At 34.2% G+C, this 56,797-nt stretch carries 64 protein-coding genes and 5 pseudogenes (1 of these 69 cut by a window edge); 50 read left to right on the top strand and 19 right to left on the bottom strand.

Going from position 1 to position 56,797, the window contains the following annotated elements; all coding sequences use genetic code 11:
- Positions 1–142 precede the first annotated feature (142 nt).
- The gene (locus K5S59_RS11080) at positions 143–1,180 is read left to right on the top strand and encodes a DUF4003 domain-containing protein (RefSeq protein ID WP_120450627.1); all 1,038 of its coding nucleotides are present in this window, start codon (positions 143–145) and stop codon (positions 1,178–1,180) included.
- A gap of 83 nt (positions 1,181–1,263) precedes the next feature.
- Here the strand turns inward: K5S59_RS11080 and K5S59_RS11085 are convergent, their stop codons facing one another.
- Entirely contained in the window at positions 1,264–2,028 is a 765-nt protein-coding gene (locus K5S59_RS11085; RefSeq protein WP_098237398.1) for a DUF817 domain-containing protein, read from the bottom strand.
- Positions 2,029–2,303: 275 nt separating this feature from the next.
- On the opposite strand from K5S59_RS11085, the gene K5S59_RS11090 reads away from it, so the two are divergent.
- From K5S59_RS11090 to K5S59_RS11105, 4 genes are all read left to right on the top strand, one after another.
- The gene (locus tag K5S59_RS11090; RefSeq protein WP_098258069.1) at positions 2,304–3,338 is read left to right on the top strand and encodes a FecCD family ABC transporter permease; all 1,035 of its coding nucleotides are present in this window, start codon (positions 2,304–2,306) and stop codon (positions 3,336–3,338) included.
- The gene (locus K5S59_RS11095) at positions 3,339–4,355 is read left to right on the top strand and encodes a FecCD family ABC transporter permease (protein WP_120450625.1); all 1,017 of its coding nucleotides are present in this window, start codon (positions 3,339–3,341) and stop codon (positions 4,353–4,355) included. It abuts the gene before it with no gap.
- 21 nt (positions 4,356–4,376) lie between these two features.
- Positions 4,377–5,285 carry an iron-hydroxamate ABC transporter substrate-binding protein gene (locus K5S59_RS11100; RefSeq protein ID WP_098872841.1) on the top strand — a complete coding sequence of 303 codons (909 nt, stop codon included), beginning with the start codon at positions 4,377–4,379 and terminating at the stop codon, positions 5,283–5,285.
- 217 nt (positions 5,286–5,502) lie between these two features.
- Positions 5,503–6,054, top strand: coding sequence for a GNAT family N-acetyltransferase (locus K5S59_RS11105; RefSeq protein WP_120450623.1), 552 nt, complete (start codon positions 5,503–5,505; stop codon positions 6,052–6,054).
- Positions 6,055–6,126: 72 nt separating this feature from the next.
- Here K5S59_RS11105 and K5S59_RS11110 read toward each other — a convergent pair whose 3' ends face one another.
- The 3 genes from K5S59_RS11110 to K5S59_RS11120 are packed head-to-tail and all read right to left on the bottom strand — an operon-like array spanning position 6,127 to position 9,408.
- A complete protein-coding gene (locus K5S59_RS11110) occupies positions 6,127–7,425 on the bottom strand; it encodes an ABC transporter permease subunit (RefSeq protein WP_000811311.1) in 1,299 nt (432 codons plus the stop codon).
- A 1-nt stretch (position 7,426) separates the two neighbouring features.
- On the bottom strand, positions 7,427–8,524 hold the full coding sequence (locus K5S59_RS11115) for an ABC transporter permease (RefSeq protein ID WP_000688859.1): 1,098 nt from the start codon (positions 8,522–8,524) through the stop codon (positions 7,427–7,429).
- Complete coding sequence (locus tag K5S59_RS11120) at positions 8,521–9,408, bottom strand: ABC transporter ATP-binding protein (RefSeq protein WP_000154127.1); 888 nt, start codon at positions 9,406–9,408, stop codon at positions 8,521–8,523. Before K5S59_RS11120 ends, K5S59_RS11115 begins: the two co-directional genes overlap by 4 nt.
- Positions 9,409–9,637: 229 nt before the next feature.
- On the opposite strand from K5S59_RS11120, the gene K5S59_RS11125 reads away from it, so the two are divergent.
- Positions 9,638–9,865 (top strand): coiled-coil domain-containing protein, encoded by a 228-nt coding sequence (locus K5S59_RS11125; protein WP_001047302.1) that lies wholly within the window; start codon positions 9,638–9,640, stop codon positions 9,863–9,865.
- Positions 9,866–10,036: 171 nt separating this feature from the next.
- On the opposite strand, the gene K5S59_RS11130 is transcribed toward K5S59_RS11125, so the two are convergent.
- Complete coding sequence (locus K5S59_RS11130) at positions 10,037–11,362, bottom strand: ArsB/NhaD family transporter (protein WP_120450621.1); 1,326 nt, start codon at positions 11,360–11,362, stop codon at positions 10,037–10,039.
- A gap of 262 nt (positions 11,363–11,624) precedes the next feature.
- Between K5S59_RS11130 and K5S59_RS11135 the strand changes: the two genes are divergently transcribed.
- The gene (locus tag K5S59_RS11135; protein ID WP_000407039.1) at positions 11,625–11,975 is read left to right on the top strand and encodes a YojF family protein; all 351 of its coding nucleotides are present in this window, start codon (positions 11,625–11,627) and stop codon (positions 11,973–11,975) included.
- 15 nt (positions 11,976–11,990) lie between these two features.
- Positions 11,991–12,653 (top strand): bacillithiol biosynthesis deacetylase BshB2, encoded by a 663-nt coding sequence (gene bshB2, locus K5S59_RS11140; RefSeq protein WP_000439468.1) that lies wholly within the window; start codon positions 11,991–11,993, stop codon positions 12,651–12,653.
- Between the two features lie 112 nt (positions 12,654–12,765).
- Here the strand turns inward: bshB2 and K5S59_RS11145 are convergent, their stop codons facing one another.
- Complete coding sequence (locus tag K5S59_RS11145; protein ID WP_120450619.1) at positions 12,766–13,194, bottom strand: cytidine deaminase; 429 nt, start codon at positions 13,192–13,194, stop codon at positions 12,766–12,768.
- Between the two features lie 105 nt (positions 13,195–13,299).
- The gene (locus K5S59_RS11150) at positions 13,300–13,851 is read right to left on the bottom strand and encodes a DUF5823 family protein (RefSeq protein WP_120450617.1); all 552 of its coding nucleotides are present in this window, start codon (positions 13,849–13,851) and stop codon (positions 13,300–13,302) included.
- A gap of 364 nt (positions 13,852–14,215) precedes the next feature.
- Between K5S59_RS11150 and K5S59_RS11155 the strand changes: the two genes are divergently transcribed.
- Positions 14,216–15,415: a multidrug effflux MFS transporter gene (locus tag K5S59_RS11155; RefSeq protein ID WP_000757964.1), complete on the top strand. Its 1,200-nt coding sequence runs from the start codon at positions 14,216–14,218 to the stop codon at positions 15,413–15,415.
- 578 nt (positions 15,416–15,993) lie between these two features.
- The gene (locus tag K5S59_RS11160) at positions 15,994–17,385 is read left to right on the top strand and encodes an amino acid permease (protein WP_120450616.1); all 1,392 of its coding nucleotides are present in this window, start codon (positions 15,994–15,996) and stop codon (positions 17,383–17,385) included.
- A gap of 49 nt (positions 17,386–17,434) precedes the next feature.
- On the opposite strand, the gene K5S59_RS11165 is transcribed toward K5S59_RS11160, so the two are convergent.
- Positions 17,435–18,454 (bottom strand): zinc-binding alcohol dehydrogenase family protein, encoded by a 1,020-nt coding sequence (locus K5S59_RS11165; RefSeq protein WP_098258064.1) that lies wholly within the window; start codon positions 18,452–18,454, stop codon positions 17,435–17,437.
- A 187-nt stretch (positions 18,455–18,641) separates the two neighbouring features.
- On the opposite strand from K5S59_RS11165, the gene aiiA reads away from it, so the two are divergent.
- A complete protein-coding gene (aiiA, locus tag K5S59_RS11170; protein WP_098237405.1) occupies positions 18,642–19,394 on the top strand; it encodes a quorum-quenching N-acyl homoserine lactonase AiiA in 753 nt (250 codons plus the stop codon).
- 42 nt (positions 19,395–19,436) lie between these two features.
- Here the strand turns inward: aiiA and K5S59_RS11175 are convergent, their stop codons facing one another.
- The 3 genes from K5S59_RS11175 to K5S59_RS11185 form a co-directional block, all read right to left on the bottom strand.
- Positions 19,437–19,931: a hypothetical protein gene (locus K5S59_RS11175; RefSeq protein ID WP_120450614.1), complete on the bottom strand. Its 495-nt coding sequence runs from the start codon at positions 19,929–19,931 to the stop codon at positions 19,437–19,439.
- 89 nt (positions 19,932–20,020) lie between these two features.
- Positions 20,021–20,485 carry a DMT family transporter gene (locus K5S59_RS11180; RefSeq protein WP_098258062.1) on the bottom strand — a complete coding sequence of 155 codons (465 nt, stop codon included), beginning with the start codon at positions 20,483–20,485 and terminating at the stop codon, positions 20,021–20,023.
- Between the two features lie 13 nt (positions 20,486–20,498).
- Positions 20,499–20,945: a DMT family transporter gene (locus tag K5S59_RS11185; protein WP_120450612.1), complete on the bottom strand. Its 447-nt coding sequence runs from the start codon at positions 20,943–20,945 to the stop codon at positions 20,499–20,501.
- 109 nt (positions 20,946–21,054) lie between these two features.
- On the opposite strand from K5S59_RS11185, the gene yeiL reads away from it, so the two are divergent.
- The 4 genes and pseudogenes from yeiL (at position 21,055) to K5S59_RS11205 (ending at position 23,855) form a co-directional block, all read left to right on the top strand.
- A complete protein-coding gene (gene yeiL, locus K5S59_RS11190; RefSeq protein WP_098872846.1) occupies positions 21,055–21,747 on the top strand; it encodes a transcriptional regulator YeiL in 693 nt (230 codons plus the stop codon).
- A 13-nt stretch (positions 21,748–21,760) separates the two neighbouring features.
- Positions 21,761–22,036, top strand: a pseudogene (locus tag K5S59_RS11195) (glyoxalase superfamily protein); the annotation flags it as partial.
- A 141-nt stretch (positions 22,037–22,177) separates the two neighbouring features.
- Entirely contained in the window at positions 22,178–23,221 is a 1,044-nt protein-coding gene (locus K5S59_RS11200; protein ID WP_087958873.1) for a flavin-containing monooxygenase, read from the top strand.
- 385 nt (positions 23,222–23,606) lie between these two features.
- The gene (locus K5S59_RS11205) at positions 23,607–23,855 is read left to right on the top strand and encodes a hypothetical protein (RefSeq protein WP_000666946.1); all 249 of its coding nucleotides are present in this window, start codon (positions 23,607–23,609) and stop codon (positions 23,853–23,855) included.
- Positions 23,856–23,891: 36 nt separating this feature from the next.
- On the opposite strand, the gene K5S59_RS11210 is transcribed toward K5S59_RS11205, so the two are convergent.
- Both K5S59_RS11210 and K5S59_RS11215 read right to left on the bottom strand, forming a co-directional pair.
- Entirely contained in the window at positions 23,892–24,929 is a 1,038-nt protein-coding gene (locus K5S59_RS11210; RefSeq protein WP_120450610.1) for a serine hydrolase domain-containing protein, read from the bottom strand.
- Between the two features lie 102 nt (positions 24,930–25,031).
- Positions 25,032–25,226, bottom strand: coding sequence for a hypothetical protein (locus tag K5S59_RS11215; RefSeq protein WP_120450608.1), 195 nt, complete (start codon positions 25,224–25,226; stop codon positions 25,032–25,034).
- Positions 25,227–25,359: 133 nt separating this feature from the next.
- On the opposite strand from K5S59_RS11215, the gene K5S59_RS11220 reads away from it, so the two are divergent.
- Positions 25,360–25,641 (top strand): hypothetical protein, encoded by a 282-nt coding sequence (locus tag K5S59_RS11220; protein WP_000397706.1) that lies wholly within the window; start codon positions 25,360–25,362, stop codon positions 25,639–25,641.
- A gap of 28 nt (positions 25,642–25,669) precedes the next feature.
- Here K5S59_RS11220 and K5S59_RS11225 read toward each other — a convergent pair whose 3' ends face one another.
- The gene (locus K5S59_RS11225; RefSeq protein ID WP_098872849.1) at positions 25,670–25,960 is read right to left on the bottom strand and encodes a DUF3784 domain-containing protein; all 291 of its coding nucleotides are present in this window, start codon (positions 25,958–25,960) and stop codon (positions 25,670–25,672) included.
- 117 nt (positions 25,961–26,077) lie between these two features.
- On the opposite strand from K5S59_RS11225, the gene K5S59_RS11230 reads away from it, so the two are divergent.
- Entirely contained in the window at positions 26,078–26,359 is a 282-nt protein-coding gene (locus K5S59_RS11230; protein WP_098258058.1) for a MazG nucleotide pyrophosphohydrolase domain-containing protein, read from the top strand.
- 143 nt (positions 26,360–26,502) lie between these two features.
- A complete protein-coding gene (gene bla2 / locus K5S59_RS11235; protein ID WP_120450606.1) occupies positions 26,503–27,276 on the top strand; it encodes a BcII family subclass B1 metallo-beta-lactamase in 774 nt (257 codons plus the stop codon).
- Between the two features lie 461 nt (positions 27,277–27,737).
- Here bla2 and K5S59_RS11240 read toward each other — a convergent pair.
- Positions 27,738–28,002: pseudogene (locus tag K5S59_RS11240) on the bottom strand (hypothetical protein); the annotation flags it as partial.
- Positions 28,003–28,163: 161 nt separating this feature from the next.
- Here K5S59_RS11240 and hcp point away from each other — a divergent pair.
- From hcp to K5S59_RS11265, 5 genes are all read left to right on the top strand, one after another.
- On the top strand, positions 28,164–29,450 hold the full coding sequence (gene hcp / locus K5S59_RS11245) for a hydroxylamine reductase (RefSeq protein ID WP_120451105.1): 1,287 nt from the start codon (positions 28,164–28,166) through the stop codon (positions 29,448–29,450).
- A 469-nt stretch (positions 29,451–29,919) separates the two neighbouring features.
- Positions 29,920–30,240, top strand: a complete 321-nt coding sequence (locus K5S59_RS11250; protein ID WP_000429486.1) for a PadR family transcriptional regulator — start codon at positions 29,920–29,922, stop codon at positions 30,238–30,240.
- A gap of 75 nt (positions 30,241–30,315) precedes the next feature.
- Positions 30,316–30,657, top strand: a complete 342-nt coding sequence (locus K5S59_RS11255) for a DUF1048 domain-containing protein (RefSeq protein ID WP_000891990.1) — start codon at positions 30,316–30,318, stop codon at positions 30,655–30,657.
- Between the two features lie 154 nt (positions 30,658–30,811).
- A complete protein-coding gene (locus K5S59_RS11260; RefSeq protein ID WP_000063316.1) occupies positions 30,812–31,573 on the top strand; it encodes an ABC transporter ATP-binding protein in 762 nt (253 codons plus the stop codon).
- Positions 31,574–32,323 (top strand): ABC transporter permease, encoded by a 750-nt coding sequence (locus K5S59_RS11265; protein WP_120450604.1) that lies wholly within the window; start codon positions 31,574–31,576, stop codon positions 32,321–32,323.
- A gap of 107 nt (positions 32,324–32,430) precedes the next feature.
- Here the strand turns inward: K5S59_RS11265 and K5S59_RS11270 are convergent, their stop codons facing one another.
- On the bottom strand, positions 32,431–33,390 hold the full coding sequence (locus tag K5S59_RS11270; protein WP_098258055.1) for a helix-turn-helix transcriptional regulator: 960 nt from the start codon (positions 33,388–33,390) through the stop codon (positions 32,431–32,433).
- Between the two features lie 110 nt (positions 33,391–33,500).
- Here K5S59_RS11270 and K5S59_RS11275 point away from each other — a divergent pair, with 110 nt between their 5' ends.
- From K5S59_RS11275 to K5S59_RS11285, 3 genes are all read left to right on the top strand, one after another.
- Complete coding sequence (locus K5S59_RS11275) at positions 33,501–33,980, top strand: GyrI-like domain-containing protein (protein ID WP_000801029.1); 480 nt, start codon at positions 33,501–33,503, stop codon at positions 33,978–33,980.
- A gap of 146 nt (positions 33,981–34,126) precedes the next feature.
- Entirely contained in the window at positions 34,127–34,384 is a 258-nt protein-coding gene (locus tag K5S59_RS11280; RefSeq protein ID WP_001036176.1) for a DUF3963 domain-containing protein, read from the top strand.
- An 85-nt stretch (positions 34,385–34,469) separates the two neighbouring features.
- A complete protein-coding gene (locus K5S59_RS11285; protein ID WP_000253396.1) occupies positions 34,470–35,102 on the top strand; it encodes a LysE family translocator in 633 nt (210 codons plus the stop codon).
- Positions 35,103–35,339: 237 nt separating this feature from the next.
- Here K5S59_RS11285 and K5S59_RS11290 read toward each other — a convergent pair whose 3' ends face one another.
- On the bottom strand, positions 35,340–35,930 hold the full coding sequence (locus K5S59_RS11290) for a TetR/AcrR family transcriptional regulator (protein WP_000169667.1): 591 nt from the start codon (positions 35,928–35,930) through the stop codon (positions 35,340–35,342).
- A gap of 672 nt (positions 35,931–36,602) precedes the next feature.
- Here K5S59_RS11290 and K5S59_RS11295 point away from each other — a divergent pair.
- The 6 genes and pseudogenes from K5S59_RS11295 to K5S59_RS11320 all read left to right on the top strand — a co-directional run bounded on the left by K5S59_RS11295 (position 36,603) and on the right by K5S59_RS11320 (position 41,434).
- Positions 36,603–37,256, top strand: a complete 654-nt coding sequence (locus K5S59_RS11295; protein ID WP_120450602.1) for a CPBP family intramembrane glutamic endopeptidase — start codon at positions 36,603–36,605, stop codon at positions 37,254–37,256.
- A 218-nt stretch (positions 37,257–37,474) separates the two neighbouring features.
- Positions 37,475–37,783: pseudogene (locus K5S59_RS11300) on the top strand (TetR family transcriptional regulator C-terminal domain-containing protein); the annotation flags it as partial.
- A gap of 4 nt (positions 37,784–37,787) precedes the next feature.
- The gene (locus K5S59_RS11305; protein WP_097843039.1) at positions 37,788–38,333 is read left to right on the top strand and encodes a hypothetical protein; all 546 of its coding nucleotides are present in this window, start codon (positions 37,788–37,790) and stop codon (positions 38,331–38,333) included.
- 573 nt (positions 38,334–38,906) lie between these two features.
- Positions 38,907–39,629 carry an RNA polymerase sigma factor SigI gene (gene sigI, locus K5S59_RS11310; protein ID WP_097843041.1) on the top strand — a complete coding sequence of 241 codons (723 nt, stop codon included), beginning with the start codon at positions 38,907–38,909 and terminating at the stop codon, positions 39,627–39,629.
- Positions 39,622–40,995 (top strand): anti-sigma-I factor RsgI family protein, encoded by a 1,374-nt coding sequence (locus K5S59_RS11315; RefSeq protein WP_302476566.1) that lies wholly within the window; start codon positions 39,622–39,624, stop codon positions 40,993–40,995. The genes sigI and K5S59_RS11315 overlap by 8 nt, the downstream gene beginning before the upstream one ends.
- Before the next feature lie 175 nt (positions 40,996–41,170).
- Positions 41,171–41,434 (top strand): ArsR/SmtB family transcription factor, encoded by a 264-nt coding sequence (locus K5S59_RS11320; RefSeq protein WP_048546570.1) that lies wholly within the window; start codon positions 41,171–41,173, stop codon positions 41,432–41,434.
- A 224-nt stretch (positions 41,435–41,658) separates the two neighbouring features.
- On the opposite strand, the gene K5S59_RS11325 is transcribed toward K5S59_RS11320, so the two are convergent.
- Positions 41,659–41,982 carry a winged helix-turn-helix transcriptional regulator gene (locus tag K5S59_RS11325; RefSeq protein ID WP_001072966.1) on the bottom strand — a complete coding sequence of 108 codons (324 nt, stop codon included), beginning with the start codon at positions 41,980–41,982 and terminating at the stop codon, positions 41,659–41,661.
- 124 nt (positions 41,983–42,106) lie between these two features.
- Here K5S59_RS11325 and K5S59_RS11330 point away from each other — a divergent pair, with 124 nt between their 5' ends.
- The 5 genes from K5S59_RS11330 (at position 42,107) to K5S59_RS11350 (ending at position 46,435) form a co-directional block, all read left to right on the top strand.
- On the top strand, positions 42,107–42,640 hold the full coding sequence (locus K5S59_RS11330) for an NAD(P)H-dependent oxidoreductase (RefSeq protein ID WP_120451104.1): 534 nt from the start codon (positions 42,107–42,109) through the stop codon (positions 42,638–42,640).
- A gap of 133 nt (positions 42,641–42,773) precedes the next feature.
- Complete coding sequence (locus K5S59_RS11335; RefSeq protein WP_098258051.1) at positions 42,774–44,273, top strand: class I adenylate-forming enzyme family protein; 1,500 nt, start codon at positions 42,774–42,776, stop codon at positions 44,271–44,273.
- A 166-nt stretch (positions 44,274–44,439) separates the two neighbouring features.
- Positions 44,440–44,988, top strand: a complete 549-nt coding sequence (locus K5S59_RS11340) for a GNAT family N-acetyltransferase (RefSeq protein ID WP_000985511.1) — start codon at positions 44,440–44,442, stop codon at positions 44,986–44,988.
- Positions 44,989–45,170: 182 nt separating this feature from the next.
- Positions 45,171–45,734, top strand: coding sequence for a GNAT family N-acetyltransferase (locus tag K5S59_RS11345; protein WP_098258050.1), 564 nt, complete (start codon positions 45,171–45,173; stop codon positions 45,732–45,734).
- A complete protein-coding gene (locus K5S59_RS11350) occupies positions 45,731–46,435 on the top strand; it encodes an SDR family NAD(P)-dependent oxidoreductase (protein ID WP_001264501.1) in 705 nt (234 codons plus the stop codon). Before K5S59_RS11345 ends, K5S59_RS11350 begins: the two co-directional genes overlap by 4 nt.
- Positions 46,436–46,554: 119 nt before the next feature.
- Here K5S59_RS11350 and K5S59_RS11355 read toward each other — a convergent pair whose 3' ends face one another.
- Positions 46,555–46,764: a hypothetical protein gene (locus K5S59_RS11355; protein WP_000801657.1), complete on the bottom strand. Its 210-nt coding sequence runs from the start codon at positions 46,762–46,764 to the stop codon at positions 46,555–46,557.
- 175 nt (positions 46,765–46,939) lie between these two features.
- Here K5S59_RS11355 and K5S59_RS11360 point away from each other — a divergent pair, with 175 nt between their 5' ends.
- The 13 genes and pseudogenes from K5S59_RS11360 to zwf all read left to right on the top strand — a co-directional run.
- Entirely contained in the window at positions 46,940–47,779 is an 840-nt protein-coding gene (locus tag K5S59_RS11360) for a phosphotransferase family protein (protein ID WP_120450597.1), read from the top strand.
- Between the two features lie 27 nt (positions 47,780–47,806).
- Positions 47,807–48,364, top strand: a complete 558-nt coding sequence (locus K5S59_RS11365) for a DUF7010 family protein (RefSeq protein WP_001017281.1) — start codon at positions 47,807–47,809, stop codon at positions 48,362–48,364.
- Between the two features lie 27 nt (positions 48,365–48,391).
- Positions 48,392–49,216 carry an MBL fold metallo-hydrolase gene (locus tag K5S59_RS11370; RefSeq protein ID WP_120450595.1) on the top strand — a complete coding sequence of 275 codons (825 nt, stop codon included), beginning with the start codon at positions 48,392–48,394 and terminating at the stop codon, positions 49,214–49,216.
- Positions 49,217–49,268: 52 nt separating this feature from the next.
- A pseudogene (locus K5S59_RS11375) lies at positions 49,269–49,358 on the top strand (esterase); the annotation flags it as partial.
- A gap of 356 nt (positions 49,359–49,714) precedes the next feature.
- Entirely contained in the window at positions 49,715–50,110 is a 396-nt protein-coding gene (gene spxA, locus K5S59_RS11380) for a transcriptional regulator SpxA (protein WP_000236195.1), read from the top strand.
- A 30-nt stretch (positions 50,111–50,140) separates the two neighbouring features.
- Positions 50,141–50,275: a BA3454 family stress response protein gene (locus tag K5S59_RS11385; RefSeq protein WP_000573524.1), complete on the top strand. Its 135-nt coding sequence runs from the start codon at positions 50,141–50,143 to the stop codon at positions 50,273–50,275.
- A gap of 192 nt (positions 50,276–50,467) precedes the next feature.
- The gene (saiR, locus tag K5S59_RS11390) at positions 50,468–50,881 is read left to right on the top strand and encodes an Rrf2-family transcriptional regulator SaiR (protein WP_001083470.1); all 414 of its coding nucleotides are present in this window, start codon (positions 50,468–50,470) and stop codon (positions 50,879–50,881) included.
- Between the two features lie 125 nt (positions 50,882–51,006).
- Complete coding sequence (locus K5S59_RS11395) at positions 51,007–51,342, top strand: IDEAL domain-containing protein (RefSeq protein WP_000987456.1); 336 nt, start codon at positions 51,007–51,009, stop codon at positions 51,340–51,342.
- A gap of 15 nt (positions 51,343–51,357) precedes the next feature.
- Positions 51,358–51,444: pseudogene (locus K5S59_RS11400) on the top strand (DUF3888 domain-containing protein); the annotation flags it as partial.
- Between the two features lie 1,218 nt (positions 51,445–52,662).
- Complete coding sequence (locus K5S59_RS11405; protein WP_001014164.1) at positions 52,663–53,982, top strand: aromatic amino acid transport family protein; 1,320 nt, start codon at positions 52,663–52,665, stop codon at positions 53,980–53,982.
- Between the two features lie 112 nt (positions 53,983–54,094).
- Positions 54,095–54,517, top strand: coding sequence for a SpoIIAA family protein (locus K5S59_RS11410; protein WP_098237415.1), 423 nt, complete (start codon positions 54,095–54,097; stop codon positions 54,515–54,517).
- Between the two features lie 227 nt (positions 54,518–54,744).
- A complete protein-coding gene (locus tag K5S59_RS11415) occupies positions 54,745–55,221 on the top strand; it encodes a heme-degrading domain-containing protein (protein WP_001276579.1) in 477 nt (158 codons plus the stop codon).
- A gap of 385 nt (positions 55,222–55,606) precedes the next feature.
- Positions 55,607–56,797: the 5' portion of a glucose-6-phosphate dehydrogenase gene (zwf, locus tag K5S59_RS11420; RefSeq protein WP_120450593.1), read on the top strand. The gene runs 294 nt beyond the window's last position; 1,191 of the gene's 1,485 nt are visible here — the first part of the coding sequence; it begins with the start codon at positions 55,607–55,609; its stop codon lies off the right edge, out of view.

Below are 56,797 nucleotides of genomic sequence, written 5' to 3' on the forward strand. Positions count from 1 at the left end.
TATCTATCCTTTTTGTCGTTGAGCTTAAAGGGGTGTAAGCGCTTGTAATCTTGATACTGATAAAGTAGATATAGTTATTATATTTGTTTTACATAATAGAAAAATATTGAAGGAAATACAGAAATAAGGTTGCAAAACCTGTATGAAATATAAGTATAATAATAGAGAAGAACTAGAAATAGGGGTGAATACTATGATTACATTAGAACAAAAGTTGGAGCAATACACACATACATATGGACAGCTAAAGGGAGAGCTAAAATGGAAAACGAGTGATTCTCGAACAGGTATGATGATTGCTGCTATGTATACAGGTAGTGATAAATTGTTTGATCTTGGACGTTTTTTAGAAATTAGTAGTTATATTAAGAATCAGGTGGGGATGTTTTCATACTTGAAGTCTTATCATCGCTTTGTGGTGGCCGCAACTTTAGATATTCACTTTACAGATTATAAGAAAGCTTTTCGGAAGTTTTTAGATTTATATGAACAATTGGTTGCTGGTGGTTTTAGCCGAAGTATATTTACTTATCTCGCAGCAGCTGTGCTTTTAACAGAAGAAAATGAACAACATGGCACGCACATTCAGCGTTCGATGCAAGTATATAAACGTATGAAAGAGGATCATCTTTTTCTTACAGGTACGAATGATTATCCGCTTGCAGTTTTGTTAGCAGGACAATCAGAGAATGTAGAAACACTTATGGACCGTGTAGAACGTCTTTATCAGAAACTAGCGAAAGCTGGTTTGCGTAAAGGGAATGATCTTCAATTTTTAAGTCATATTCTTTCGCTAAAGAAGGATGTTCGTGAAGAAATGTTAGTTGCAACATGTACAAACATTTGGAGTTTGTTAAAACAAGAAAAGGTAAAAGTGAAACAGATGCATTATCCAGCAATCGGGCTACTAGCGTTACTTGAAGATGGAGAAAAAGAGGTTCATGCTATTAAAGCATTGATTGAAAAATTGCAGGGAGAGAAATTATTCCGTTGGCATACAGATGCGAATATTCTTATTGCTATTCAACTGTTCGTAAGTCAAAAAGGTGAGGAAAGTAAAGCTACCAACACAGGTTTACAAACTATGATAGAAGTCCTCATACAAGCACAACAGGCAGCTATGATGGCAACGATTGCCGCTTCATCTGCAGCGACATCTTCTGCTAGTAGTAGCTCATAATGTGTAACTCCTTTAATAAGGAAGGTAAAAAAGCCCATCACTTTTTAATGAGTGATGGGCTACCTGTTTTTACATAATCAGCGTTATCTTTTCAACGCCTTCAAATGTTTAAGTTGTGTAACAATCATAATGCTAATAACAACGAGTAAAAACCATGAGCTAATTTTGCTTAAATGAACGAGATTCCACGCTTCCTGCTGATTTGGATATTGCCATGCTCCGAAAAATGTTGCGATGTTCTCTGCAATCCAAATAAAGAAACCAATAAGGAAAAAGGAGAGAACGAGTGGCATTTTATATGTAACGCCTCGTAATGAAAATTCTACAAATGTTCGAAAGAAAACGATGAATAATAGTAAAGTTAATACCCATCTAAAGTCATATAGAAAATGATGTGTGAAAAAATTAAAGTAAATCATTGCTCCTAAAGGTATTGCAAAAATAGCCCTTGGCCAATGATGCATTTGTAAATGCAATCTTCTCCACGCTTGGCATATGTAACTGGCAACACTTGCATACATAAAACCACTGTAAAGCGGAACTCCAAAAACTTTTGAATATGCTTCTTCCGGATAACTCCATGAGCCGAAATGTACTTTATATATTTCTAGTAGAAGGCCGATGAGATGGAAGATAGTAATTACTTTTAATTCGTCTTTCGTTTCAAGTCCAGTTTTGTACATAATCCACTGCATAAGAAGACATACGATGAGTATGAAATCGTAGCGGTATAACCCTGGGATAGAAATGATTTTTGATAGGGCTAGTGTTAAGAAAATAACGACTGGGAATAAGCAAGATAATGCTTGCTCGTAAGTGAAGTGTAGTAGTTGTTTTGTATAGAACATTGTGTCACCTTCGATGTTTTTGTTAGAAAACTCAAAATAATGATTAAGTATACTACAATTTTAAAAATAATCCAGTAGTCTATTTTGCGTGTATTTGTAAGTTTTGGAAAGGAATCGTAATAAGTATTTTAATATTTAACGAAGTGAAAAAATAGTTTGCTATTTAAAAAAAGTGGGGATATAATATCTAAATGAAAATGATAATTATTATCAATAATAATTATAAATTAAAAATAATTATAAAAAATAACTGAATATAAAGGATGAAATGAAACATGTTACATAAGTCTGCTGTACATGCCGGCAATAATCGCTGGATACATATTAAGTTCATATGTTTCATGAGCTTAACAATTTTATGTTTAATCGGATCTATATTTTTAGCTATTGCATTCGGTGCAAAAGATATCCATTTGCAAACTGTATGGGCAGCGGTTTTTGATTATAATCCGAAAGTAACGCAGCACCAAATTATTTATGAATTAAGGCTCCCGAGGGTAATTGGCGCAGTAGTGGTAGGAGCAGCTTTTGCAGTCGCAGGGGCAGTTATGCAAGGAGTAACGCGAAACCCTTTAGCTGATGCAGGTGTGCTTGGGATAAATGCAGGTGCGATGTTTGTAGTTGCACTTAGTTTTGCCTTTTTCCCGCATATGCCATATTCCTATTTAATGATTGTTTCCTTTATTGGAGCGGTTTTAAGTACAGTACTCATTTTTATTATTGGATCAGCAACATCAGGCGGATTAACACCGATGAGGTTAACGATTGCAGGGGCAGTTATGGCCGCGCTTTTGCATTCGTTAAGTTCAGGTGTCGCGATTTATTATGACTTAAGTCAAGATTTAGCTTTTTGGTACGCTGGTGGTGTTGCAGGGGTTAAGTGGGAACACTTGGAATTTTTAGTTCCTATTATTCTCATAACCATTCTTTTTGCGACAGTGATAGGGCGGTCTATTTCACTCATATCAATGGGGGATGACGTCGCTACGAATTTAGGAGTAAAAACGAATCGAACGAGAATACTAGGGATGATTATAGTAGTCATTCTTGCAGGTGTATCTGTTTCAGCTGTTGGTTCTATCGGATTTGTAGGACTTGTTATTCCGCATATTGCTAGAAAATTAGTTGGTGTGAATTATCGACTCATTATTCCTATGTCAGCGTTATTAGGAGCTATGTTATTAGTTTTAGCTGATTTAGGGGCAAGAACAATAAACCCTCCTAAAGAACTTGCGATAGGAATTATGGTAGCTCTTGTTGGAGTTCCGTTCTTCCTCTATATAGCACGTAAAGTTGGGAGGGAGCTATAAGTGAAGGATCTTTTGAACACAGATAAAAAGAGAGCTATTACTGTAACTACAATTTTTGGTTGTATTAGTATCGCTGTCATTTTAATTAGTTTAAATACAGGGACACTAAGCATAGCGCCACTTAAAGTAATTCAAACACTTTTCGGTTATGGTGATTTTGAGAGTGCAACAGTGCTATACGATTATCGTATGCCAAGAATTATAATTACAATGTTAGCTGGTATTGGCCTTGGGATTTCCGGTGCGATTTTACAAGGATTATCACGCAATGAACTTGCAGACCCTGGTATTTTAGGATTACATTCAGGTGCATCTTTTGGGTTAATTATATTCGTTACTTTCTTTCATTCTATTAATGAGAATGCATCGATTTTAATACCGTTATTTACATTTGGTGGGGGAGTACTAGCTGCGTTTTTAATTATTATGCTTGCGAGTGATCGATCAAAAGGCTTACTTCCTATTAGACTCATTCTCGTTGGTATTGCTGTTTCAGCTGGCTTTAGTGCGATTTCGTTATTTTTCTCCCTCAAGTTAAATGATGAGACATATACATTCGCTTCTAGATGGTTAGTTGGTAATGTGTGGGGAAGAGATTGGATTCATGTCCTAGCATTATTACCTTGGATTTTCATACTAACCCCGTATGCATGGCTAAAATCTAAAACGTTAAATGCATTGTCACTAGGTGATAGTGTGGCAGCAGGACTTGGTGTTTCTGTTCAAAAAGAACGGTTACTTCTTTTAGCTACAGCGGTTGGATTATCTTGCGCGAGTGTATCGATGGCAGGAGGGATTGGTTTTATCGGTTTAGTTGCTCCGCATATTGCAAGAAAGTTAGTAGGTAGTACCTATCAACATTTCCTTCCACTAGCTGGCATTATCGGAATGATTATTTTAGTACTAGCAGATACGATAGGTCGTTCTATATTCGAGCCAAATTCTATTCCAGCTGGTGTAGTAGTGGCAGCTTTAGGAGCACCGTATTTTCTTTATTTACTTACAAAAACAAAATAAATACTTTAAAGAGGAGAACATATGAAAAAGAAACTTACTATTTTATTTAGCATGATGTGTATTTTAGTATTAGCAGCATGTGGTCAAACGAAATCTAATGAAGAGGCAACGAAAAAAACTGAAAAAAGTAATAATCCGAAAATCGCTTCTATGTCCATTCACTTAACGAATAATTTACTGGCATTAGGAATTAAACCTGTAGGCTCTGTTATTGGTGGAGATTTAAAAGATTTCTTACCACATGCAAAAGGGCAGTTGAAAGATACGAAGAAACTTGGTGTTGTAACGGATCCGAATATGGAAGCATTACTTCAATTGAAGCCAACTGACATTTATGTGGATGAAAAATACGCGGGAAAAGATTTAGCGAAATACGAAAAAATTGCAAAAACACATTCTTTCAATTTAGATGAAGGTACGTGGAGAGATCAGTTAAAACAAGTTGGTAAACTTGTAAACCGTGAGAAAGAAGCTAATACATATATTCAAGATTACGAAGAGCAATCAAAACGAGTAAAAAGTTTAATAGATAAAGAATTAGGTAATAACGAAAAAGTAATGGCAATTCGTGTTACTGCAAAAGAATTACGTGTATTTAGTACGAAAAGACCGATGGGACCAATTTTATTCCAAGACTTAGGATTACAACCTGCAAACGGTGTAGAGAAAATTGATGGAAACCGTCCTTTCGAAATTATTTCACAAGAAGTATTACCTGACTTTGATGCAGATGCTATTTTCGTTGTTGTAAATAGAGATGATAAGGCAAAAGCTGCATTTAAACAACTTCAAGAAACACCAATTTGGAAAGACTTAAAAGCTGTTAAAGATAAGCACATATACATTATTAATGACCAACCATGGCTTGACTATTCTGCTTTAGGTAACAAAATGGCAATGGATGAAGCGGAGAAAATGTTTACGAAATAATATCGATTCGTCGTTAGGAAGATCCTCTAAATTTTGAGGGTCTTTTTTTATTGTTAGAATAAATGAAAAATTATACAATGAATGTAATTTAACGTAGAGGAGATGTGCCAATGTCAGCGCTTATTGTAAGTATCCCGTGTATAAATCAGTTTATAGAACAAGGGGATAAATAGGCTAGAATAATTATCCCCGTTACTTAATAAAGGGGGAGTTTGAAATGACAATGAATCTTTTTCAAAATAAATCAATTAAATTATCAGCTATGAGAGAAGCTGATGCTGCAGTAATGGCTATGTGGCAAGAAGATAGTGAGTATTTAAGGAATGTAGATACAGATGTAGCATTCCCGCAATCGATACAACAAATAGCAAGTGATGGTCTATTAAAGGGGCGAAGATCGAATAGTGTTTCTTTCATGGTAAGGACAGTTCAAGATGATCGCTTAATTGGTTTTGTTGCAATTCATGGTATAGAGTGGAATAACAGAACGGGTTTATTAGCAATTGGTATAGGAGATGCAAATGATAGAGGGAAAGGATATGGAAGAGAAGCGATCCATCTTATCTTAAAATATGCTTTCTATGAATTAAATTTGCATCGCGTTGGTCTGGATGTTATTTCTTATAATAAAGCTGCTATTGAGTTGTATAAAAAAATGGGTTTTCAGATAGAAGGTTGTATGAGAGAAGCAGTTCAAAGGGATGGGAAGTGTTTTGATCGTATCATTATGGGGATATTAAGGGATGAATGGATTGAGCTGCAAAAATAAAAGTGATGATATGAATAATGGACTAAAAAGGAAAACAAGGTAGGTATTAGTTTTCCTTTTTTATTTTTAGTTCTAATTATATTTTCTTATAAATAGTTTGTATCCTGCGAATAAAAGAGTACAGCCTAAGACAAAAGTTAACATAATCCCATTTGAAAGATTAATAGAAGGATTAAAAACTAAAGTCGCTGTTTCGCCAGTGAGAACACTGTGAATATTCACGTAAGTAAATGGATTGTAAGGAGAAGAGAAACTTTTCATTCCGATAAAAGTTATAATACCTACAATAGACGTTGTAATACTTAGGCTTTTTAGTACAAGTGATGAAATGTAGTAAAAAGAATATAGAAAAAACGTTAGTAAAACAGTTAGTAATAATACTTGTCCAAAGTAATTTTTCAAAGTGATAAAGTGAAATTGATCTTTAGTGGGATTTAAACTATTATACTCACTGCCAAATGGATTAGGCTCTGATCCTTCATATATAAGGACTGGGTAATTGAAGCTCCCGACTCCTTTCGTAAAATAGCTACATAACAAAGGAATAAGTAGCATTAGTAAAACAAAAACAATTGTAGAAAGGAATCCACTAAAATACTTTGTTATAAATAATGATTTTCGCTTAATAGGCAAAGTATAGTAAAAGTGTAAACCACGCTTCTTATTATTCATTTCAGAAGAGATATTGTTTCCGAAAATAAAGCATCCCAATAAAATGAGTACTGGTATATAGTAGTACTGGATTATTTGATATAAAAATAAAGAACCAGTTGTACCATAACGCATAGTACTCTTTTCCCATTGTTCTAAGGAACTACCTGTAAATTGATCGTAAATTGTAAATAGGAAGGGGGTATGAATGGTATTTTGAATGAATGGTTCAGCTTTAATTTTTTTCAGTAATACTAATTCTTCCAACGTTGCTCGTGGTGTAAATAAGGAAATATTTTGTTTCTCAATGACGAGAGGGAAAGAGTTAGTGCCTTTTGAGCTCTTAAACATAAATTGTAACTGATTTACATTTTCTTCATATAAGTCTTGCCAATTACCTTGAGAATAGTTCGTAATCCATTTGTTCTTCTTTGAAAGAGATTGCTGATATTCTTGAATAGCTAATTTACTTTCTGTGATTTTTTCAACATCGCCATTCCGTTCCGCTTCAATCTTTTGTAATTCTAGTTCTTTTAAAGCCTGTTGCGAAATGTTAACGCTATATTGTGCAAATGATAAATTTCCACGCTGGATATCTTTCGCGACAGAATAATTTAAGAAATATAAACTACTAACGAAAAGAATAGAAGTGAATACTGCAATCCATGTTGTTTTTTTCTTGAAATATTTTTTGAATTCAAATTGGAAGAGTTGTTTCATATTACACACCCCGCTTTCGATTCATACATATGGCACATAGTAAGAGCAAAAATGTACTTCCAATTAACACCACTGCACCTAATGGATAATATCCATTATTATCTAAAATGACGTGATCTATTTGTTGATAGGAAAGGGGAGATAGAAACGGATTCAAGCCGATTTTTGATAAAATGAAACCAAAGCTCAAAATAAAAGTGAGAATTAAATATGTAACAAGAGTATTTCTTATCCAAAATCCAATGAGCACTAATAAGGAAATAGCTACAGTGGAATAACATAGACTGTAAGTGAGAGCTGTTTTTAAGTATGTACCTGAACTAATTATAGTTTCTGTTTTTGTAAAAAGCGGGTAATTAAAAATATTACCGGTAGATTTTCCGAATATTCTTGGTAGTATATAAGACAGTGAAAATACTAGTAAAACCCATAGGAAACTAACCAGAAGTAAACTGAAAAATTTTATTAAGATATAGTGAGTACGAGAAATAGGTAAAGTATAGGTTAGCTTAATCGTATGGTCTTCAAATTCTTTCGTAATGACTGTACCTAGTAAGAGTAGTAAAATAAGAAATCCTGGGGCATTGAGTAGTAGTGAAATTATTTTTTTTATAAATAGAGATGGTTGAATGGAAAGGTCAAGGTCTTCTTTTGGCAAACCTTGTTGTAATAAGTTTTCATTCAGTTGAATTGCTTTTTTCATATCTTTTTCGCTGGCTGAGAAACTTCCTTCTACTTGTTGAAAGCGCATAGCTAAGTCATACACTGTCATTTCAGTCTGTAATTCATTTTTCCACTTGTTATCTTTTACTTCTTGTATAAGTTGATTTAAATTTTTAAATAGCGGAAGTCCAATCTCTAATCGAGATTCAATTTTTGCGTTAGGTCCTTTTTTTAATGTATCTTGATCTCCTGTAACTTGATTAGAAACTTCTGTTTCATATTTAGAAAATAATTCAATTTTTTTCATTTGGACTATATTTTGTTTTAGTGCATTATGCAGAAATAACCCGCAGATGATTAGCATAGTAGCAATGATTAAAGTAAAGAGAATGTTAGAGTAGAGCATTTTTTTTAGTTCGAATAGAAATATTTTCATGTCGTTTCACCACATACATTAAATACTTCTTCATATCTTTTTTCAGAACCGATAACTTCTTTTTGAATATCAATAATATTAATGTTATGAGAATAAAATAGGTTAATAAGGTCTTGGATGGTGTGGTGTTCTAATTGGATTCGAAGGCCTTTCTTAGTTAACGCTGCTCGTACGTTTTCTTGTAATAAAACGTGTTGTGCATGTTTTAAATTTGAAAATAAGAAGTGATAATAAATCTTTTCGTACTTTGTCATATCCTCTTCTATTAATTTGCCGTCTTTTAAAAAAAGAATCTTCTTTGTAACACGGTCAATTTCTGATAAATTATGAGAAGAAAGAATGATTGTTGTACCTTCTTCTACTAAGCGTAATAAAATATTCCTCATCAGTATCGCACTAGTTGGATCCAAACCATTCAAAGGTTCATCAAGGAACATAAGCTTTGGTTTGTTTAAGATTGCCATCGCTAAGAGAAGGTGTTGCTTCATACCTAAGGAGTAATCTTTAATTTTCCTCTTCGTGTAACTGTCCATTCCTACATATTTTACAACTTCATTCATACGTTCTTTTGAAATTTTTTGCACATCACAAATGAATGCAAGGTGGTCGTAGCCGTTTAAATAGTCATATAGTACAGAATTGTCCTGTAAAAAAGAAACGTCTTTAAACACTGAAACATCTTTGTTAGATCTCCCCATCAATTCAATACTTCCGGATGTAGCTGGCAAAAGGTTGGTAACTACATTTAAAAAAGTAGTTTTACCAACACCGTTAGGACCTACTAAAGCCCAAATTCCTGGGGAGTTGATTGTGAGATTAATTCCATCTAATATTTTTTTATGTTTGTAACTTTTGGATAAATTATTGATAGATAAAATAGTCAATCATAATCCCTCCTTTCCAGTTAACTGGTATAAAATGTAATTGATTTTAATTATAACTGAAAATTCAGACTTGTGAATAGGTATATTTATAAATTTAAGCTTTTTTCTAAATCTCATTCTTAAATCTATTATATGAATAATTTAGAAATGAGACTGTGAAGAAAGGAATAAGAGCACTTGTTGGAGAATTTTTACAATGTGTCGATTAGAGAAAAAGGAGCTATGCAAAATGAATTTAGAAAAAGCAAAACCAGTAAATGAAGAGGTCGCTGAATTGAAGGAACTAATTAAAGAATTACACGGAAGTGTACATCAACTTCAAAGTGAAGTGCAGCAACTAAGGCACGAAAGACCGGTTGTTGAAGTGAGAAAAGGTGTTCAATTATCGCCAGCAATCGTTGGACAAATTGGCGGTATGATTTTAGGTGGTTTAGCAATTATAGGTATATTTTGGTGATGAAAAAAAGGTATGCAATGTAGAGTTGCATACCTTTTTCGTTGTCGTTATTTGTCGGTAAGTCGATGTTATCTGTCGAATCGCCGATATATTTAGAAAATCGTTGATATATTCGAAGAAACGATCGATATATTTTAAAAATCGTCGATATAATTTCACGCACTACAATTTTTACAGTAAATAACGTAAATAAATATAAGCATGTGATAATAGTAATGCAATGATTGTTAACGGTAACCCAATTTTTAAGAAGTCCATATACGAGAAAGCATGTCCTTCACGTTTTGCAATACCAGCTACCACTACGTTTGCGGATGCGCCGATTAATGTTCCGTTTCCTCCTAAGCAAGCTCCAAGTGATAACGCCCACCATAGTACTTCGATTTGCGGAGAGTCTACAGATAGTCCGAGCCCGGTAGCTAAATCTTGAATAAGCGGGATCATCGTTGCGACAAAGGGGATATTGTCAATTGTCGCAGATGCAATGCCTGATACCCATAAAATAAGTACCGCAGCGAAACCGATATCGCCATTTGTTACGTCGAGTACTTCTTTTGCGAGTGAAGAAATAAGTCCGATATCAATTAACCCGCCAACGAGAACGAATAGTCCGGCGAAGAAGAAAATGGTTACCCATTCAACGTGGGCAAATACATCTTCAATATCATGTTCTTTTACGCCAATTAGCATAAGAAGTGTAGCGCCTGTCATCGCGATAACCGCAGCGTCTACATGAATAATCGAATGAAGTACAAAGCCTAAAATAGTTAGTCCTAAAATTGAAATGGATTTTAAAAGGAGGCTTTGATCTTTAATATAATCTTTTTCGTTCAATGCCATTAATATTTTAATTTGCTCAGTAGTTGTTTTTAGTTTGTTACGATACATAAAGTAAATAATGCCAAGTGTAACGATAGAAATAATAATTACGATTGGAGCTAAGTTTAGTAAAAAGGCATTAAAGTCTAAATGCTTATTTGCCGATCCGATCATAATGTTCGGTGGGTCACCGATTAATGTTGCTGTTCCGCCTATATTTGAAAATAGCACTTCTGAAATCAAATAAGGAACAGGGTTTACTTTTAAAATACGTGTAATGGATAGTGTAACAGGAACGATTAGTAAAACGGTTGTTACGTTGTCCAAAAATGCTGATCCGACAGCAGTTAATAGGGATAGCAATAATAAAATGCGGATTGGTTTTCCGCCAGCTGCTTTTGCCGCTTTAATGGCTACAAATTCAAATACGCCTGATTGACTCGTAATATGTACGAGAATCATCATCCCAATTAAAAGGGTAATCGTTTCCCATTGAATATGTGATGTGAAAGCGGTATGTAAATCTACAACGCCAAAAATAATCATAATAGCAGCGCCGAATAGTGCGATTACGGCACGATTCAATTTCTCAGAAATAATAAATCCGTACGTGATTAAAAATACGGCAATTGCAAAATAATATTGCCAATTTGCTACTTCATGTGCTGATTGTTCCAATCATGTCACCTTCTTTAAAGTATGTATTCAATTGTCGAAATATATCTCGCTATATTAATACGGGATAAAATATATTGTAGCAAATTCAAAAAAGAAAGAAAACTATTTAACAAAGTGAAGGAAAAAATATGATTTTTACATATCATATAAAAAATATAAAAAACACAGTGCAAATTATTAGGAAAAGTGAGCATTGTCCTCTAATATAGAGATAGCAATTTACATTATTTTTGCGTAAAATGGTTTAAAGAGGTGAATTCCGATGGAAATAGTAAAAGATAGTTCTCTTATTCAAAATGAAATTGAACGTTTTGTAAATAAAGATGTATATATTCATTTAGAAACAACGAACGGAGCGTATGCGTCACACTTTAACGAAAAGATGATGACAGTTGGAGCATTCATTCGAAATGCAATTATTCGCTTTGAGCGCGGGAAGATTACTGGAACGAATCCATACCGAGTTGGTTTGAAAATGGATCATGGTTGGGTATATGCAGAAGGTATTACGCACTGGGAAGTAGACGATAAAGAGCGTTTATTACTTGCAGGGCATGATAATCAAGGTCGCTTAGCAGTTGCACTTGAGTTAAGCTTAACACCATTTAAGTAAGAAGGAGGGAAACTTATGGAGAGACATGTACTTGTTGTATTTCCGCATCCAGATGATGAAGCATTTGCGGCGGGAGGAACAATTCGCTTATTAACAGATCAAGGAGTACCTGTAACATATGCGTGTGGTACTTTAGGACAAATGGGACGTAACATGGGGAAGAACGTATTCGCTAACCGTGAAACGATTCCAAATATCCGTGAAAAAGAATTAAAAGATGCATGTGAAGCGATGGGGATTCAAGATTTAAGAATGCTTGGTTTCCATGATAAAACGTTAGAATTTGAAGATGTTGATTTCGTTGCAGATAAAATTGAAGCAATCATTCAAGAAGTAAATCCATCTCGAATTATTACATTTTATCCAGAGCACGGTGTACATCCAGATCATGATGCATTTGGCCGCGCAGTCGTTCGTGCTGTATCACGTATGCAAAAAGAAGAACGTCCAGTCATTCATGCAGTTGCGATTACGAGAAATCGTGAAGCTGTATTAGGTGAGCCGGATGTTGTAAATAATATTAGTGAAGTATTCGAGCATAAATTAGCTGCACTAGGTGCGCATCGTTCACAAACAGAAGCGATGTTAGAAGAAACACATGCAAAAATCAAAAATAAAGATGCAGCAACTTTAAAATGGCTGCAACTTGAACAATTTTGGACTTATAAATGGGAGTAGGCTAGAAGGGAACCTTCTAGTAGCTCTTACATAGAAAAAGCACCGTCATTTGTGACGGTGCTTTTTTAGTGAATCATTTTTATTCTTCCGCTATTTGCGAGTAGCCTTCACTTTATCTCGTACCCCATTCTTTTGCGAATTCATCATGATATGCTTCGCTCCAATGGTATGGCTGCAACTCTTTTAACGGTTTAAAAATAACATCTTGTTTAGAATTTGTAATGGCGCATAGTACTTCTGGCCCCCAATAAAATAAACGTTCTTGGCATACACCACAAGGTGATAATACTTTTAACACAGAATGCTCATTTTCCCTTGCAAGACAAATCGAATGTGTAACTTTCTTATGGAATTTATGTGCTTCTAAAATAGCACCTGTTTCCATACAAAGTTCTGTTGAAGCGTTTATTACGTCTGGGGCAACACTTGTATAAATGGATCCATCTTCTACACGGATTGCTGCAGCTCCGCCCCAATTATGTGGATATCTTTGGTCAATTAAATTTTTCACTGCATCATATAATTGTTGTTCAATGCTCAATTGTATTTCCTCATTTCTATGTAATTTTCGGTTTAATGACTGTTATTTTTTAGTAATACCGTTAAAAAAGAATAGACACTCAATTTCAAACTATGAATGTAAGAATTACTTTTCATCTGCATACTTTTCCTCTAAGGCAATTAATAGAGGAATTGATATAGTTACAAGAATGATTAAAGTGGTTATAAAAGATTTAGAAAGAGAAAAAGAACCTTCGATTAAAGGTGATAAAAACTTGAATGAAAGTATACTTGTTATTAAGGAAACTACTAAAAAGCTAAAAAGAGACACATTTTTATTTTTGATAGATGTTTCTATAAAATCTTTAAGACAGCTTATGACGACAAATATAGTTAATATAATAAGAGAAATAAAATAATGTGTTACATTTGTCATACTAATAGTAGAATCGTCTATTATGTAAGAAAGTAACTTAGATACTAACATACCTCCAAATAATAAAATAATAAAAGCAAGTAATCCTTCCGATGTATAAGTGCTGAAATTATCTTTCTTGTTAAAGAGTTTATAATTCAGAGTAGATTGGCTTATTTGAATTAGGAATAGGGTAATAATCCACACATAATATACAATTGGTAATTCTCCTGAGAATAGAGCAATCAAGAAATTTATTACTGTCCTTAAAATTTCAATCATTACGAAAGGCCTCCTGTTTGTAAGCTTTACGACATTAAAAATGCTGGTCTATTGCTTGATAATTAGAACTATTAATTCAAACTATTTCTAATTATTCCATAAAAAGGTGGTATCTTCAAGTTATCTTTTTAACAAAGCCTCCAAGGCTTAACACTAGAAAAAGAAACGCAATATGTAATATAATTGAAAAAGTATATTTAAAAAATCAATGTTAATATTACCCTCCTATAAGTATTAACATACGTAATTGAGGTGTTTTCTTTGTTGTTTTATGATCGAATTTCTATAATGGCCCCTCCTGTTCCGTAGCTTAGGAAAGTCTCTTTATTTCTGAGATTTTCAAAGTTATAGGAGGGTATGAAAAATGAAAAAAGTCTCAGTACCATCAATTTTGTTAATGATTATTCTTGTCGCATTTCCGCAAATTAGTGAAACGATTTACACACCGTCTTTACCTGACATTTCAAAGGCGTTACATGTAAGTAATAATGAGGTACAGTTAACTCTTAGTGTGTATTTCGCTGGATTTGCTTTAGGTGTATTTTTTATTGGATGGTTATCGGATATAGTTGGCCGTCGCCCGGCAATGTTATTTGGAATTGTAATATATGGTGTAGGTAGTTTCTTATGCTTTATTGCAAATTCCATTGAAGTTTTATTGCTAAGTCGTTTTATTCAAGCGTTTGGAGCAAGTGCTGGCTCTGTTGTTACACAAACGATTCTTCGTGAAAGTGTAGAAGGGCATAAGAGGCATGTTATGTTTGCTCAAATTTCGGCAGTCATTGCTTTTACACCAGCGATAGGACCGTTAATTGGTGGCTTTCTAGATCAAATGTTTGGATTTAAAATCGTATTTTTAAGTTTAGTAGTAATGAGCGTCGGGATTTTTCTGTATACGTTTGTTTCTCTTCCAGAAACAAAAACGGGCTCAGTAACGAATAAGATAAATGTGTTTTCTGTTTTAAAACGATTGATTACAAATCCTAAAGTAGTAACATATGGGGTATTAATTGGAGGAGCGAATGGTGTTTTATTTAGCTATTATGCAGAAGCACCGTTTATCTTTATTGAATACTTTCAATTATCGCCTAGTATGTATGGATTTTTAGGGATCGTTGTTGCTTCCGCTTCTATTATTGGAGCGAAAGTTTCGAAACGATTGCTTGCCACGTATAAACCAGAGAAGATTATATATATTGGTTGTCTTGTAATGACAGGAGGAGCTATCCTTTTATCTGTTATTACTTCACTGGGATCAAATCCAAACATAATATATATGATTGTATTTTTAGTAGCGATGTTTATATTGCTATTAGGAATTGGGATAGCGTTACCTAACTGTTTAAGTTTAGCATTAGTAGATTTTCAAGATGTTATTGGTACAGCCGGAGCATTGTTTAGCTTAGGCTACTATGTAATTGTGACGATGACAATTTGGGGAATGAGTCAGCTGCATACAGGATCGTTACTCGTGATGCCACTTTATTTTCTGATTATTGTAGTTATCATGATGGTGTTTACTAAAGTGTTTATTTTAGGGAAACAAACTTCAAAAATGATTTAAATGTGAAATGGTAAAAGGGTCTCATTAAAAATGAGACCCTTTTATATGTTATCTCGCTATTTTGAGGTAGTAAGGTTCCTGCCTCAAAATTGGGCTGGACTAAAGAAATTAGTAGTTTATTAATATATTAAATTTCTGGTTGGTATATGAATCGGACGTGTGGGAAATTACGTTATCAACTATAAAGATTGAAGTGAATGGGATGTGAAACAGAGGAAAAAATACTCTCCTCGGTTATTTATATTGTAATAATATTCATACCGGAATCATATTGAATAGATGTATTTTATTGTTAATTTAGTTAAAAATTAATCAGACTTATGTATAATAATTTATTGAAAAAATAATTGAATTTTTCAGATTAATGAATTAATATAAGATAAGTAATTTTAAGATTTATAGAATATTGGAAGATGAAAGGTTTTGAGGGTTTTATAAGAGGCAAAAAACGATTTTAGGATAGCTTTAAAGTTAGTCTAAAATGACGTTTGCTTCATCATTTTCAGAGCCGAAAGGAATTAGGGGAAAGTATCTTGTATTAAAATGCGGCTATGAATCATCTAAGAGGGGGAAATGAAGTGGCAAACAAGGAATTGAAAAGGGGCTTAGAAGCACGTCATATTCAAATGATCGCTTTAGGCGGAACGATTGGTGTTGGTTTGTTTATGGGGTCGGCCAGCACGATTAAATGGACAGGTCCGTCAGTAATGCTTGCTTATGCGATTGCAGGTATTTTTATCTTCTTCATTATGCGTGCGATGGGTGAAATGTTGTATATGGAGCCGAGTACAGGTTCATTTGCGACGTTCGGTCATAAGTATATTCATCCGTTAGCTGGTTATATGACAGCGTGGAGTAACTGGTTCCAGTGGGTTATCGTTGGGATGTCAGAAATTATTGCGGTAGGAGCATATATGCAATATTGGTTCCCAGACTTACCAGCATGGATACCAGGTGTAATTGCAATGGTTATTCTTGGCGCAGCTAACTTAATTTCTGTTAAGTCGTTTGGCGAATTTGAATTTTGGTTTGCGATGATTAAGATCGTTACGATTCTATTAATGATTATTGCAGGATTTGGACTTATTTTCTTCGGAATTGGTAACGGCGGAGAAGCGATTGGCATATCAAATCTTTGGTCAAATGGCGGTTTCTTTACAGGTGGTTTTTCAGGATTCTTCTTTGCATTATCACTTGTAGTGGGTGCATACCAAGGTGTGGAATTAATCGGTATTACTGCTGGTGAAGCAAAAAATCCGAAGAAGACACTTACAAGAGCGATTCAAAGTACAATTTGGCGTATTTTAATTTTCTATATTGGTGCTATTTTCGTTATTGTAACTGTGTATCCGTGGGATCAATTAAGTACAATTGGTAGCCCGTTCGTAGCAACTTTTGCGAAGGTTGGTATTACAGCAGCAGCTGGACTTATTAACTTCGTTGTTATTACAGCGGCGATGTCTGGGTGTAATAGTGGTATTTATAGTGCGGGTCGTATGCTTTATACGTTAGGTGTAAATGGACAAGCGCCGAAATATTTCACGAAACTGTCTGGAAATGGTGTACCTTTATTCGGTACAGTTGGCGTAATTATCGGTTTAGCGGTTGGTGTTGTATTAAGTTATATTGCACCGAAAAACTTATTCGTATATGTATATAGTGCGAGTGTACTTCCTGGTATGGTACCATGGTTTGTCATTTTAATTAGTCAAATTAATTTCAGAAAAGAAAAGGGAGCAGAGATGAAAGATCATCCGTTCAAAATGCCATTTGCTCCTGTTACAAACTATTTGACGATTGCCTTTTTAATTATGGTATTAATCGGAATGTGGTTTAACGATGATACACGTATTTCACTAGTTGTAGGTATTATTTTCTTAGCTATCGTTACAATTAGTTTCTACGCTTTCGGAATAGGGAAACGACGTCCGTTAGATGTTCCAAATGATCAGGAGATTTCAAGTAAATAAAGATAGTAAAAAAGTCCGATTTCTCATTTGGAAATCGGACTTTTTATTATTAAAATTTCTCTAAAACGATCTTCCCAATTGTACTGCCGCTTTCAAGCAGGGCATGTACTTTCTTTACATTTTCAGCGTTAATTGGTGTTAGTGTTTCATTTAATGTAGTCTTTAAAATGCCTTCATCTAACAGTTCGCTTACTTTATTTAATAGTTCGTGCTGCGTAATCATATCACCAGTTTCATACATCGCTTTTGTGAACATAAACTCCCAAACGAATGTAGCACTTTTACTTTTTAAAATACCCATTTCAAGAGGGTGTTCATTTTCTACGATAGAGCAAATTTTTCCTTGTGGTTTAATAAGCTCACATATTGCTTGCCAATGTTGATCTGTATTGTTTAAGCAGAAAATATAATCTACATCTTTTAGCCCAAACTCTAATATTTGATCTTGTAAAGGCTGGTGATGGTTAATAATATAATCGGCACCAAATTTTTCAACCCAGTGTATCGTTTCATTACGGGATGCAGTTGTGATTACATTCAGTCCAGCCCATTTTGCAAGTTGAATTGCAATCGAGCCAACACCACCAGCACCGCCAATAATTAAAATGTTTTTGAATGTATTCTCATCTCTTTTATTATAATCAATACCTAAGCGTTCAAATAAACCTTCCCAAGCCGTAATAGCTGTTAAAGGAAGTGCTGCAGATTCAGCATCACTTAACGTTTTAGGTTTCTTGCCAACGATTCTTTCGTCAACTAGGTGGTATTCACTATATGTACCTTGTCTCGTAATACTTCCAGCGTAAAATACTTCGTCTCCTTCTTTAAATAACGTACAACCTTCGCCTGTTTGTACGACGACACCACTAGCATCCCAGCCGAGTATTTTTGCTACATCTTCTTTTTTATCTTTCGGAGAGCGAACTTTAGTATCAACTGGGTTAACGGAAATAGCGTTAATTTTAACGAGTATATCTCTTCCTGTAGCAACAGGTCTTTCAACTTCAATATCAATTAAACTGTTTTCTTCTTCAATAGGTAAGTATTCATGTAAACCAATTGCTTTCATTTCTATTCCCTCCATTAAAGTAAGAGTCATTTTCTCTTTTATTATAGATGGTGAAATGCCATTATGTAAAAAAGAACATTCTTTTTTATTTATGCTGGTATGAAAGTGTGGAAGGAGTTTGCTTCTAAAAAGCAGAATTTTTTACTGTGTTACTTTATCTCAAATTAAAAGTAAAGGTGGATACATAATGACAGTAAAGAAGCTTTATTTCATCCCAGCAGGTCGTTGTATGTTAGATCATTCTTCTGTTAATAGTACGCTCACACCGGGGAATCTATTGAACTTACCTGTATGGTGTTATCTTTTGGAGACGGAAGAGGGGCCTATCTTAGTAGATACAGGTATGCCAGAAAGTGCGGTTAATAATGAAGGGCTTTTTAACGGTACATTTGTCGAAGGGCAGGTTTTACCGAAAATGACTGAAGAAGATAGAGTCGTGAATATTTTAAAACGGGTTGGTTATGAGCCGGAAGACCTTCTTTATATTATTAGTTCTCACTTACATTTTGATCATGCAGGAGGAAATGGCGCTTTTATAAATACACCAATCATTGTACAGCGTGCTGAATATGAGGCGGCGCAGCATAGCGAAGAATATTTGAAAGAATGTATATTGCCGAATTTAAACTACAAAATCATTGAAGGTGATTATGAAGTCGTACCAGGAGTTCAATTATTGCATACACCAGGCCATACTCCAGGGCATCAATCGCTATTAATTGAGACAGAAAAATCCGGTCCTGTATTATTAACGATTGATGCATCTTATACGAAAGAAAACTTTGAAGATGAAGTGCCGTTTGCGGGGTTTGATTCGGAATTAGCCTTATCTTCAATTAAACGTTTAAAAGAAGTTGTGATGAAAGAGAAGCCGATTCTTTTCTTTGGACATGATATAGAACAGGAAAAGGGATGTAAAGTGTTCCCGGAATATATATAGTGCAAAAAGGTCATGAGCTTACGTGCTCATGACCTTTTTCGTTTAAATAATTTTTTTGAATAAGTTATAAACTTTTTTAGAACTATCTTCATTTAATTGATAGTACGTAAGATTTACATCATCAGGAGTATCTTGCTGAGCAATCATCACTTCGTTATTGTGATGGTCAACTACCCATATGAAATATTTTTTATAAGTTCCATCCTCGAAAGTAATCCACATATCACAATCTATTAAATCTGATCCTTCTTCATCTAATGTTAATTTTCCTTTTTTGGCGGTATCCATACTGTTAATGAATGTTTTTAATTCATCTGTTTTTGTGAGAAAGATATCCTTTTTTGTTTTAATTGACTCGACATGTATATCTTTTATTTCCTGCTTTCCTAAAAAGACAAGGGGCTCATTCGGGTCTCTTTGAGTTGAAATGATAGTAGCTTTTTTCTTTGGTTTATTTGCTGTATAGAAATCTTGAATAGATTTCCCAGAGTTGAAAAACCATGCGATTCCAAAAATAATCAATGCACTACCTAGCAGTAAAATGATTTTCTTAATAGAATATTCTCCTCTCTATTACTTCATATGAAGAGCTTTTCTATTAATATATGATAGGTAAGCGTAAAGTATTATAGTTGAACTTGGTTATTCTGCACAGTTTTAACAGGGCGATCTACGAGTAAATTGTAAGTGAGTCCGATTAGTACGAAAATGCCACCAACAACCTTTCCCGTAGAGAGTTCGTGTGACAAGATGAAATCAATGATAGTCCCCGCAAATAATTGTCCAATAAAGATGAGTAACGTTAAATAAAATGCTGATATTTTAGGCGTAATATAGTTCGATAACGAGATGACGATAACGCCTACTAATCCGCCTAAGTAAACAGCGATAGGAATAGATTGCAACGTATGACTAGGAATGTATATTGAATCTGAACTGAAAATTAAAAATAACATAGAGAAAAATAATCCAGTAATATAATTAAAAAACGTGCCTTCCCAATTTCCAATTTTCGCTGCTAAATTCGCATTAATAATTCTAGCAACAACGATAGAAACACCAGCTAAAATAGCGATAGTAATATATAACATTTTCTTGCCCCCATTAATAAATTGACATGATTATAATTCCGGAAGAGATGAAACATAATCCAATTAGTTTTTTCTTTTCAAACTTTGCAACTTTCATTCCTAATAAGCCGAAATGATCAATAACGATGGAAGCAATGGATTGACCAAGTAAACTTAATGCGATTGTAATAGATGCACCAAGGACGGAGAAACTTATATTATTAAAAAGGACAGTGAATACTCCAATCGCTCCAGCGCTATATAGAAAAAGTGGAATACCTTTATCGAAACGAATTTTATTTTTATTTATGATTAAAACGAAAATAACTGCAATTAAACCGACAAGGTGAATGACAACGCTCGCTGTGTACTTGCCAATTAACTCAGATAAAATCCCATTCAATGGTAGCATAACGGCGATGAGCACACCAATAAAGACAGAAAGAAAGTTATACAATGTAATATCCCCTTTAATTTTCATATTTGTAATGACTGTATCATGCTGAAATTGTGTATTACTATGACATATGTCATAGTGGAAGAAGAAAATTTTGATTACAATGGGGATGAGTTGTAAAGGCGGGGGAACTATGAAGAAAGTATGTAATTCAATTAAATTAGCAGAGTATATGAAACAAAATAATATTGATTCATTTTTTAGTAATGATATGAAACCGTATATGGAACTTATATTTTTTAAAAAGAATGAGTTTATTTGTAGAGAAAATGAAGAGATAGATTATTTATTTTTCTTCGTTGAAGGAAAAGCGAAAGCGTTTAATACATTAAGTAACGGGAAATCTGTATTGTTATGTTTTTATGATAGTTTACAGCTGTTAGGAGATGTGGAATTAATTCATTCTCAAAAGACGGCTTCAAACGTACAAGTGATGGCAGATTCATATTGTGTTGCTTTACCTTTAGGAAAAGTGAGAAATAAACTATTTCATGATGCGAAATTTTTACGATGTATTTGCGGATCATTAGCACATAAATTAAATCGACTTTCAAAAAATAGTACAATTAATTTACTATATCCACTTGAAAATAGACTTGCGAGTTACATGTTAGCAGCAGGGGAACGAGCGGTGCAGCACGGAAATCGAATTGTATTTAGTGGGAATTTAACGGAAACAGCTGAATTGTTAGGAACGAGTTATCGGCACCTATTACGTACATTAAATATTTTTTGTGATAAAGAGATTATAAAAAAGAACAATGGTTGTTTTGAAGTAGTAAACGTGGATGTTTTGAGGGAATTGGCGGCAGATGTTTATAAATAGGAGGAGATTATAAATGATTACACCTATATTTAGAATTTTTGATGTTGAAAAAGCAAAGCTGTTTTATTTAGATTTTTTAGGATTTAAACTGGATTGGGAACATCGGTATGAGGAACATATGCCATTATATATGCAAATTTCGTTACACGATGCTGTAATACATTTATCAGAACATCATGGGGATGCTTCGCCAGGTGGTGCGATTAGGGTGAAAATAGATAATGTAGAGGATTATCATTCTATATTATTGAATAAAGGATATGCTTATGCAAAACCCGATATAAATAAATGGAATGAAGAGTAGTTCATAAAGCAGTGAACTACTCTTTTTCATTTTGTTAAACAGATTGAAATATTGAAAAATAAATCGTATCATAAAACATATGAACGAATGAGCATATATTCATACGTTTTGAGAAGGAGGAAAAAGATGTTAGATGTAATTATTATTGGAGCTGGTCAAGCTGGATTAACAATGGGATATTACTTGAAGCAAGAAGGATATAATTTTTTATTACTTGAGGCAGGAAACCGAATTGGGGATTCATGGAGAAACAGATATGATTCTTTACAGCTCTTTACACCGAGAGAATATAGTAGTTTACCCGGGATGATATTAAAAGGGGAAAGGAATGAATTTCCACATAAAGATGAAATTGCAACGTATTTAGAAGAATATGCAAGACATTTTCAATTACCAATCCAATTGCAAACGGAAGTTTTAAAAATAAGGAAAGAGAAAGAAATATTTGAATTGCACACTCCTACAGAAATTTTACAATCGAAAAAAGTTATTATCGCATCGGGTGGGTTTCATCAACCATTTATCCCTTCAGTTTCAGAAAATCTTTCATCACATGTTTTTCAAATACATTCATCACAATATAAATCACCATCACAAATTCCACAGGGGAAAGTACTAGTAGTAGGTGGCGGGAATTCAGGAATGCAAATAGCGGTAGAACTTGCAAAAACTCATGAAGTTATGATGTCTATCAGTCATCCTTTAACGTTTTTACCGTTACATTTTTTTAGAAAAAGTATTTTTAATTGGTTAGAAAAATTGGGTTTATTGTATGCTGAAGTTAGTACCAAGAGGGGGAAATGGTTTCAGAAGAGAAAAGATCCTATTTTTGGATTTGAAGGTAAGGAACTCATTCGTAATGGAGCAATACAACTACAGGAAAAAGTAGTAAGTGCATCAGAAAATAACATTATGTTTCAGAACGGTGAAACATATAGTACAGAAAGCATTATATGGTCAACAGGTTTTATTCAGAATTATAACTGGATTGAAATTGAAAAGGCAGTGAATGAGAATGGATTTCCCAATCATGTAAAGGGGATAAGTCCAGTAGGAGGATTGTATTATATCGGTTTACCGTGGCAGTCTCAAAGAGGTTCTGCACTTATTTGTGGTGTAGGAAAGGATGCGGCGTATTTACTTTCTGAAATCAAAAAAATAGATCAGTAGCAGCGACTACTGATCATCCATATGTACATGAATTAGGAGAGGTCAAACATTTATTAACTTTATTATAATTGATTTTTATAAGAATAAAAACTGAAAATTCTAATTTTATGTTGAGAAAGTTTTTTGTATCGAAATATATAAAAGAATAGGGGTTTTAAGTAAAAAGAAATATGATATTTATCCCGCATTAACGGGCAGTAAGACCCCTACCTCAAAATCCAGCGAAAGCAAAGAAGTTAGGTGGGGGTCGGGCTGCCCGTAAAAGCCCGATTGGTGAGGGCTGATTAAAGTTTCACTTTATATTTTAATAAAGTGTGATATAGTTTATAAAGAATAGATTACCTTAAATGTTATTTTATTACATATAAAGTAAGGGGGAATGGTTGTGAAGTTTGATGATCAACGCCTACTAGGAGTACGATTAGGTTCTGTACTAGTAACAGAGGAAAATCAATATTTAGTAATTAAGAAAAAAGATCATTATGCACTATTAAATATACATAATTTAGAATGCACACATGTTGAAGTGCAGTTAGAACATATTGAAGAAATGTTGCAGGAAGATTTCCAAGAAAGTATAACGGAGATTATTGCGCCAGAACATATAAAAATTGTTGCGAAAAATGTAATATAAATAAAGAAGCTGGAAGGAACAGCTTCTTTATTTTCATTATAAGGATAATGTTTTTAACACTTCACCAATAATCCCTTCCATTTGATGAACACCTAAGTCAGCGTTAGTCATTATAACAGCACCATTACCTCGGTATGGATAGCATACCATCATACATTGAAATCCCACGCCCCATCCAAGTGAATACATTTGTAAGTCTTCGTTAGAATCATCTAGAAAAACACCTAATCCAGTCCATTTTGAGCAACCTTGAGGAGAAATCATATCTTGTACTAATTTTTGAGAAAGTTTTAGTCTGCCCTTTCCTTGTAAGGAATGAATGATTTCAATTACTAAAGTTGATAAGTCTGTTGGTGTGGTCCAAATACCTGAAGCAGCTGCGAATGGATAAAATGGATACTTCTCATTTGTAACGGTGCCATCTTTATTATGTCCGCAAGCAAAATCATCGGTTTTATGTATGTCTTTAGAAGAGAAGATTGTACTATTCTTCATTTGCAGTGGCTGAAAGATATATTCTTCAAGTAAAAGGTTGAATGATTTTCCAGTTATATCTTCAAGTAGTAGTTCAATAATGCAAAAGTTTGCATCAGAGTAGCGAAATTCACTTTCTGGTTTATAAGTCACTTCAATAGGTATGGAGCAATATGAAGTTTTACCGGCAAGGAGTTCAGACATGTTTGGTCGCCCTTGTGCAAATGTATAATGTTCAAAACTATTAGGAGGGTCAATAATTCCAGATTGGTGACTTAATAAATTTCGTAACGTAACTTTTTTCTGAGAGGTGAATAGATTGGTAGGTATGTTCCAAGATGTGAGTGTATTATTTACGTCTTCGTCTAAATGCACGATTTCTTGATCTGATAATGTTAGTACGAGCATTGTAGTGATGAATTTACTAATTGAACAAGAATTGAATATAGAATTTGTAGTGACAGTTCTAGTTGTTCCTGATTCAAGTGTTCCAAAAGCAGCGACTTCGTCTAGTGTGCCATCACGTATAACGGCAAGACTCAAACCTGCAACGGAATATTGGTTCATTTTTTCGTATATATTGTTACTTTTTAAGTTCATAGTGACTCCTTTCTTTAAAAAGACAGAATGTTAGTTCTATTATACAGTAGTAAATAGAGAGAATAAGAAAAAACTTCATCTTTTGTCGATGAAGTTTTTTAGTTAATTTGAAGTGAATGTTTTAAAAAATTTGTCTCGGTACATGTACATAAGCCATGAGGTTGTTAGTAAGGAAATAATACTTTGTTTGTTTGGAATTGGCGCATTGAAAACAAGCCAGCCAACGATATCAAATAATACATGTAGTGCAATTGAAAGAACTACAAATTGTAGTAACGTCTTAAAAAATCTTTTCATAAAGTGTCCCCCTAAAATAAAAGGTTTTATCAACAGTGTTGTATATTACTATTATACATTAAATGTGTCATGTGGTAAAATTTACATAAGTTAGTGAAATAAAACAAATGAAAGCTAATGAGGAGGAATAGTCATGGAATTTTGGATGATCATACCGATAGCGGTCTTTGGATTTATTTATATTGCTGAAAAATTAAATAGAATCGAAAAGAAAACGGATGCCCGTTTAAAGAGGATGGAAGATAGATTACAGCTAATTTCGAAAGAAATGGGAATTGTAGATAGAGAACCTGAAATTAATAAAGAGTTGCGTCAGCTTATGGAAGAAGGAAAAACAGTTACAGCAGTTAAGAGAGTAAGAGAGGCTTTTGGTTTTTCCTTATTAGAAGCGAAGCAATATGTCGATAAATTATAAAAAAGATCATCCATTTGGGTGATCTTTTTCATTTCACCATACGTGTATTTACATAAGCAGCGATTATAACGTGGCCAATTATAATGATAGGAAATAAGATTTTGACATTAGGAGTAGTGAAGACACTACCAATTGTGGCAATAGCACCGGCAGTTAAATTATAAAGACCAACTATTTTTGATAACTTACCTTTATCTGGCACACGCTGTTCATTAAATCCTGATAAGAGCCAAGTGTATTGTTTAACTCCGATGAAATAGGATAGTGCAAATGAAATAATTGCTAGTATGAATAATGATGGGGAAGCGAAGAGAGTCATTGAAAACACCTCCGTTAAAGAGTTATAAATAAATTATAGTATGAATGTTATAATTTAACAAAATACATTTTAAGTGTAATAGAAAAACGGAGTATGTATCATGAAGGGAGATTAAGTATGAATATTGTGGAATTCCAGAGATATGTATTAAATTTCAGTAAAGAAAAAGGATTTCAGGATACAACCATTGAAGAGCGTACGATGTATACGATGGCGGAATTAGGTGAGTTAGCGGAAGTTATACTAAAGCGTGATAAAATAAAAGATTCGAAAAGAGAGATTGGTTTAGAAATGTTTGATGTCATTTGGAATGTATGTGATTTAGCAAACAAGTTAGAAATTGATTTAGAGAAGGCATTTGAAGAAAAAATGAGGATTAATAAAAAACGTGAATGGTAATAGGGAAGTTAAAAAGCGCACAAAATTTTGTGCGCTTTTTATTAATGGTATGAAAAATATGTAAGAAAAGATGGAACAAACATTTGAGATGAATTGTCTATTATAGGTAATAACTATTTCATTTGAAAGAAAGGGTGGGGAAAATGAAAAACAATACATTATTAAAATTAGGGGTATGTGTTAGTTTACTAGGAACAACTCAATTTGTTAGTACTATTTCTTCTGTACAAGCGGAACAAAAGCTAGAGAAAAAAGTAATAAAAAATGAGTCAGGAACCATTTCAATTTCTCAGTTAAACAAGCATGTATGGGTTCATACGGAGTTAGGTTATTTTAACGGAGAAGCAGTTCCTTCGAACGGGCTAGTTCTTAGTACTTCTAAAGGGTTAGTACTTGTCGATTCTTCTTGGGATGATAAGTTAACGAAGGAATTAATAGAGATGGTAGAAAAGAAATTTAAGAAGCGCGTAACAGATGTCATTATTACACATGCACACGCTGATCGTATTGGCGGAATTAAAACGTTGAAAGAAAGAGGCATTAAGGCGCATAGTACAGCACTAACTGCAGAACTAGCAAAGAAAAGTGGATATGAAGAACCGCTTGGAGACTTACAATCCATTACAAATTTGAAGTTTGGAAATATGAAAGTAGAAACGTTCTATCCAGGGAAAGGACATACAGAAGATAATATTGTCGTATGGTTACCGCAATACAACATTTTAGCTGGTGGTTGTTTAGTGAAATCTGCGTCCGCGAAAGATTTAGGAAACGTTGCTGATGCTTACGTAAATGAATGGTCTACATCGATTGAGAATGTACTGAAACGATATGGAAACATCAATTCAGTAGTGCCTGGTCATGGGGGCGTAGGGGAGAGAGATTTACTTTTACATACATTGGATTTGTTGAAATAAAAAATTATGGGAATAAAAAAGCGAGGAGAAACAATTTTCTCCTCGCTTTCTTCTAACTATATTTAAATGCGAAGCTATCAATTATGCCTGCATACGTTACTGAGATTTTAATTCCAAGTATACAAATACCAGTACCGTCATAATTGCTATAACAACGTAAGTAGCATCAAGCATTATAAGTGTTTTTAAAGTTTCAGTCATCTTAATTCACCTCTGGTATGAAAATATAACATAATCTCTTATCAATCAGATCAGAGATTATAAAGATAACAATGTACATGAAATTTCTTAAGTAGATTCTATATAAATATATCATATAAATAATGTAAACAATGTAAAGATAATGTAAATATATTGTAAAGAAAGGTGCGATTCATCATGTCTATAAATCTTTTGATTTGTAAATGCTATGTATCTCTCGTGTGCCGTATAGAACACATTTATAACATGTGAAAATAGATTCATTTTGATAAATCAATCATGATGCTAGCTGTTACTACATTTTCCTCTAATACTTCTACCTGTACTCGTTCATCATTTATCCAATTGATATTGAAGTTATCTGTCGTATACATTTCCTTAAGAGTGACCTCTTTATATTTTTCTAAAATGCTACCTCTTTTCCCATAATAGATTCTTCCAGTTGAACTGGGACTTGGTCCTTTTGATTGTTTCTCTAAGCTCGATAATATTTATTAGATTTGGAGATTGACTGCTTTTAAATGATCATGCGCAAGTATTAATGTCAGAAGACAGTAAAAATATTATGTCAACAATGTGAACTGTCACAAATTTATACTTAGTATTGTGATTGATATCACATCCTTTTTTCCTAATGGGTATTATGCTTGATTTGTAAGGAATGATTGGGAGAGGGTGGGATGATCATGTTTTGTTATCAATGTGAACAAACGCCAACAGGCGGATGTAAAGTAATGGGTGTTTGCGGTAAAAATGAAACAATTGCAAGTTTACAAGATACGATTGTGTTTGGATTAAAAGGAATTGCGGCTTATCGTACGCATGCTGCTCAGCTAGGGTATACGGATGCTTTTGTAGATGCTACAACGCAAGAAGCATTGTATATGACATTAACCAATTCTAACTTTAATGAACAAGAGCATATTGATATGGCTATGAAAGTTGGGAAATCTGCTTTACGAGTAATGGAGTTGTTAGATGAGGCGCATAAGAATCACTTTGGTGTTCCAGAGCCTGTTCAAATTACACAAAACTATGTAGAAGGTAAAGCAATTGTAGTTACTGGTCATAATTTGTTTGCGTTAGAAGAATTATTAAAACAAACAGAAGGAAAAGAAATTAATATTTATACGCACTCTGAAATGTTACCAGCACACGGGTATCCGCAGCTGAAAAAATATAAGCATTTAAAAGGAAACATCGGTAAGGCATGGTATGATCAACGACGTCTTTTTGAAAAATTTACAGGTGCCATATTAGCGACAACGAACTGTGTTATGCCAATTAAAGGATCATACTCTGATCGATTCTTTTCATATGATATTGCAGGTTTAGAAGGTGTACAAAAAATTGAAAATGATGATTTCACGCCGTTGATTGAAAAAGCGCTAGAACTTCCAGAAGTACATATGGAATCGGATGAACAGTTAGTAACAGGGTTTCATCATAATACAGTTTTATCATTAGCTCCAGAAATTATTGATGCAGTAAAAGAAGGAAAGATTAAGCGTTTCTTTGTCATCGCAGGTTGTGATGCTCCAGGAAAAGGCGGAGAATATTATCGTGAATTAGCAACGTCACTTCCGCCAGAAACAGTTATTTTAACGACTTCTTGCGGGAAATTCCGCTTTAATGATGTGGAGTACGGTGTTGTACCTGGTACAGAGATTCCGCGTTACATTGATTTAGGGCAATGCAATAATTCAATTTCTACAGTGAAAATAGCAGCCGCTTTAGCAGATGCTTTTCAATGCGAAGTGAACGAATTGCCAGTTAGTATTGTCCTGTCATGGTTTGAACAAAAAGCGGTTGCCATTTTACTTGGGCTATTTAGTCTTGGTATTCAAGATATTCGCATCGGTCCAAAGGCGCCTGAATTTATTTCACCTGGCGTGCTTGATGTTTTACAAGAAACATTCGGTTTAAAACTGATTACAACTGCAGCGGAAGATATGGAAATGATGTTATCGTAACAAAAGGATGATCTGTCTTATTAAGAAAAAGAGATTGCCTATAGTGCCCCAAAACAAAAATGTAGAATATTTGTTTTGGGGTATTTTCTTTTCTTGGCCGGATAGGTATGTGGCGAAATTTTTTCAAATAGGAAACCGGCTGTATCTAATAGGTAATAGTTGATTTTAGAAAAATATAAAAATCGAGTTGACATTTACAACTACTCAGTCATACAATGTAGAAGTAATAGGTGATACTGAGTAGTATTGTTTTTCAAAATGTTTTCAGTAAACAATAGGTAATAGCGGATTTTAGAAAAATTTTGAAAATTAGTTGACATTCATCGCTACTTAGTCATACAATGTAGTTGTAATAAGTAATACTGAATAGTGTAGTTTTACTCAAAAGCTATTCAGTAAAAATTCGCCTTAGTACTCTGTGATACTGAATATAAGTCAGACAGAATAGGGGGTAAAGGAGGATCAGGACATGGAAAATTTAACTGAAATGCTGAAAGGTTCACTGGAAGGGTGTGTGCTGGAAATCATTAGCCGCCGAGAAACGTATGGCTATGAGATTACCCGCCACCTGAATGATCTTGGATTTACCGAAGTCGTGGAAGGGACTGTTTATACCATCCTCGTACGATTAGAAAAGAAAAAGCTTGTGAATATTGAAAAGAAACCATCAGATATGGGACCGCCTCGTAAGTTTTATTCATTAAATGAGGATGGCCGTCAGGAGCTTGAATTATTTTGGAAAAAATGGGATTTTGTATCTTCAAAAATTAACGTCTTGAAGTCAAACTAGCTTCATAATATAAAATGTTCCGGCTCACATTTGGAGAGTTTCTTGTTCTGCTTTATAAAAAAGGAGGAAAATAAGATGTTGGAAATGTTTAAAAAATTAATTGGTGATAAAAAAGAATACAAAATGATGATGGCACGTGTTGGAGCACTGCCAGAGGACTATCAGTTTGTGTTTAAGAAAATTCAAAACTACATGTGGAATTTCTCAGCGGGTAATGGAATGGATATGCTGCACATACAGTATGAATTAATCGATTTGTTTGAAGCTGGTGCAGCGGAAGGCAGACAAGTGCTTGACATTACTGGGGAGGACGTAGCATCTTTTGCTGATGAACTAGTGGCAAACGCTAAAACATATGTCTCCAAGTATCGTGAAGATTTGAATGAAAGCATCATGAAGAAATTGAGAAAAAAATAAATGCAATTAGTAATATCGACTGATTAGCTGGTTACAAATGTGAATTGCCGCCATCGCTATTCAGTTCTATTTTTACACCGCTACTAAGTAATACAGAATATCAGTGATACTAAATAGAGGGTATAGGTAATTAATTTTATAAGGGGGAAAAAGTATGAGTAATGCAGCGATTTCTGTAAAAGGAATAAAAAAATCTTTTAAAGACAAAGAAGTCTTAAAGGGAGTGGATTTTGAGGTGCAGCGTGGTGAAATTTTCGCGCTGCTAGGCTCAAATGGAGCGGGAAAGACGACAACGGTCAACATCCTCTCGACGCTAATGAAACAAGATGATGGTGAAGTGAGTATTTGCGGATTTGATATCCAGCATCAATCAGATCATGTTCGTCAAAGCATTAGTTTGACAGGACAGTTCGCAGCTTTAGACGGCATGCTTACTGGAAGGGAAAACTTGATAATGATTGCTAAGTTACGTGGTGTTTATAATCCTGCCCAAGTTGCTGACAATCTACTTGCAAGATTTAGCCTGACTGATGCGGCTACCCAGAGGGCAGACCAGTATTCAGGCGGGATGAAGCGCCGACTTGATATCGCGATGAGTTTGATTGGGGCGCCAGCAGTTATTTTTCTAGACGAACCAACGACTGGACTTGATCCGGAAGCGCGGATCGAAGTGTGGGATACAGTCAAGGAACTTGCCGGCAGCGGCACAACAATCTTGCTCACAACTCAATACTTGGAGGAAGCAGAACAACTGGCTGACCGTATCGCTATTTTGCATGGCGGGAAAATTATTACGACAGGTACTCTTACTGAACTGAAAGAGATGTTCCCGCCAGCAAAAGTAGAGTATATCGAGAAGCAGCCGACATTGGAAGAAATTTTCCTTGCGATTATCGGTAAAAAGGGGGAGATGTAAATGAAAAGCAAAACAGGGGTATTACTAGGGCGCTTAATGCGTAATATTATGCGTAGTCCGGATACAATTATTACAGTAGCAATTACACCGATTATGATGATGCTATTATTTGTTTACGTATTTGGCGGGGCTATAAAGACAGGAACGGATAACTACGTTAATTATTTATTGCCGGGAATTTTGCTAATGGCCATCGCATCCGGTGTGGCTTACACTTCTGTGCGATTATTTACGGATGTAAAGAGTGGGTTGATGGCACGTTTCATTACGATGCCTATTAAGCGCTCATCGATATTGTGGGCTCACGTTTTAACCTCTCTTGTTGCTAATGTGCTTACTATCGTGGTGGTTATTCTTGTCGCGCTCTTAATGGGCTTTCGTTCTAGTGCTAATATGCTAGATTGGCTTGCGGTAGCTGGAATACTGGGGATGTTTACGTTAGCGCTAACATGGCTAGCAATCATTCCAGGGCTGAAAGCGAAGTCTATGGAAGGGGCGACAGCATACTCGTACCCACTTGTTTTTCTTCCATTTATTAGTTCGGCCTTCGTACCTACCGAAACGATGCCAAAAATTGTTCGTGTGTTTGCTGAAAATCAGCCTGTAACTTCAATCGTGAATGCAATTCGTGCCCTTTTATATGAAGGGACTGTTGGTAACGATATTTGGATTGCACTTGCTTGGTGCGTAGGGATCATGATTATCTCGTACTTTTTTGCTAGTAAAGTATTTAAACGTCAGTTAGGGTAAGTGAATTAAATCATCCGAAATTATGTATATTTTTGAAAAAGCACGGGGAGATTTTCCGTGCTTTTATTATTTGCTGTGCACTCATGGTAGAAAATACGGATTATCGCTCAAGGGCAATATAAAGATAGTCGTTCTTGTAAAACTTCTAATACTTCTTCAGGCAATTCCCTGATTGTAATATCCTTCCCTAGGAAAAGCAGCCAATTTGTCATCTCTGTCACTTCATCGGAATTGTGAACATCGATAAATGTTTTTAAAATAGCTGTAGATTGGTAAGGATTTGTATAAGATATAGAAACTTTGAAAGGATGGTATTTTTTGTACTGGGCAATCGCTTTTGGACCAAGTTCTAGTACAAGGTTAATTGCTTCGTCCTTCTTACTGAGTTTTTCTAAAATCTTTTTCTTATTTAACCTCTTTTTCGTTGTGTACGGTTCGATATTGATGAGATCATCGACAGGAAACATCAGCTTCTTTTCTTCTTTTAAGTCAAATCCTTCAATGATCCAATGGCTTTTTTCTTGATATAGGTGTAATAGATAAATTGGATAAGACTTGATTTCTTCTTCTTTGATGGTAATCAATAAATGTCTATCCAAAAGAAGGATTTGGATGAGTTTTTCTAACATAGGGTGGGGGAGGTCAGAAAGCTCAAGTAGATCGGGATTATGAGGATTAGTCCCTTCAAAAAGTAAGAGTTGATTTAAAAGAACAAGGTCATCTTGCTGTGTTTCTGAGATGAGTCCTAGTAGTTTTTCGGCTAAAGACTGGCGGCTCTTTAGGTAGGGAAGTTGTTGATTTCTTGTAGCCATAAAGGCAATAAAAAGTGCTTTGACTTCGTTATCAGTAAAACGAACAACGGGCAGGATAGAATTATGCATGACAAAATATCCACCAGTTCGCCCAACTTCAGCGACAAGTGGCATGCCCATAGCTTCAATTTCTCTAATGTCTCTAATAGCTGTCGATCGTGATATGTTAAATTCTCGTATGATTTCAGTAATTGTAAAGTGGGAGCGGTTGTTGATATACCGCATAATTGTATTGATCCGTTCAACTTTTTTCATTTGAGTCTCCTAAACAGTATCATTTTTTGACATGATTTAAAGATATTATAAACGTATCAAATGAAAAGATAAATCATTTGATTCATTTTAAAAGAAGGCAGGTTTTGAATATGAAAAATTATACGATTGAAGAAAAAGATAGCTTTATTGTGTTAGGTATTGGAACTGAAATTAAGAGTGACTATACAGACTTTGCTGGAATCAATAAAGAAAAGGAAGACTTTTGGTCGGCTGTTAAAGAAGATGGAAGGCTCGATACTTTAAAAGCTTTAGCTACAAACGAATACATTTTTTCTGTGAGCGAAGCGGTAAATAACAAGATGATGTATTATGCTGGTGTTATGACAGAGGCACAAATAGAAGAAGAATCTAGAGTGATACAGTTTCCGAAGGGCGAATACTTAGTAGTGAAAGGGGAAGACAAAACGGCTGAAGAGCTAAGTAATAAGCTGACTGGTATCGCCTTCGGTCAAGCTTTACGAGAAGCAACGGATTTTGCTTATGTTGGTGGGCCAAATACAACGGTTGAGATGGGGCAGAGAGACGGTTTAGTATTTGGTGAAATGTGGATTCCGGTTGTTAGGAAGTAAAGTGATAAAAGGTACGAATATGGAAAGTAGAGGCTAACAATATTGAATTGTTGGCCTTTTTGACATAAATAAATTATTCATATGCAGCTACACATGATGTTCTGGTAAAATGGAATAAAAGGGAATTATTGTAAGGTTGTGGCGGGGTGAATAAAAAAAGGATATTTGAGTTATTCATAGTAGTGTTTGTTTTTCTATTCCTTCATGTAAGCACATATACCAATGAAAAATTTAACGATAAATTGGGTTCCTTTACTTTCATTGTTCTATTTCTTATGGTTTATATTAACGCTATATTTATAGAACGATATTTTGATGATATACAAAAGTGGGTTCGAAATATCACAATTTGTTTTGCTTTGTTAGTAGTTGCTGCAGTATCACTATGGATAGGGTATTTTTAAAGCTTAACTTAATTGATCTTATCTTTCCTCAGTCATGATAAGATTTACAATAGGAAGTTTTATGTAACATAAAGGGGGAAGGTTTATGGTTAGCTTTAGTACTTTGTTAGCCTTTGCAATAGTTTCACTTAGCATGGTTTGCTCACCTGGGCCTAATATGATTTATCTTATCTCTCGTTCCATTACGCAGGGACGTATGGCAGGATTTATTTCTCTCTTGGGTATTATGTTCGGATTTGTAATTTATATAATCGCAACAATGTTCGGACTGACAGTTTTATTCCTTGCAGTACCCGCTGTCTACGAAGCAGTCAAGTGGGCAGGTGCTGCTTACTTGCTTTGGCTCGCCTGGAATTCGATAAACCAGGGTGCTACTTCTATTATGGAACCTCGTACTATTTCTAATGAGCCACCACGGAAATTATTTCTAATGGGACTTATGACTAATCTTTTAAATCCAAAGATTGCTATTTTGTATGTGTCACTTTTACCTCAATTTGAAGATCCTGAGAAGGGATCGTTGCTTCTACAAGGTGCAGTTTTAGGCCTTACGCAAATCACTGTTAGTTTTATAGTCAACCTTTTAATTGTGTTTACAGCAAGCAAAATTGCTACATGGTTTGGCACACGCCCAACGTGGCTGCGAGTGCAGCGTTGGCTTATGGCAAGTGTCTTAACGGGTCTTGCTGTACGTCTTGCTTTTGAACGCCGACAGTAGGAGTATCTAAAAATTTGAAGATCTTTTTTAATGTTACGGCAGGAATACCATTTTTTATTTTAAGGGTAGGATAAAAAGGAGAGGTATGTGAAAAATAGATTGGTTGTATGCCTAATATACAACGTCTAAAAAGCTAAAAATTATTCACCCCTCTCATAAATAGAAGATCATGTTTATGAGAGGGGTTTATTCAATTTGAGCCTATAAAAATTGAATGAAAGCAATGCAAGTTCTCACTTATTTAGAATAAGAGAAAAGATGATGTTTTATTTGTTCTATAAAATACTGATGGTGTACATTATCGTTAGATACTCGACTTGCCATAATAGCGCCCTCCATTGAAGATGCAAGAAAAGAAGCGAGCGATATAATGTCTATATCTTCTTTAAGCTCTTGTTTCTCTATTCCTTCTTTTATGAGAGAAGCCATTAACATTACTGTATCATCATAACCTTTTGCTGCTGCTGTTTGTAATTCTGGGAATACTCCAGTACTTTCAATTGCGCTATTAAGCAAAGGACAGCCTCCAGCAATAGGAGGATTATTAGCTGCATCTTGATATACAAGGAAAATTGCAAGGATTTTATCGATTGCTGTCTTTTTATTTTCCATTGCTTTATGAAAATGCCCCCACATAATCTCACCACTTTTGTCGTAGGCAGCAAGGACAATTTCTTCTTTATTTTTGAATCTACGATAAATAGACCCTTTAGGTAGTTCAGTAGCTGTCATTATATCCTGGATGGATGTGCGAGTTATCCCATTAGTATTAAATAAATATAAAGATGTTTCAATAATTTTTTCCTTTACCGTATCAACTTTAGTCATGCTTTGTAGTCCTCCTAATAAAACCGAGCTTAATATTCCAGGTAATGTTTATCCTCTATTTTTTTGTAAGTATAAATAAGTGTGAAGCAAAAATATAGTATCAATCCCTATCTTATGGAAACCTCAAATAGTACAGTTTGAACAGAGGTTAATCAAATTGTATTATTTATAATTTTTAAATGAATTTTCTGTCAAAAATAACATGATCAATTGTTTAATTTATTCATGTTAGAAAACTAATTTTACCTAAAATCGTAGAAGATGTAAAAATATATAGTTAATTTGAGTGCATAGACATATGAGTATTATATATAATCTTCATCAATATGTTTAGCTAAAGTGTTTGAACTACTCCCACTTTTACTTCTTATATAATAATATCTCTCGCAGTTCTTGTGGATAAAAGCCTGATCACTTCATTCTATAAAAGAAATAATTAATGAGTACTGGAATGTGATTGTAAATAAGAAACCGAGTTATAAATATATTTGCTTTTTTCTATTTTGTTAATCATTTGTAAAAAGGGTTTAAAAAACTAGAAACTTATAGTATCATTATATTCCGGACCGGACCGTTCGGTCTGTTGACTTATATGAATATATTTTGGAAGGAGAACTTTATGCAGAAAGAAAAATCAAAGATTGTAGGTAATTTAATTAGGAGGATAACAAAATGAACTTTATAAAAATGAATAAAAAAGAACTTATTATGTTAGTAATCTTTACACTGTTTGTACCATTTCAAATTGGCTTGTTCATATTATTTGGCATATCAATTTTAACTAATGTCAATTTAGTTGAATCAGAATTTCTTCTTAGTGCCATCGGTTTTACTGTATCTGCTATTGTAGGAATAATTTTCTTTAGGAAAGAAATCATTCAAAGTTTTACTTATTTTAAAGAGAAAACAATTTTGAAAATAGTGAGTATTCCTATGGTGGTTTTACTTATGATGATTATTGAAAGTTCTATTATGCATTTTCTAGCAACTGGTCAGCCAGAGAATCAAGAACAGCTCCTTGAAAGGGGTGGGGAGGTACCTCTTATATTTACATTGCTTGTATTTGGTATTCTGGGTCCAATACTTGAAGAAATTGTGTTTCGTTATATTTTGATAAATCGCTTTTCACATTATATTGGTACTGCCATTGCATCTATCATTTCGATTCTAATCTTTACATTCCTTCATACGAACCAGCTTTCTGATTATGCCATTTATTTACCAGGCGCGGTGATACTTACTATTGCTTATCTGATTTCTAAAAGATCCCTTGCATATGTCATGGCGATACATATGTTAAACAATTGCCTTGGTTTCATTCTGTAAGAAATTAAACTTAGCTCTGTTACGAAGTTGAAAACTAGATACAGATATTGATAAATGAGGAGTACAATTTAGACAGTGACTTATGATTCATGTAATTCCTTGTACTTCAAAAAACCACAGTTTGGGTGTGAACTGTGGTTTTTTTATATAGGGGCCCAACATATCGCCATCAAGCTAAGCTCAGACAACGTCAATTTTTGTTTTGTTAGCTTAATAGCAATAAGGAAGAAATGTTGGAAGGGAAGGTTTGGATTACATTTTTAGGAATCTCTTTTAGTTCCCCAGAGCTTATTGAACTTCGGAAGAAAATGGATGACCATACGAGGTACCTGATGGGAATGATCCTAGATTTTATGAAGGAGTTAGGATACGTTACACCAGGATACAATAGAGAGTTTGAATTGGAGATACTGTAGGGATTTATCGATGGGCTAGTAATTCATGCCCTTCAAACACCAGAATCATATCCAGAAGAAAAAGTGAATCAACTTATTGAGTATTATTTAAAAGAAAAAAAGAGGGATTGATCGCATGAATAAAGTTTTCATTATTATTCTTGTAGTTGTTATCGTATTGATTATTAGGCAGCTTATCCCTAAGAAAGTAGATAGTTTTGATCTTCTTGGTATACCAATCATGGCTATAATTAGAACTTATATGGGTCTTCCAAATAAATTGGAATTTATTATTACAATTGAATTAATTAGCTTGCTTATATTAGGAGCGATAGTTGGTTATTGGCAAGCTAAGAGAGTGAAAGTTTTCCAGCATAACAATCAATTATGTAGTGTTGGAGGCTATTCGTATATTATCGGATGGATTATTATGCTTTTAGGAAGATTTGTTATTTTATTATTGTTCAATCTTAATTCTCTCATATCAACATTTCATGCAGGGCAGGAACAATTTATGAGTGAAGTAATTAGAGTTCTTTCGCATGCTGGAGATTGGTTAATATGGTCTACTATTCTTGCATCTTCCATCATGTATACTGTTACCTTATATAAGGATCATCCGGATATCAAAAAAATTATACATGCTCGTTTTAAAGAAATAAAACAGCGGATTAAAGATTAATTTAACTAATGCGAATTGTAAAAGTATGTATTTGTTGCTTTAGGTCTGCCAACTATACCTATCAACTTAATAAAAAACGTTATCCTTTCTAATAATTTTGCTTGTTTAGAAAGAATAGCGTTTTTATTTTATAAAAATATTTTTTGACCCCCATAAAATGATTTATTCCTCCGAATATATATAGTATGAAAGAAAAAGAAGCCATGAAAGTAAAGTAAATATCAAAAACAACATTGAATCATTAATAAAATTGCTAGATAAATTTAGGAATCTGAAATATAAGGTTGAAATTACCAAACGTATAGAGAAGAGTTATTCAAGGATTGCAGATAAAATAGAAAAAGAGCAAGCAAAAAAAGCGGAAGAAAATAAGAAAGTACATGAAAAATACAAACTTAACTTTAGTGCCGAGAGAAAAAGAAAATTATTAAGAAAACGGTGAAAAAAGTTGGTCTCGAAAAATATAAGTAACAGCAAGAGGATAAACCTCAAGAAAAGTACTAACAAAATGTGGTTGAATGGTCATTTGTTTAGTGGCCTTTTTGCTATTTGAAGGAGGCTGGGAGATTACTAGTGTTGAGTTTAGTAATGAAGATCCTAAGAAAACCGAAAATAGAAGATATCGTATGTAACATACAAAACAACGGAGGAGATAAGGAAGCATTTATCGTACAGTATCAGCCTTTTATTAGAAAATCAATCTCGTCTGTCTGTCGCCGATATATTACAGAACAGGATGATGAATATAGTATTGGACTGTTTGCGTTTAACGAAGCAATTGAACAGTATTCATATAAAAAAGGGAAATCTTTTTTAGCGTTTGCTGATCTTCTTATAAAAAGAGATGTAATTGATTATATACGCAAGGAGTCTAAGCATAACTTTGTCTTTTTAAAAGAAGATGAGCAAGAGGAAATGTTAGAAATGCAAGTATCGCTTACGGAGTATATGAAAGAGATGGAAAATAGTAACCGTAAGGAGGAAATTCTTCATTTTCAAAGTGTGTTGGCTGAGTTTAAAATCACATTTTCAGAGCTTGCTAAAGAATCTCCTAAGCATCGTGATACGCGTGAGCACCTAATAGAAATTGTGAAGATTATTATAAAAGAAGAGGAAATGATGGAAGAGCTCTTCCGAAAGAAAAAATTACCCTTAAAAGATATTGAACCACTTGTTAGGGTAAGTCGTAAAACGTTGGAACGACATAGAAAATACATTATTGCAATGTGCATTATTTTTGCAAACAACTATACATATATTCTTGATTACATAAGAGGGGAAAAGCATGATGAATAAAGGAATTGTGATGGATATAAAAAAGCATAACGTAGTTGTTTTAACTCCAAATGGAGAGTTTATTACATTTAAAAGAAAAGCGCATCCATACATGATAGGAGAGGAAATCTCGTTTAACAAACAAGAACAAAGAGCTCCGCGTTTTTCAATACCACCTTTCTTAAAGCCTACAACAGTAATTGTTGCTGGTTTTCTATGCGTATTGCTGTTTTTCTACAATCAACCAGAAGAAAAAGTGTTTGCTTATGTCTCAGTTGATATAAATCCAAGTTTAGAGGCGAGCGTAACGGAGGATCTTCGTGTTATAGATTTGCGGGCTTGTAATGATGATGGAAGGCGTATTTTACAAGAAATGAAAGGGTGGGAAAATAAATATCTGCAAGACGTAATACGTACGATTATAAAGCAGAGTCAAGAGGATAAGTACTTAACAAATGATAAGAAAGTTATGCTAACGGCTGTTGCAAAGGACAAGTCGCTAGAACCACAGTTGGAAAAGGCTTTGCAGGAATTAAAGAAAGAGTATGAGATAAAACATATTACAGTTGAATATCAAAGCAGTACGATGCAAATACGGGAGGATGCCAAGAAAGCAGGAGTTGGAACGGGCGTTTATATAAAACAAGAGAATGAGAAGAAAAAATCGCTTACTCCACCTGCACCGCCGTCTAATCAAGAACAAGAAAAGTCATCTTCTGATGCATTATCGGACGCACCTCCTGTAAAAGAAGAAAGCAACGAGAAGAAAGAGTATATAGAACAAAAGCAATCTAAGGAACAGCAACCGAAGCAAATAAAAGAAAATAATGGAAATCGACAAGAGAACAACGGAAGAGAATCGCAAGGAAATAATGGTAGAGGGTCTCAAGGAAATAGTGGACATCAGCAAGAGAACAACGGAAGAGGCTCGCAAGGAAATAATGGGCACCAGCAAGAAAACAACGGTAGGGGATCACAAGGAAATAATGGGAATCAGCAAGGGAACAACGGAAGAGGATCACAAGGGAATAATGGAAATCAGCAAGGGAATAACGGAAGAGAATCACAAGGAAATAATGGGAACCAGCATGAGAATAACGGAAGAGGCTCGCAAGGGAATAATGGGAACCAGCATGAGAATAACGGAAGAGGCTCGCAAGGGAATAATGGGAACCAGCATGAGAATAACGGAAAAGGCTCGCAAGGGAATAATGGGAATCAGCCAGGGAACAATGGTAGAGGATCACAGGGGAATAGTGGAAATCAGCAAGGGAATAACGGAAGAGAATCACAAGGAAATAATGGGCACCAGCAAGGAAACAACGGAAGAGAATCGCAAGGGAATAACGGGAATGGTCAAGGAAACAATGGTAGAGGGTCTCAGTAAGGAAAGTTCCTATCACATAATATAGAGTGTAAGAAAAATCTATAGAATTGGGAGGATTCCCTCTATCTGAAGAGATTTTTTAATTTTTTTTTAAAATGACGGACATAAAATCGTATATCCTTTCGAATTATATATATGGATATCATTAATAGTTATATAAAAGGGGAGAAAAAATATGAAAATGTATGAAGAAATCACTGAAGTATTAAAGGTATTAGCACATCCTGTCCGTTTATCATTAGTAAAAATAATGCTTGCAAAAGGTCCTATTAACGTAACGACAATGTATGAAACATTACAAATGCCTCAAAGTACAATTAGTCAACATTTATCTAAACTAAAAGCTACTAAAGTCGTTACAGGTACTCGGAAAGGATTAGAAATTTATTATGAAGTAACGGATAACCGTACAAAAGCGATATTATTAAGTTTAGCTTAAAGGGTGACTGTTTAGACTTCAAAATGAAGTAAGCAATTCAGCGACTATAATTATCTTATTAACATTAGTCGTATGCGTTGTTGTTTTTAATTTGTTTTATACACTTCTTTATTTGGGTCTTGCCGTATCACTATCAAGCTAAATTTTAAAGGGACTATAAAAATGAAAGTTATCTTATTAGGGTCTTTTTGTTAGCTTGATAGTGATGTGCCGTTCCCACTAGTTTAGTCATGTAATCTTTTCATTTGATGATCTTTTCCCCATTCACATAGTTCATCCATAATTTGCATTAAAGATTTCCCATACTCACTTATTGTGTATTCAACCTTTGGTGGTACTTCTTGATATACAGTACGATGGATAATCCCATCAGCTTCAAGTTGCCGAAGTTGTTGAGTCAGAACTTTTTGCGTAATGTTTGGGATTTCTCGTCGGATTTCACTTGTTCGCATTTTTCCATCCATTAACACACATAAAATATGAACTTTCCATTTTCCGCCGATTACATCGAGTGTCGTTGCAATTGGGCAGTCATCATTTTGATTCATATAACACCTCCACAGGTACTTTAAGGTTCCTATAGCACTTTAAAGTACGTACTTTTCAATTATATGTGACTCATTCATACTAATACGTAAAGGTTTGAATAATTTATAAAGGGGATGGAAGATGATGAAAACACTTGTAATTGTAGCACATCCTGATATTGAAAAATCAAAAATTAATAAAAGATGGATTGAAGAACTTGAGAAATATTCGGATGAAATTACGGTGCATGAATTATATAAAGTGGCACCAAATTGGGAGTTTAATATTGAAGAAGAACAAAAGCTGTTAGTAGAACACGACCGATATATATTTCAATTTCCGCTATACTGGTACAGCTCACCACCACTATTAAAAAAATGGTTTGATGATGTATTAACATATGGATTTGCGTACGGATCAAAAGGGGATAAAGTGAAGGGAAAAGAGTTTGGTGTAGCTATTTCTATAGGTGGATTAGAAAAAGACTATGAAAATAGTGGGATCACGATGGATGAGTTAACAAAACCATTTCAAGCTACGTGCTTATATACAGATATGAAATTTATACCTTCGTTTTATTTATACGGTGCTGAATATAAATTAAGTGATGAAGAGATTGATAAAAGCGCACCGGAGTATGTACGATATGTGATGAATAAGGAGTATTCTAATATATAAGAGGGAATAGCCATTTACTTGTTAAGTAGATGGCTATTTTTATAAAATTTATATTCACTAAGTATAATCTTTAGTAAATTAATAGTTAATCTGGTAAAATAAAAAACCTAACATATATAAAGGGGAGTTTTACTTGAGAACGATGCAAAAATTATTACAAAAAAGAGCAATGCAGTCACCAAATTTGGAAGCGCTTGTAGGCGGAGAGAAAAGGTATTCGTTTCAACAGTATAATGAACGAGTAAATCAGCTTGCACACTATTTGTTACAGAACGGTGTACAAATAGGAGATCGCATTGGAATACTATGCAAAAATAATCATCCGTTTCCAAGTGTGATGATGGCAAGTTTAAAAATTGGAGCGGTATGTATTCCGTTAAATCATCAGCTTACTGCTTTTGAATTAGAAACGATTGTAAAAGAAGCAAAATTAAAAGTGTTAGTTATTGATGAAGAATTTCATGAAGCTTTAAAGATTGATGCTGTTAAAGAAATTCCTTATGTAATTAAAACGACAGAAGAAGGCTTTGGTACATTTGAAGTAATATTACAAGAACAGCCAAGTACAGAACCGAACGTAGAAGTTCATGAAGATGATGATGCGATTTACTTATTTACTTCAGGAACGACTGGACAGGCAAAAGCATGTGTAATTGGACATAAAAACTTACATCATTATTTTACTGAAATTGCGGGCCAAAGAGAATTTCCTGCAGGTGAACGCTTTTTATCCGTACATCCATTGTTCCATATGAGTGGGGTGCTTTCTATTTTAAATTGCATTTATCATGGTGTTACGATGATCTTCTTAGCTGATTCGAATCCTACTCTTATTTGGGATAAGATTGAAGAAGAGAAGATTACGACGATGCTTGCGTTCCCAGCTGTTTATAGCTACATGCTTGATGAGCTAAATAAAAAAGAACGTAACATTTCAACTTTTAAAGTAGCGCAAAGCGGTGGTACAAAAGTGCCAGAAACACTTATTCAAAAATATATGGAAAAAGGAATATATATGGTGCAAGGATATGGAAGTACAGAAGGTTGGGTAGTCACTTCTTGGCATCCAATGATGGGAAAAGAAAAGATGTCTTCTGTAGGAAAAACTCTTAAACATGTAGAGCTGAAAATCGTCCATCCAGAAACAGGTGATGAACTAACAACAAATGAAGTTGGCGAGATTCATGTGAAAAGTCCATACATGTTTAAAGGGTATTGGAATAATGAAAAGGCGACAAAGAAGGTAGTAAAAGATAATTGGTTTAACATGGGCGATGCTGGCATGATAGATGACGATGGATTCCTGCATATTATGGGAAGATATAAAGACGTTATCATTCGCGGTGGTGATAACGTATATCCAGATCAAGTAGAAGATATTATTCATGAAATACATGGTGTTTTAGAAGTTGCAGTAGTTGGAGTTCCAGATGACTTTTGGGGAGAGATTCCGACAGCGTACATTGTAAAAGATATGCAAACGTCTTTAACGGAAGAAGAAATTATACAGCATTGTAAAGAAAAACTAGCAAGCTATAAAATACCCGAAGTTGTATTTATGGAAGAATTACCGAAAAATGCTTTAGGGAAAGTATTGAAGAGGGAATTAAGAGAAGATGTACTTGTAAAATAAAAAGTGATTAGATGATGAGGAATCCAGTTATGTACAAAGCATAACTGGATTTTTTGTTTATGATTCTGTTAGTGGATATTGTTAATATTTGAAACTTTTTGTTTATTTTTAGTGTAATATTGAAAATAAAGGAAGTTAATTAATTTCAGTACAAGGGGGAGAAAATGTGGCTATAAAATTAGAATCTGAGCATTTATGTATAGAACCTTTTACCAATGATGATGTATGTAGAATTAAAGAATTAGCTAATGACAAGGAATTAGCCAATATTCTTGGGCTTCCACACCCATATAAATTGGAGTTCGCGCAAGATTGGGTTGATATGCAACCAGAACTTATAAGGCAAGGAATCGAATATCCTTTAGGAATCATTTCTAAAGAATCAAGAGAAATTGTAGGTACAATTACATTAAGAATTGACAAAGGTAACAATAGAGGTGAGCTTGGTTATTGGATTGGTAAGAATTATTGGGGGAAAGGTTTTGCAACCGAGGCTGTAAATAGAATGATTCATTTTGGTTTTATTGAATTAGGTTTAAATAAAATTTGGGCATCTGCTATTTCCAGAAACAGATCATCGATTAAGGTGTTAGAAAAGTCGGGTTTGCGTAAAGAAGGCACATTGAGACAGAATAGACTTTTATTAAATACATATGAAGATGTTGATGTTTATGGGATATTAAAGACAGAATATACCGTTTTAAATCATAGATAACATTGGTAGTGTAATGGCAAAAGGAAACCCTTCAGAACGGGGTTTCCTTTTTGTATGTCTCAAAAATCGACATTGTAGTTTAACAGGGCTCTGTTTATCAAAAACATAATAATTTACTAGATTTTGTATTTTGTGTAAGATAATAAAGAATATTCAATTATTAATTAAAGGAAGAGATATAGATGAAGCTGCCGCTATTACAAGTAGAGACAGAGAGACTTAGTATCCGTCCGTTTCAAAAAGAAGATTATAAAAGTTGGCTAGATGGATTCCAAATGCGTTTACCAGCTCAGTATAAATACGATGATGGCTATCATGACATGTCGTCTTCAACAAAAGAATGGTTCGCGGAATGGATAAGAGGTTTTGATGAAGCAGCACATCGAGATGAGATGTATGTATTAGGTATTTTTCGTAAAGAAGACGGAGCTAATATTGGAAAGCTAGAGCTTATAAAAATTTTACGTATGGACTATCAGTGGGCGATGATGGGATATTCCATACATAATCAATACTGGAAAAATGGATATGGCATGGAAAGTGTGAAAGCTGCGTTATCGTTATTTTTTAATAGCCTTCGTTTTCATAGAATTGAATTACATATACATGTTGATAATGAACCATCCGTTCATCTTGCAGAAAGAGCTGGTTTTTCTTTTGAATGCAAGAGAGAGGCGTTTTCTTTAGAGAATGGGAAGTGGATGGATTTTCTTATTTATTTTAAAAATAAGGAGATGGAAATATGAGAGTTCTAATTACAGGTGGAAATCGCGGATTAGGGTTACAGTTAGTAAAAGTATTTCATGAAAATGGGCATATCGTTTATCCGTTAGTCAGAACTGAGGTTGCGGTTACGCAATTGAAGCAAATGTTTAGTAGTAGATGTTTTCCTATATTAGCAGACTTATCAATTGATGAGAGTACGGAGCAAATTAAGAACCAGCTTAAGGAATATACAGAGTATATTGATTTAGTTATAAATAACGCTGGAATTACTGGGAAGGAGACTGAGGTTTTACAGACGAATTCAGAAGAGTTAACGGACGTATTTAACATTCATTGCTTAGGTGTAATTCGAGCTGTAAAAGGTACATATGTGGCTTTAGCGAAATCGGATCATCCGAGAATAATAAATGTGTCCTCTCGATTAGGATCATTACATAAAATGGCGAACAAAGAGTTTCCGCAAGGTCAGTTCTCATATTCCTATCGAATTGCTAAAGCAGCGCAAAATATGTTAACACTCTGCTTACAACAAGAGTTTGAAAGTAAAGGAATTCGTGTAACGGCAATTCATCCTGGAAAATTAAAGACTGACATTGGTGCCTTTGATGCGAATATGACTCCGGCTGAAGGTGCACAAAATATATATGATTGGGTAATCGATTCAAATGGGGATGCTTCAGGGAAGTTTATTGAGCCTGGTGTGGGGGAATTGAAGTGGTAAAGTGTGATTTTATAAGTATTCAATAACCATTTGGAATTTTGTGGATAACATGAAATGGTTTGCTACACATAAGTACAATTGGATAAAAAAAGAAAGCCCGGAATACACCCGGACTTTCATTATCTGTTCAACACTTCAATATACGAAGCATCTCCAGTCGTTCTTACAGCAGAGCGGAAATTGTTATTTTCTAACGTTTTAGCGACTTGTTGTAACTGCTGTACATCATCATGATGGATTAGTAAGCTGTCTACACCGCTTTCTTCTATATGAATGTGCTCGACATTTCCAATGGCATCATGTACCGCTTTTAAAAATTCTGGTTTCATATTGTCCTCCTATATGTATGTAACGTTGTTGTTAGTATTTCCCTATTTTTGAAATATAAAAGTAAATGAATTTTTGTTATATTAAGATTTTGGAAGGGGTTTCCTATTAGTTTGTCAAATAATAGTAAAGTTGCCCTTTGAATTAAGGGAATCTTCGGAATTAAAGGGTGGGAGAATGGACATTTCAATAATTGCTGCACAACTAGTTAAGGAGAAAGTTATTTCACATAATCCAAATAGCGTAAAAGCGTTGAACGGAGGAACGACAAGTACTGTTTATTTGTTGGATGAAAAATATGTAGTAAAGCTGAATGAAGCGGAAGTAATACGTGAAGAAGCTCATTTTCTTTCTTTTTATGAGGGTAATACTTTATTTTCAAAGCTTTTGTATAAGGAACCTTTACATACTTATATTGTGTATTCTTTCCTTGAAGGGAGTACGTGGTGCGAACAAGGACATAAACGAAGTACGCTTCGTACACTTGTAAAAGAAGTGATCAATAAGTATAAAATTGTTCCAGAGGCAGATGGCTGGGGCTGGAAAGAAAATCCGGTTCAATCTTGGAATGAATTTTTAACGACAAATGTGATGGAAGCTTATGAAAATGTAAGACGTTACATAAGTGAGGAAGAGTATAGAACCGTTCTTAAACTAGCGAATAGGGATGCCGGAGTAAATCAGCCATTTTTATTACATGGTGATTGCGGATTTCATAATTTTATATTTCGAGAGAATAGGTTACATGGCGTAATTGATCCGTTACCTGTTTTAGGAGAACCTTTATATGATTTAATTTACGCGTTTTGTTCAACTCCTGAAGATCTTACAAAAGAAACGATTGCTTATGCGATGAAGCAATGTTTATTTCATAAAAAAGAACGAGATTTGTACGGGGAGATAGTCATAGGATTATATTTGCGTATAGATACATGTTTGAGGCACCACCCGAAAGATTTAGAAGAGTATTTAGTAGCTTGGCGTTATTGGATGGACGAAATCAATCCGGCTTTATAGTACAAATAGTTGGGGGGAGATAGTGAAATGAACATAGCAGAAGCAAAAAAAGATTTAGCGCAAAAAACGAAGAAGGGAGTTCCTGTTATAATAGCTGGTATTTTGTTTTGGATTGTAGCGAGTGTAACGGGTATCCTTCTTTCTGAAAAGCAAGTTGTGTGGGTGTATTTAATTGGGATGGGTTGTGTGTTTCCTTTAGGTTTAATGATAGCTGCCATATTAAAAATTGATATGTTTGCGAAAGGAAATCCGCTAGGGACTTTAGCTGGATTAATTGGCGGGATAAATGTATTAAATATTCCGTTTGTATTACTTGCCTATTTTCAATTTCCAGAGTGGTTACCTTTTGTAGTAGCGATGTTAATAGGTGTTCATTTTGTACCGTACGTATGGATTTATGAGAGTAAAAGTTATGGTTTATTGTCAATAGGGACTGTATTCCTAACTTCAGTTTGCGGGATTCTTTTTGCAGACGATGGATTTACTGTCATTCCATTGTCAGTTACAGCTGTCTATTTACTGACTCTAATAGGTTTATTAATTGAAAATAAAAAACTAGATCATTATCAACAAAAATCAGCTTAATAAAAATATAGGGTAGGGGGAATTATTATGAAAAATTTCGTTTGTACAACGTGTGGCGTACAGTATGCGGCAAGTGTGGAAGAACCGGTAAGTTGTGTTATTTGTGATGAGGAGAGACAATATGTAAATCCAAAAGGGCAGTCTTGGACGACTTTAGAAAACTTGCGAACGAGTGATACATATAAAAATGAAATGATAGAAGAAGAGCATGGACTTTATAGTATTACGACAAAACCAAAATTTGCAATCGGTCAAACGGCATTTGTCGTAAAGACGGATTCTTATCGATTATTATGGGATTGTATTACGTATTTAGATGAAACGACAATTGAGAAGGTAAAAGAGTGGGGCGGGTTAGATGCGATTGCACTATCTCATCCTCATTATTATTCAACACAAGTAGAATGGGCAGAAACGTTTGACGTACCAATTTATATACATGAAGACGATAAAGAGTGGGTAGTACGCCCGAGTAGTCGTATTATTTACTGGTCTGGGGAGTCTTTACAATTAGCGGACGGAATTACTATTCATCGTCTCGGAGGACATTTTAGCGGCGGTTCTGTATTACATTGGGAAGAAGGAAATGACGGGAAAGGTATTTTATTAACAGGTGATATTATTCAAGTCGTAGCGGATCAGCAGTGGGTGAGCTTCATGTACAGCTATCCGAACTTAATTCCATTACCGGCGAGAAAAGTGGAGGAAATGGCGAATCGAGTGAAGCCTTTGCAATTTAACCGTTTATATAATGCTTTTCACGGGGTAGTGAAAGAGAATGCAAATGAGGCAGTGGAACGTTCTGCTGAAAGATATATTAAAGCGGTAGAAGGGAAGTTATTTCGTACGTAAAAGGAGAATTAGCTCTATGAAAACGTTAGTATGCTTCGGTGATAGTATTACAGCTGATGAAAAAGACGGTTTACATTTTGGCCGACAAGGTTATGAATATGTAGCGGAGTTAATTGGTAAAAAGTTAAAAGGGATTTTGTAAGAAGCAAAGTGTGCGCGCTTTGCTTTTTTGTTCGCGTATTTACTCTTGCAATGCTGCTGTGTTCAATGCAGTAGCTTTTATTATGCTAAACATGTAGGAAAGAAATGAATAAAGTGGAATATAATTTGTTCCACTAATGGAATGTATCCAAGACTTAACAGTTGATTAATAGAACTGTAAAGTTTAAAATTACAGTATGGTTTTTAGAAGTGAGTTGCCATCGTTTGTAAAAAACAGATAAATTAAATATTCTCGAATAAATAATCTAACGTGTATTTCATTCTAAACTGTAATTTTTTTAAATACATTTTAATAATCTATATAATAATTTAAAAAAGTAAAGGAGTGTGTAAAATATGGTGATTTTATATACGACAGCAAGCTGTAGTTCATGCCGAAAAGCAAAAGCATGGCTTGAAGAACATCAAATTGATTATACCGAAAAAAATATCGTATCAAATTCGCTTACAGTTGATGAACTTAAATCCATTCTTCGTTTAACTGAAGATGGTGCTACTGAAATTATTTCAACTAGATCTAAAACTTTTCAGGAATTAAATATAAATATTGAGGCGCTTTCGCTTAATGAGTTTTATAAATTAATAATTGAGTATCCTCAAATGTTACGTCGTCCAATTATGTTGGATGAAAAAAGATTACAGGTTGGTTTTAACGAGGATGAAATTCGAAAATTTTTACCGCGTAGCGTTCGAACATTTTTGAATATGGAATTGCAAAAAATGGCTAATTAATAAGTAATATTTTGAAAGGAGGAAACAGAAGTGATTGAAGTATGTGTTACAGTTAATTATAAAGATAGAAACTATCGCACAAATGTTATTGTGAGTAAAGATACGATTTGGTCACAAATTAAACAATTGGCAGAAGAACAAGTTAAGAAACAGTGGACTGTTTAAATTGATTTGTAACTTAAAAAGTTAATTGAAGTTAGGAGATATAGGGGAGTTCTGATAGAATATAAAGAGATTTATTTTTTCATGCTAAGCATGCTTCTTATATTTTTACGTTTGACTAACCTATCTGTAATATTTATGGCTACAGTATGTTACTAAGCGAGAAATCATATTTTTTATCGTAGGAGGACAACAATGAACAGCGACTTTACCTTGGCCATTCACAGTTTAACTTATTTAGCTTTACAGCCAGATCGGATGTCAACAAGTAATGCTATTTCAGAAAGTGCAGGTGTTCATCCCGTACGCATTCGAAAAGTGCTAAGTTTGTTAAAAAAACATAAGTTTATACAATCAAAAGAGGGAACTGGTGGAGGTTTTATTTTTGCTCGTGATTTAAGTGAAATTAATCTTTGGAATATTTATCAAATAACCTCTGAAGGGGCATTGCAGCCGAAGTGTCCAGAATCAAATGATCAGTGTATTGTAGGTTCGAATATGCGGAAAGTTCTTTTTGCTATTTTCTTAGGTGCGGAAGAACATCTAGGTGAATATTTAAAGAATTATACAATGAAAGAAGTTGTTGACCTTATTAATCAAGAACGTTAAGCGGCTTAATTATTATGTAGCCGTGAGTTCTTAAAAAATAACTGTAATTAAAAATAATACAGTTTAAGCTGTTTTTTATATCTTTTTTATCGGTACAAAAAATATTTATAAGAAGGTGAAAAAGTATGATGTCAAATAATAATCATGTTTTAAAAGAGGGAGATTGGGTTCGTGGAATATCAAATGAGGGTGAATTCATAGTTGGTTACATTGTATCACTTGATGAAGTGGAAGATGTAGTTACAGTTAGCATTGTGAAACGTGACGACAAGTACACAATGAACGAAGCGATTTTACTCTTTAGTAAACACGTTAACAAACTCCCTGAATCAAAGGTAATAAATAAGGAGCAAATCCTTTATCTTATAGACCTTGCATTATTAACAGGGGATGAAGAATGGTTTATTGAGCTCTCTGCAAAATTAAACTCGATAAGAGAGCTAGTTAATGAGGGATTTTAAAGATTATATTATTATATTTTCTATGTAACTGTAAAAATTCAAACTTTTGAAGGGGCAAACAATCCGCCTTATGGAGAGGACACAATTACTTTTCGTATAAAGTGAAACTTTAATCAGTGGGAGTTTTGTTCATCCCCCACTGATTATTAGTTGAACCAATCGGACGTTTACGGACATTTAACTTCTCTCCTCTAACTGAATTTTGAGGTGGGAGTTTTACTGTCCGTTAACGCGGGATAAAAGGAAATGAATTAAAATCCATTCATTACAAACATAGAAATATCTCTGAAGAAGAGTTGAAAAAACTACAATTAAGATGACATTGAAGTGATTTGTTTGCTCCCTCCTAATAATAATGTAAATAAGCTGTCCATATGGGCAGCTTATTTTTCCGTTTAGCGTAGATTTTGCAAAATATTAGCGGTTCTCTCATTGCCATCAAGTTAAAATATGTATTTTCCTAAAAATGTATATGAATGCAATAGTGGTAATATATATCCTGAAAATTGGTTTATGTATTTGAAGAGATACTTCTTTTAACCACATTAATTATTTATTAGAATATCTTTTTTAGTTTGAAATAAAATTTTTCGATAAAGAAAAATATAAAATTTTTAAAATGAGTAGCTTAAATAAACAATATTTTACTGTATTTTATGCTAATTAATTCCGTTATAAGTGATAGGGGCAAGGGTTGCGCGCTAACTGTAAAATATTATCCATGTAAAATTATATCCAATTAATATTTCTGAAAATATAAAAATATTAATTTTATAAATATACACGTTATAATGAGGGCGTCGAGAGAAATTTTATTATCTCTGGAGAAAATATAAAAAATGCGATTATTAGTAAGAAGGGTGTGTGGTTAGAGGCGAAATGTATGTAAAGTGCTTCAGTGGCTTGTGTAATCAATACCATAAATGCTGCCGAAGCTATTAAAGTGATGTATAGAATTGAGAAAGAAATGCCTCACAAATGATGAGAGGCTGGTTTAGCTAAAATTACTGTTAAAAGTAAAAAAGAGAAACCATTAAAGTAATACACTGTTATTAAAAATGTTGCAACGTACTATATGAAGTCTATTCTATATTGTTCTCTTAAGCGGTCTTTATATAAAGAGCGGATATTACGAGTAAACTTTTTTGTGAACGCTAACATTTATGTTAGGACGCTAACTAGCGAATGTTTCAATTTGGATTCATTTTGATGAAGGACATACAATGTAGGGCAACTTGTAAGGAATTCATTATCCAAAAAGGTAAACATTTGTTAGCAATAAAAAGAGACGTAGGAATAGATACAAGGGGGAGTTATTATATGAACGGGAATACTGCAAAGAAAATAGAAGTTCAAGCTGAAAATACCGCACTAAAAAATGAGCAATATGCAGATCCGAAAAAGTGGCATAAGCAGGATACTACATGGGCATTGAGCCTATTTGGAACTGCAATTGGAGCAGGGGTGCTCTTTTTACCGATTAATGCAGGTTCAGGTGGATTATTATCATTACTACTAATTACATTGCTTGCATATCCAGTTATGTATTACTCACATAGGGCACTTGCTAAAATGATATACGCTTCTAATTCTGCTGATGAGGGGATCACAGGTACAATTAGAGAGTATTTCGGAAATAAAGCAAGTATCATTTTTAACATCGTATATTTCGGTTCAATTTATACAATCGTACTAATGTATTCGGTTGCGCTTACAAACACTGCAAGTAGTTTTATCGTGCATCAATTGCACATGCCAGAGCCTCCAAGGGCTATTTTATCACTTGTATTAGTTCTTGGTCTTATCGCTATACTGAATTTTGGTCAAGATATTACTGTAAAGATCATGAGTATGCTAGTGTATCCTTTCATAGCTTCTCTACTGTTTATCGCAATATCTTTAATTCCACAGTGGAATACGTCAATGCTTAGCTTCTCAGCTGTTTCTACTGCTTCAACAGGAACAGGATATTTTGGAACGATATTGTTGGTTCTACCAATCATCGTATTCTCATTTAATCATTCACCTATGATTTCATCATTTGTTGTGAAGCAAAGAGCTACGTATGGCATAGAAGCTACTGATGCTAAATGTGCGCAAATACAAAAAGTTTGTTATATCATGACATTCGCTGTAGTTATGTTCTTCGTTTGGAGTAGTACATTAAGCTTGACTCCAGAGGATTTAAAAATGGCAAAAGAGCAAAACTTATCAATTCTTTCATATCTTGCGAATGAGCTTAATTCACCTGTAATTACGATTGCAGCTCCAATCATTGCTTTTGTGGCTATTACAAAGTCTTTCCTTGGCCATTATATCGGAGCATTTGAAGTAATGCGTGACATGATTATTAAGTTCGGTAAATCACGTGGAAAAGTAATTGAAGAAAAAACAATTAAGACAATCGTCCTTACTTTTGTTGTATTATCATGCTGGTTTGTTGCTTATACAAATCCAAGTATTCTTGGACTTATTGATTCTCTAAGCGGTCCATTAGTTGCTGCTATCTTATGTCTATTACCGATGTATGCAATTAATAAAGTACCAGTACTAGCTAAATACAAAGGGAAAATGAGTAACGTATTTGTTATTATTGTAGGTGTACTTACTGTTTTAGCAAGTATTAAATCATTATTCTAATTCATGATTGTTAGTTCTAATGCAAAATAAAATAGAACAATTTTGGGACAGGCTTCTCCGTTTGGAGAGTCTGTCCTTTTTTAATGCGTGACAATTTTATCTGATTGATTTTATGAGGTATTTCTGCATAATTGTAACTAAGGGAGATGATTCTAGGTTGAATAAACTGAATATTAGTACAACGGTTTCGGGTGATATAATTGTTACCCGTCTTATCGGCAAGATTAAAACAGATGATGTGTATGAATGGTTTAATTGCTTCGAGCAGGTTTGTCAGCAATTGATTTTCGAGGGACGGAAATACAAAGTGTTGGTGGATAGAAAAGGATATACGCCAGATCATTTTTCTGTTCAAAAAGCATGGAAAGATAAGTTTTTCAATGAAACGATTTTGAAACACAGTAAGGCAATTGCTTTTCTTCTTGAAGAAGGGGAGATACTGAATTATTTACAACAATCTAATACAAAAGAATCAGTAAAATTTTTTGATGATTATGAACAAGCATTCCTTTGGTTGAATGAATATCCCATATAAATTTGTTAGCGAACCGGTTGCTTAAGTAACTGGTTTTTTTATGCTTGTAAGTAGTAGCGGGAAGAAAACTTCTATACGAAATGTTTAGCACTAGAGGACATACATTTTTAATGAGTTAAATATAATTCATAATAGTACCAGGAAGAAAAGAGTACGCTTTACAGTATTAGTTATATGGAAAGGTCTTACGATAGAGTCGCATAAAGTTGAGTAAGGGGGATAAACATATGAGCGCTTCAAATTTGAATGAAATAAGTAAGCAAATATTAATAGAGGAGGAAACACTTCAATTTTCTTCTTTTACAAATGAAGATGCTTTGCAAATAGGTTTATTTATCGTTGAAACGGCGAGGCAAGAAGGGAAATTGATTGCTGTTGATATAGCGAAAAATGGTGTGCAACTATTTCATTTCAAGATGACAGGGACAACTGCGGAAAATACGCAGTGGATTGAGCGTAAAAAACGAGTTGTTTCTTTGCATAATCATAGCTCGTATTATATGCAAATACAAAGTGAAATAACGGGCGTTCCATATAATGAAAAGTATCTTTTAGATAGATCGGATTATGCTGCGTTTGGTGGATGTGTTCCCGTCCAAATAAAAGACGTAGGGGTCATTGGAATGATAACAGTTTCAGGATTACCACCAGAAGAGGATCATGAATTAGTTATAAGGGCAGTAAAAAATCATTTAAAGCAATAGTAAAAAGGCAAAATCGAACAAGAATATGTTCGGTCTTGCCTTTTTATTATTCAGTTCAACATATTTCTAATAAGATGTTACGGAATTAAAATCTTTAATTCGAGACACTTTTCTTGACGATAATAATCTACGGAGTTAATATGATAAACATAACGTAATTAAATTACTAAAAGTAATTAAGTTATTTTATATAAGTGTAAGTGAGTAAGTAGTATGTGGTAAAAATGCTTTGAATTGCCACTATTAATATTGGGGACAATGAGAAGGCGACAAATATAAAAAATTTGAAGTTAAGAAGCGAGAGTGAATCAACAATAATAGTAGCTTCTGTACAATGCATTCTTACTATAGTGACAATGACTATACATCACGAGGAGGACTGAAATTGGAATCGATGACCTTTGTTTTATTTGGAGCGACAGGGGATTTAGCTAAAAGAAAAATTTATCCCGCGCTATATAACTTATATAGAGATCAAAAGCTTCCAAAGCCAATATCCGTTATCGGGCTTGGAAGACGTGAAGTATCTCATCTAGATTTTCAAAAAAGAGTAAAAGAATCCATAGAAACTTTTTCTCGTCGCAGGGAAGAAGGTACTCCGAACATAGAAGATTTTTTAGAGTATTTTCGTTATTGTCCGTTAGATGTGAATAAGCCAGAAGACTATAAAAGGTTATTACAAGTAGTTCTTGAGAGGGAAGAAGAACAAAATATACAAGGGAATAGAATGTTCTATCTTTCAGTTACTCCTGACTTCTTTGAGACCATTGCTTTAAATATTAAAGAAAGTGGACTGGATAAAACGGAGGGATGGAAGCGCCTAATGATTGAGAAACCGTTTGGTCATGATCTTCCATCTGCCCGAGACCTGAATGATAAGCTTAGCCGAACGTTTGAAGAAGACGAAATATACCGTATTGATCATTATTTAGGTAAACCGATGATTCAAAACATTGAAGCGCTTGAATTTGCAAACCCTGTTCTCCAATCGATTTGGAATAAAGAACATATAGCGAATGTACAAATAACAGCTAGTGAAACGGTTGGTGTAGAAGAAAGGGCAGGATATTATGATCATGCAGGAGCAATTCGCGATATGGTTCAAAATCATATGCTGCAAATATTAATGATGACTGCAATGAATCTGCCGGAAAAGATAAATGCATGTGAAATTCGTGAGGAAAAACGAAAAGTGATGGAGACTCTTCGTAAAGTGAAAAAAGAAGACGTGCAGAACCATATCATTCGCGGACAATATGCTTCCGGGGAGATAAAAGGACAACAAGTTGTAGCGTATAGAGAGGAGCCGGGAGTAAATCCTTCTTCTCAAACGGACACATTTGTTGCGGCTCGCTTATGGATTGATAACCCATTTTGGACTGATGTTCCTTTTTACATACGAACAGGAAAAAGAATGAAAGAAAAGTCTACTCGTATTGTAATTGAGTTTAAAAATACATTAAAACAGCAGTATCAAGATAGTAATCCAAATGCAGCGCCTAATTTGTTAATCATTGAAATTAGTCCAAATGAAAATGTTTCACTCCAATTAAATAGTAAAAATCCATTGAACAAT

This window comes from Bacillus sp. BML-BC051 (genome assembly GCF_019656175.1).
Lineage (GTDB): Bacteria > Bacillota > Bacilli > Bacillales > Bacillaceae_G > Bacillus_A > Bacillus_A mobilis.

Excerpts from the sequence above, each read along its gene's own strand:
- K5S59_RS11080 (WP_120450627.1), top strand. The coding sequence starts at position 143 with ATGAAATATAAGTATAATAATAGAGAAGAACTAGAAATAGGGGTGAAT.
- K5S59_RS11085 (WP_098237398.1), bottom strand. The coding sequence starts at position 2,028 with ATGTTCTATACAAAACAACTACTACACTTCACTTACGAGCAAGCATTA.
- K5S59_RS11090 (WP_098258069.1), top strand. The coding sequence starts at position 2,304 with ATGTTACATAAGTCTGCTGTACATGCCGGCAATAATCGCTGGATACAT.
- K5S59_RS11100 (WP_098872841.1), top strand. The coding sequence starts at position 4,377 with ATGAAAAAGAAACTTACTATTTTATTTAGCATGATGTGTATTTTAGTA.
- K5S59_RS11105 (WP_120450623.1), top strand. The coding sequence starts at position 5,503 with ATGACAATGAATCTTTTTCAAAATAAATCAATTAAATTATCAGCTATG.
- K5S59_RS11110 (WP_000811311.1), bottom strand. The coding sequence starts at position 7,425 with ATGAAACAACTCTTCCAATTTGAATTCAAAAAATATTTCAAGAAAAAA.
- K5S59_RS11115 (WP_000688859.1), bottom strand. The coding sequence starts at position 8,524 with ATGAAAATATTTCTATTCGAACTAAAAAAAATGCTCTACTCTAACATT.
- K5S59_RS11125 (WP_001047302.1), top strand. The coding sequence starts at position 9,638 with ATGAATTTAGAAAAAGCAAAACCAGTAAATGAAGAGGTCGCTGAATTG.
- K5S59_RS11135 (WP_000407039.1), top strand. The coding sequence starts at position 11,625 with ATGGAAATAGTAAAAGATAGTTCTCTTATTCAAAATGAAATTGAACGT.
- bshB2 (WP_000439468.1), top strand. The coding sequence starts at position 11,991 with ATGGAGAGACATGTACTTGTTGTATTTCCGCATCCAGATGATGAAGCA.
- K5S59_RS11150 (WP_120450617.1), bottom strand. The coding sequence starts at position 13,851 with ATGATTGAAATTTTAAGGACAGTAATAAATTTCTTGATTGCTCTATTC.
- K5S59_RS11155 (WP_000757964.1), top strand. The coding sequence starts at position 14,216 with ATGAAAAAAGTCTCAGTACCATCAATTTTGTTAATGATTATTCTTGTC.
- K5S59_RS11165 (WP_098258064.1), bottom strand. The coding sequence starts at position 18,454 with ATGAAAGCAATTGGTTTACATGAATACTTACCTATTGAAGAAGAAAAC.
- aiiA (WP_098237405.1), top strand. The coding sequence starts at position 18,642 with ATGACAGTAAAGAAGCTTTATTTCATCCCAGCAGGTCGTTGTATGTTA.
- K5S59_RS11180 (WP_098258062.1), bottom strand. The coding sequence starts at position 20,485 with ATGTTATATATTACTATCGCTATTTTAGCTGGTGTTTCTATCGTTGTT.
- K5S59_RS11185 (WP_120450612.1), bottom strand. The coding sequence starts at position 20,945 with ATGAAAATTAAAGGGGATATTACATTGTATAACTTTCTTTCTGTCTTT.
- yeiL (WP_098872846.1), top strand. The coding sequence starts at position 21,055 with ATGAAGAAAGTATGTAATTCAATTAAATTAGCAGAGTATATGAAACAA.
- K5S59_RS11200 (WP_087958873.1), top strand. The coding sequence starts at position 22,178 with ATGTTAGATGTAATTATTATTGGAGCTGGTCAAGCTGGATTAACAATG.
- K5S59_RS11210 (WP_120450610.1), bottom strand. The coding sequence starts at position 24,929 with ATGAACTTAAAAAGTAACAATATATACGAAAAAATGAACCAATATTCC.
- K5S59_RS11215 (WP_120450608.1), bottom strand. The coding sequence starts at position 25,226 with ATGAAAAGATTTTTTAAGACGTTACTACAATTTGTAGTTCTTTCAATT.
- K5S59_RS11220 (WP_000397706.1), top strand. The coding sequence starts at position 25,360 with ATGGAATTTTGGATGATCATACCGATAGCGGTCTTTGGATTTATTTAT.
- K5S59_RS11225 (WP_098872849.1), bottom strand. The coding sequence starts at position 25,960 with ATGACTCTCTTCGCTTCCCCATCATTATTCATACTAGCAATTATTTCA.
- K5S59_RS11230 (WP_098258058.1), top strand. The coding sequence starts at position 26,078 with ATGAATATTGTGGAATTCCAGAGATATGTATTAAATTTCAGTAAAGAA.
- bla2 (WP_120450606.1), top strand. The coding sequence starts at position 26,503 with ATGAAAAACAATACATTATTAAAATTAGGGGTATGTGTTAGTTTACTA.
- hcp (WP_120451105.1), top strand. The coding sequence starts at position 28,164 with ATGTTTTGTTATCAATGTGAACAAACGCCAACAGGCGGATGTAAAGTA.
- K5S59_RS11250 (WP_000429486.1), top strand. The coding sequence starts at position 29,920 with ATGGAAAATTTAACTGAAATGCTGAAAGGTTCACTGGAAGGGTGTGTG.
- K5S59_RS11255 (WP_000891990.1), top strand. The coding sequence starts at position 30,316 with ATGTTGGAAATGTTTAAAAAATTAATTGGTGATAAAAAAGAATACAAA.
- K5S59_RS11260 (WP_000063316.1), top strand. The coding sequence starts at position 30,812 with ATGAGTAATGCAGCGATTTCTGTAAAAGGAATAAAAAAATCTTTTAAA.
- K5S59_RS11265 (WP_120450604.1), top strand. The coding sequence starts at position 31,574 with ATGAAAAGCAAAACAGGGGTATTACTAGGGCGCTTAATGCGTAATATT.
- K5S59_RS11270 (WP_098258055.1), bottom strand. The coding sequence starts at position 33,390 with ATGAAAAAAGTTGAACGGATCAATACAATTATGCGGTATATCAACAAC.
- K5S59_RS11275 (WP_000801029.1), top strand. The coding sequence starts at position 33,501 with ATGAAAAATTATACGATTGAAGAAAAAGATAGCTTTATTGTGTTAGGT.
- K5S59_RS11285 (WP_000253396.1), top strand. The coding sequence starts at position 34,470 with ATGGTTAGCTTTAGTACTTTGTTAGCCTTTGCAATAGTTTCACTTAGC.
- K5S59_RS11290 (WP_000169667.1), bottom strand. The coding sequence starts at position 35,930 with ATGACTAAAGTTGATACGGTAAAGGAAAAAATTATTGAAACATCTTTA.
- K5S59_RS11295 (WP_120450602.1), top strand. The coding sequence starts at position 36,603 with ATGAACTTTATAAAAATGAATAAAAAAGAACTTATTATGTTAGTAATC.
- K5S59_RS11305 (WP_097843039.1), top strand. The coding sequence starts at position 37,788 with ATGAATAAAGTTTTCATTATTATTCTTGTAGTTGTTATCGTATTGATT.
- K5S59_RS11315 (WP_302476566.1), top strand. The coding sequence starts at position 39,622 with ATGAATAAAGGAATTGTGATGGATATAAAAAAGCATAACGTAGTTGTT.
- K5S59_RS11320 (WP_048546570.1), top strand. The coding sequence starts at position 41,171 with ATGAAAATGTATGAAGAAATCACTGAAGTATTAAAGGTATTAGCACAT.
- K5S59_RS11325 (WP_001072966.1), bottom strand. The coding sequence starts at position 41,982 with ATGAATCAAAATGATGACTGCCCAATTGCAACGACACTCGATGTAATC.
- K5S59_RS11330 (WP_120451104.1), top strand. The coding sequence starts at position 42,107 with ATGAAAACACTTGTAATTGTAGCACATCCTGATATTGAAAAATCAAAA.
- K5S59_RS11345 (WP_098258050.1), top strand. The coding sequence starts at position 45,171 with ATGAAGCTGCCGCTATTACAAGTAGAGACAGAGAGACTTAGTATCCGT.
- K5S59_RS11350 (WP_001264501.1), top strand. The coding sequence starts at position 45,731 with ATGAGAGTTCTAATTACAGGTGGAAATCGCGGATTAGGGTTACAGTTA.
- K5S59_RS11355 (WP_000801657.1), bottom strand. The coding sequence starts at position 46,764 with ATGAAACCAGAATTTTTAAAAGCGGTACATGATGCCATTGGAAATGTC.
- K5S59_RS11360 (WP_120450597.1), top strand. The coding sequence starts at position 46,940 with ATGGACATTTCAATAATTGCTGCACAACTAGTTAAGGAGAAAGTTATT.
- K5S59_RS11365 (WP_001017281.1), top strand. The coding sequence starts at position 47,807 with ATGAACATAGCAGAAGCAAAAAAAGATTTAGCGCAAAAAACGAAGAAG.
- K5S59_RS11370 (WP_120450595.1), top strand. The coding sequence starts at position 48,392 with ATGAAAAATTTCGTTTGTACAACGTGTGGCGTACAGTATGCGGCAAGT.
- spxA (WP_000236195.1), top strand. The coding sequence starts at position 49,715 with ATGGTGATTTTATATACGACAGCAAGCTGTAGTTCATGCCGAAAAGCA.
- saiR (WP_001083470.1), top strand. The coding sequence starts at position 50,468 with ATGAACAGCGACTTTACCTTGGCCATTCACAGTTTAACTTATTTAGCT.
- K5S59_RS11395 (WP_000987456.1), top strand. The coding sequence starts at position 51,007 with ATGATGTCAAATAATAATCATGTTTTAAAAGAGGGAGATTGGGTTCGT.
- K5S59_RS11405 (WP_001014164.1), top strand. The coding sequence starts at position 52,663 with ATGAACGGGAATACTGCAAAGAAAATAGAAGTTCAAGCTGAAAATACC.
- K5S59_RS11410 (WP_098237415.1), top strand. The coding sequence starts at position 54,095 with ATGAGGTATTTCTGCATAATTGTAACTAAGGGAGATGATTCTAGGTTG.
- K5S59_RS11415 (WP_001276579.1), top strand. The coding sequence starts at position 54,745 with ATGAGCGCTTCAAATTTGAATGAAATAAGTAAGCAAATATTAATAGAG.